Here is a 57,671-nt window from a genome sequence, read left to right as displayed (position 1 = left end):
ATCGATCATAAGGCAAATGACATGGATGTATTACTTGATGAATTTTTCTTATACTCAAAGTTAGATCTGGAGCGTATCCCATTCAAATTTGAGGATATGGATCTTTATTCATTCTTCAATGATTTTATTGACGAATTAAGATTTGATATTCAAATGGATCAAGGGTCTGCAAATCTTTTTGCCAATGAGGAAGAATCTTATATTGTGAAGGCTGATCGTGAACAAATAAAGCGAGTGGTAACAAATATTGTTCAAAACAGCTTTAAATATATGGATAAAGAAAGTCAACACCTTCAGGTTCGTTTAAAATCCGATCTGGATCAGGTCTTTGTGAAGATAAAAGACAATGGAAGTGGGATATCCAAAGAGGATCTGCCGTTTATTTTTACGAGCTTTTATCGGACAGATTCATCACGAAACTCGGAGACTGGCGGAAGTGGGCTTGGCTTATCAATAGCAAAGAAAATTGTTAATGGACATGGAGGAACCATTTGGGCACATAGTCAACTAGGCGAAGGGACAAGTATTAATTTCACACTAAAGAAGGTGTTAAATTGCAAAGAATCTTGATTATTGAAGACGAATTAAGTATTGCAGAGTTAGAAAGGGACTACCTAGAAGTAAACGGATTTGCTAGTGATATTGCTTCGACGGGTGAAGAGGGACTGAAAAAGGCACAAACAAACGCATATGATCTGATTTTATTGGACGTAATGCTCCCCGGCATTAATGGATTTGATTTGTGCAAACAATTAAGAAGGACATTAGATATTCCAATATTAATGATAACAGCTAGAAAGGAGGATATAGATAAAATAAGGGGGTTCGATCGCGGAGCAGATGATTATATTGTAAAACCATTTAATCCTAATGAGTTGGTTGCAAGAGTTAAAGCCCATTTATCAAGATATGAACGATTAGTTCACCGTAAAAAGGAATCTGATATAATTCATGTCGGAGAATTATCTATTGATCAAAACGCCAGGCGAGTTTTTTTAAATGACGAGGAAAGAACGTTCACCGCAAAGGAATTTGACCTTTTAGTATTTTTGGCAATGAATCCTAATATAGTGTTTAGCAAGGAACATTTATTCGAACGTATTTGGGGTTTTGATTCAATGGGGGATCTTACAACTGTGACGGTCCATATTCGGAAGATAAGGGAGAAATTAGAACCATCCCCCTCCAATCCAAAATATATCGAAACAGTATGGGGTGTCGGATATCGATTTGTAAAAGGCGATTAAGTGGCATTGTTAAAAATCAATCAAAAAACGTTCAATCAAGGCTTTCTCTGATTGAACATTTTTGGTTTGAAATTAATTATTTTGTTCAAAACTTCAAGATCGAATTGTCTCCTTAAACCGATGAATGGCATTTGCATCTATTCCATTAGCAAAGGATCCGTCAACCCGAGCCGCTGAACCGATGTGGTAATGCTGGCCTTGTAAAACGCTATGCACTTGCGCGATATTGTCTATTGTCAGCCCGCTGCCAAGCAGGATCTCCGGGCCATCGCAAGCGCTCATAGCTTTTAATGTATCGAGTCCGTCTGCCACCGTTTGACCACCGCCTGATGTCAACACCGTTTGAATCTCCCCTAGTGCTGCAAGCTGTTGGTAAGCAGTGAGAGGGTCTCGTGCGGCGTCTATCGCACGGTGAAATGTGATAGCAGCCCCGTCAGCGATGGCTATCACCTCCTGCATAAACGCTGAATCAATATCACCTTCTCGCGTTAGTGCACCGATTACAATGCCTTCTGCCCCTAACTCAATCGCATGTGACAAGTCACGCTTCATCAGTTCTTTTTCTTCCTCCGTATACGTGAAGGAACGGCTGTGGGGTCGGATCATGACACGAACAGGGATGGTGACCGCATGAACTACTGCCTCAATCACACTATAGCTTGGTGTGAGACCACCTTCAGGCATGGCCGTCACTAGCTCCAGCCTGTCCGCACCAGCGGCTTCTGCTTGCCTTGCATCTTCAGGGAGTAACACAATCACTTCAAGCATGAAAACCCTCCATTTTATTACATTCATTTACTAGATGAACCGTTGATTTGCCAACCGGAACCCCTGCGTCATTTACCACCGTTTTTGAACGTAACTTGTGCAGACGTTCAATCGTATCTTTGTTGTCATAATGAATCTGCTCAAGCAGGTTCGCCACAAGAAATGGCCATACATGCTCGGCTCCACTGAGGACTTTAAGCGCAAAGGCCATTTTCTCTTTTCGTAAGGCAAAACAGTAAACCCCTTGAGCGCCGCCTTTTGCGACAATATTGTCGTCTTCTAACAACGCGGTGCAAATGAAATTATGCGAAGCGACAATAGTTGGGTGCTGATTCATAATGTCACCTATGGCAGTGACGGTTTTTCGCAACGCCTGATCTTCAATCAGCTCTGGCACAGCAAATTTCAAATACGATATTGCCATATGCTGTAAAGGTACAGCAAATACCGGAACGCCACAGCCATCTGTACCGAGCTCAATTTCCTCTTTCGGAACCTCAGCCAATATGGAGAGGACATCAAGAATGCGCTGTTGCACAGGGTGATCGAGATGTTCATAATCTTTTTCTGGCCAACCGTGTGCTCGACACGCCGCCAACAGCCCGAGATGTTTTCCGGCGCAATTGTGATGCAGCTTACGGTGAGGCTGCTGCTGCCAAAGACGCTCGAATTTTGGTGCCTCATTCAAAGGATAGGATGCATGGCAAACAAGTTGGTCCTCTGCAAGTCCAAGCTTCTCAAGGAGGGATTGCAGAGCATGTTGGTGGTAGAGCTCTCCTCGTTGTGAGGCTGTGCAAAGGGCAGCCTCTGTCGTTGAAATACCGTATTTCTCAAAGACAGCGGTTTCAAACACAGGGATGGCTTGAATCGGTTTTAAGGCAGAGCGGTAGAATACAGGCGTTGTGGTGTCTCCGACAGAGAATATTGGTTGCTTTTCTGCATCAATGCCGCATACAAGCCCGTGATGGACATTTTCTAGTACATTCCCCCGCCACTCTTTTAATAGGATTGGAGCGATCACTCACGCATCCACCTTTCTAAGCTTCTTATTTTCTTCAAATGGTAGGGTTTGAGGTCCTCCTTGTCAAATGCGAATACCCTTTCACTGCGAACGGGTTATCGCGGAAGGACATCCACCGTGCCAGACAATTTCTTTCCTTCATACATTGAACGTAGATGGATGAGGAGGGAAGAAATGAACGGCTTTTCAATGATTCAAGCTGTGCGAACGCATGGTCACCTTATGGACAGGCGTCTAAAGCGTCGAATGGTCCGCATGTATCAGCCAATGCGGTGGATACCGTGCTTATTTCAGCATTGGATGGACGCGTTGTTAAGACGACGAAAAAATGTGGAAGTGATCGTCCAATTTCAAGGCAGTGCCAATTACAATCAGGGGATAAGACTTTTACAGGCATACACAGGGAAGAGATGGAGAAAGCAATTAAAACGACTTTTGCCTACGATGGCAGGCTGTGCGGTAAAACTGTCAATGAAAGAAATAGAAGCGTTATGTATTCATTGCCATTATATTAAAAAGATTTACCTAGATCGCGATATGTCCGTCCTCTTGGAGCGAACTGCGAAGTCTGTAAAAGTTGATCAACTATATCCACAAGGTGTTACGGGGAAAGGGGTAACTGTCGCTGTCCTTGATACAGGCGTGTCTCCTCATGAAGATTTGACATCAAGAATCATCGGCTTCAAAGATTTCGTCAAACATCGATTGACCCCTTACGATGACAATGGCCATGGCACACATTGCGCTGGGTGCATCGCTTCAGAGGGAGGGACATCAGAAGGTCGTTACCGTGGCATGGCACCTGAGGCGAGTCTCGTTGTCGTCAAAGTATTAAATCGCTTTGGCAGCGGTGCGTTGTCAGATGTGATTTCAGGAATTGATTGGTGTGTGCAGCATAAAAATGTCTATGGCATTCGTGTGCTCTCCATGTCTTTAGGTGGTCGAGCGCTTGAAGTACCAGAGGAGGACCCTGTCGTTCAAGCTGTGGAACGAGCGTGGAGGGCCGGCATAATGGTCATTGTAGCGGCAGGCAATGATGGGCCGGACATTGGCACCATTGCATCGCCAGGCATAAGTGCCGCAGCAATGACGGTTGGCGCAAGCGTTACGGATGGTGTAGCGACATTCTCGAGCCGTGGACCGACCGTGAATGGAGATGTCAAACCTGACATCTTGGCACCAGGAGTGAATATCATTTCATTACGCGCCCCAGGGTCTTGGCAAGACAAATTCGGAAGAAAGCATCGGCAAGGCGGACACCATTTTATATCCTCAGGTACATCCATGAGCACACCGATTGTAGCGGGCATTGCTGCGTTGCTATTTCAGCAAGCACCTCATGCCACGCCCGATGACATAAAGACAGTCATGCTGGCCACCTGCGATTCGTTTCACCTTGATCAGACGAGTGAAGGCGCAGGTGTTATTAATGCCGAAAAGGCGATCGAGCTGCTAAGAGAAAAAGAGTGGTGAGAGAAAAGAGGAGCAGGGCAACATCGATTCAGAAGTGCTTCTCATCGTGGTTTCGTTGCCGCAGGAGTCTCGCTAGTGACCGCTGGTTTTTAGAAGCTTACGTTTTGCACTTTCTGAATCGCTTGCTCCATATCAGATTCAATTTGTGAAGACACTCAATTGCTAGGATAGGCAGACTTAAAGGTGTAAAGAAGCCATTAATCGTTGCGAAATGTACGAATGTTGCTCAAGTCAACCCCAACTTTTTGGGTAAGATCCACAGAATTTGAAAAAACAGCAAAATCTACCGTCGCAATAATCCTGTGAAGCAGATGATCTTCGGGCATCAGGTGATATAATTCTGCATGAAGCGATGCGCTTACTTGGCTTGTTTACTAAAGCAACACAGCACAACTCAATTTTCCATGTTCACCATTATATGAGACCAATAAAAAATAAAACCAATTTACGCAGAAACAAACATCAGCGTAGTCAAAATACGTAGACTCCTGCGGGAACAGCGCGAGCTGAAGATCCCACAGGAAAGCTTGCTTTCCGAGGAAGCTGAAGCCGTGCCCGCGGAAAGCGAAGTATTTTGACGAAGCGGTCGTGATTCTTTTCACCCTAAAGGGCATAAGTGCATCATCGATTCGAAAGTACCTCACCGTGATTTCTTAGCCTTTAAAATAAAGCTTTATTTCTTTTGGAGGTGAAGGTAGTGAACGCGTTGATTCACTTTACTAAATAAGGTGGTGTTTTTCTCTAACTTCTAATAGACCTATCTCAAATTTCCTCCACTCAAGAACTGTTAGCGTCGAAGGTGGTTTTTGCGTTGCGAAAGTTGATTAATTAATATGAAGACTATCTCCATAAAGGGAAGTAGTCTTTTTTTGCGTAAAATGCACTGTAACAAAAAGTTTGTGCAATCCTTCACAAAAACCTCACAATATGGTCATGAAACCTTCACCACTTGTTTTCATAGATAGAGGATATGATGCTATTATTGTATGTAGAAGAGGTCTAAAAGATAACGATGAGGAGGCCGAAATGGAGTTTCTAGATACGGTTACGTTAAGTAGGTTAATTACAGCAATGACCTTAATTTTTCATATTATCTTCGCTACGTTAGGTGTTGGGGTTCCGTTATTCATTTCAATCGCAGAGTTTATCGGCATAAAAAAGAAAGACAAACATTATGAGTTATTGGCAAAGCGATGGGCGCGAGGCTTTGTGATCACAGTGGCGATTGGTGTAGTGACCGGTACAGCTATAGGGCTTCAGCTTTCATTAGTTTGGCCTAATTTTATGGAGTTGGCAGGGAATGTCATTGCACTGCCGCTGTTTATGGAAGTGTTTGCGTTTTTCTTTGAGGCCATCTTTCTAGGCATCTATTTGTATACGTGGGATCGCTTTAAAGGGAAATACACACACTGGTTTTTATCGATTCCGGTCGTTATCGGCGCAGGCATGTCAGCTGTATTTATAACGACAGTCAATTCGTTCATGAATTCACCTGCTGGATTTACGATGGTCAACGGTGAATTTGCCGCTGTGAACCCGTTAGAAGCGATGTTCAACCCATCGTCGCCAACGAGAATTCTCCACGTCTTAGGCGGGTCATATGTAACCGTTGCGGCGATCTTAGCAACGATTGCAGCCATTGCATTATTGCGCAAAAAAGGAGCAGCAGCCTATCATAAAAAAGCATTGAAGATGACGGTGATCTCAATCTTTGTGTTTTCTATTTTCACGGCAGTCGCGGGTGATGTTTCTGCAAAATATCTAGCAAAACATCAGCCAGAGAAATTAGCTGCTGCAGAATGGCATTTTGAAACAGAAGAAAATGCAGACTTAATTCTTTTTGGGTGGCTAAATGAAGAAAACGAACCAGTCGGTGAAATACGCCTTCCCGGATTTCTAAGCTTTTTAGCGCATGGTGATTTTTCGAGCGAGGTCACAGGGCTAAATGAGACGCCGGAAGACGAACGACCGCCATTAATCATTCACTATTTCTTTGATCTTATGGTATCGATCGGATTATTCCTGCTTGGCATTTCGTTTCTCTATCTTGTCTTAAGCCGCTTTAAACGCTTTAATGTCCACAATCGATTGATGCTCTGGATGCTTGCTGCTAGTGGACCGTTAGCTATGCTTGCTGTTGAATTCGGGTGGGTCTTTGCCGAGTTGGGCAGACAGCCGTGGATTTTAAGAGGCTATATGACCGTAGAAGAAGCAGCGACTTCATCCCCTTATATTCTACACATGTTCTTTCTGTTTTTAGCACTATACATTGTGCTCGGAACACTTTGTGTGCGTACGTTAAGGAAATTGTTCAAGGACAATCCTGTCGAAGTGGAACTAGAGAAACATTACCCTGAACTTAGCAAAGGGGATGAATCGGCATGAGCTACGAAATTGTAGGGATCACGGTATTGTGGTTGTTTTTATATGGGTACTTGATTGTCGCATCAATTGATTTTGGAGCAGGGTTTTACGCCTACTTTGCAAAGGTCTCTAAGCAAGATCACATCACCAACAAGTTAATTTCTCGGTATTTATCTCCTGTGTGGGAGGTGACCAATGTATTTCTCGTGTTCTTTTTTGTTGGCATCGTTGGGTTCTTCCCATCCACAGCGTATTATTTTGGCTCGGCCTTGCTCGTACCGGCGAGTATTGCCATTGTGTTATTGGCCATCCGAGGTTCGTTTTATGCGTTTGAAAATTACGGGTCCAAAAAAAGCAATACGTATATGTTTCTCTATGGGGCGACTGGATTGCTTATTCCCGCATCATTGTCAGTTGCTTTAATCCTTTCCGAGGGCGGTTTTATTACGGAAGAGGGTGGCGTTGTTTCTCTCCTTTATAAAACGTTATTTACGAGTCCCTTATCTTGGAGCATCGTCGTCTTGGCGATGGTCGCTGTGTTGTATATTAGCGCAAGCTTCTTGGCGTATTACGCATCACGAGCAAATGATCAACCTGCCCTTCAGTTAGTACGGAAGTGGGCGCTGTTTTGGTCAACGCCAACGATTATTATGGCACTAACCACGATGATCGCTTTAAGTCAACATAATGAGCGTCATTTTGAAAATATGCTGGATCTATGGTGGATCTTTGGTTTGTCCGTAGGCTCCTTCTTAGTCGCAGCCGGATTGTTGTATATGGGCAGGAATTATGGCACAGCCTTTATTGCGGTGATGCTACAATTTTTCTTCGCCTTCTTCGGTTATGGAATGGCACAGTATCCGTATTTGCTTTATCCATATATCAATATAGAAGATAGTGTCACGAACCCTTCCATGGCTGTAGCGCTCATTGTCGCCTTTATCGGCGGATTGTTGCTGCTCGTCCCTTCGTTAATTTTGCTCATGCGATTGTTTTTATTTGATGCAGATTATGTGAAAGGGAAAAAGTGAGTGTCGATTCAAGTCATTACTAGAAGGCGGAATCGTTTATGCAAAGTTTAAAGAAAACAGTCATGATGCATAAGAAAAGCATTTACATGTTGCTTGTTTTAACTGTATTTCTCGGCTTCGCTATTATTGCTCAAGCCTTTCTCATGACAGATATCATTGACGGTGTTTTTTTGAAAGATCAACCTTTTGCGGCGATGATCCCTTTGCTGCTTTGGTTATTGCTCGTTCTATTCGTTAGAGCCTGTTCGGATTATCTCAGTAAGCGTATTGGTGTGTCGCTTGCGAGTCGTGTAAAACGGGACGTTCGTAAACACCTTTTATCAAAGTACGCCAGTCAATCGGTTGCTCTTGCTGAGAAAGGACAAACTGGTAAAAAAGTCAGTATGTTGCTTGATGGTGTGGACGAGATGGATAGTTTTTATAGCCAGTTTATCCCGCAAGTGATGCAAAGTGCTTTTGTTCCTTTACTAGCGTTGATTGTCATCTTCACACAGCATCTAAATTCAGGCATGATTTTACTCGTTTCTGCCCCATTCATCCCGATCTATATGATCGTGATTGGGATAAAGACACAAAAAAAAGCGGAAGAAAAGCTAGAAACCTTAGCATCCTTTTCTGGCACCTTCTTAGATACGATGAAAGGCCTCGTGTCGTTAAAACTATTTTCCCGAACAAACCAACAAAAAGATGAAATAGAGAAAAGCAGTCATAGCTTTCGCGATACGACGATGGAGATTTTAAAAATAGCCTTCACGCAATCGTTCGCGCTCGAGCTGATTTCTATGCTTAGTATTGGTCTCGTTGCCCTTGAACTAGCGATTCAGCTGATTATTTATGAGAGCATCTCCTTTTTTACCGCATTTGTGATTTTAGTTTTAGTCCCTGAATTTTATACGTCATTAAAGGAACTTGGGACAACATTTCATAATGGCAGAAGCAGTATGGGTGCAGCGAAAAAAGTGTTAGAGGAGTTTGATGAACAAGACAACGCAAGTCATTGGGGGCAGAAAGAATGGCTCAAGCAGGAGGCGCCTCCAACGATAAAGCTAGACAGCTTAAGGTTTTCTTATCCAGACAGCGAATTTAGCTTACAAGCTTCGAATGCAACCTTCTTTCCAAAGCAAAAAATTGCCATCGTTGGTGCGAGCGGCTCAGGAAAAACAACGATGCTTCACTTGTTAGCAGGAATGATGACGCCTGATCAAGGAGTTATTACTGTAAATCAAGAAAAGCGATCGTCTTATTCAGAAGCTTCATGGCTACGTCAGCTCGCTTACATTTCACAAAATCCCTATATCTTTGCCGGGACTATTGCTGAAAATATAGCGATGGAAACATCTGAATCCGCGGAGGAAGCAGTCCTTCATGAGGCAGCGAAACTAGCAGGCATTGACCCGCTTATCCAATCGTTGGAGAACAAGTACCAGACGAAGATTGGCGAAGCAGGGAGAGGCCTTTCAAGTGGTGAGAAGCAGCGGATATCGATTGCGCGTGCGTTCCTTAAAAAGCCGACAATCGTTTTACTTGATGAACCAACACGCGGACTCGATTTAGCCACGGAAAAAATATTGCAGCAGTCGATCGAGAAGTTAAATGAGACGGCAACCGTTATTGTCGTGGCCCATCGCCTCCACACGATAAAAACGGCTGACCAAATTCTTTTTATGGAAAAGGGTCAGTTGCGAGCGGTTGGCACACATCAAGAATTGTTGGCAAGTCTACCAGCCTATCGACAGATGGTTACGATTCAACAAGGAGGGGTGGACGTATGAGTGCTCTTCTGAACGTCATCAAGCTGATGCTTATTGAGAAAAAGGAAATCACCTTTTCCATTCTGTTTGGTTTCATTGCTGGGATTAGCAGTGTCGGTCTGTTTGCTGCCAGTGGCTATCTCATTTCAAAAGCTGCCTTAACGCCTCCTTTTTTTACGTTAATCATTTTGACTTCGACGGTGAAGCTTTTAGGTTTTATTAAAGCCGGGGCAAAATTTGGGGAACGATTTTATTCGCATCGTGCGACCTTTGGGATTCTAAGTCATTTACGCGTATCGTTTTTTGAAAGACTGGCCGGTCTTGTGCCAACTGTCTTTCACAAATATCGCAGTGGTGATTTACTAGGTCGCGTCGTTGGTGATGTAGAGAGCTTGCAACATTTCTTTTTGCGCGTTTTTTATCCGCCACTTGTGTTATTGCTCGTTTTTGTTAGTACGATTTTCTTTACAAGCTTCTATTCTGTGGCAATTGCGGTTATTTTGTTCGTTGGTTTTTTACTAACAACCATTGTCGTTCCTGCACTGTTTTCACTGCGGCAGGTGAAGATTAATGGAAGAGTAAGACAGGAACGCGGCAAGTTATCGACAGACATTACCGAAGTGATGTTTGGGTTTCGAGAATTAAAGCTGTTTCAGCAATTACAAACAAGGCGCTCGCAACTATTGAGTCAATCCGAAACGTATATAAAGAACCAGAGAAACGAAAATATTAATAAAGTGTACACGCAATCGGTCAATGGGTTTATAACGTTTATGATCAGTTGGCTCGTGTTGGCTGTAGGTGCGTATTTAGTCACGCAAGGTACGTTAGATGGCATCCTTCTTGCGATGTTGGTGATGATATCACTCACTGTTTTCGAACCGGCTGCACCAATGGCCGTCTTTCCGATTTATCTGCAGGAAAGTCGTGATGCGTCTAAGCGCTTATATGATGTCATGGAGGATCCGGACATTCAAGTGACCAGTGAAACATCCATCAACTCTTTACCGGACACTGCTCCTGAGGTTGCCTTTGACGGGGTTCGCTTCTCCTATATGGAGGAGTGGCGACCAACGATTTCTAACCTTTCACTTAAGATACCTGCTGGGTCTAAAACGGCGATTGTAGGAGCGAGCGGGTCTGGCAAGTCCACTTTACTTCAGCTCGTGTTGAAGCTTCAACAAGGACAAGCCGGTCACGTGTTTTGGAACGAGCATGATACGTCAACGGTAGCAAGTGAAGCCATCTGGAGGCAGGCAAAGGTTGTCCAGCAAGAAAATCATATGTTCTACGGGACAATTCGGGAGAATCTGTTGCTAGTTGATGAAAATCTCACGGACGAACAAATGACATCGGCGTTAGAACATGTGAAGCTTGGGCATTTTTCGCTCCAAGATCACGTATTGGAAAATGGTGAAAACCTCTCTGGTGGTGAAAAACAGCGCCTAGCCATTGCGCGTGCGTTGTTAAAAAAAGGACATCTGTGGATATTAGATGAGCCTACTTCCTCACTAGATGCAGAAACCGAGCAGCATATTTACCAGCACATCTTTGAACAAGCTGCGCAAGATACGTTGGTACTCGTCAGTCATCGCTTAAAAAGTTTAGAAGCCATGGACCAAATTATCGTTATGGATCACGGGACGATTATTGAGCACGGTTCCTATCAAGACCTAATGAACAAACAAGGGTATTTCTATGGAATGAAAACGTTAGAAGGAAGCTTGCTTTAATGGAGCAGCTTGGTTTGTGTAAGTGATAGAAATTGCTTTGTTTCGCTGTCATACGTGATGACGAACCGCTACGTCAAAATACTTCGCTTGCACCCTACGGGTACAAGTGCAACATCGACTCGAGAAGACCTCCTCGTGTTTTCTATGCCGCCGGGCACGGCTTCAGCTTCCTCGGAGTCTTGCTTTCCTGCGGGATCTTCAGCTCGCGCTGTTCCACCCTAAAGGGCACAAGTGTATCATCGACTCAAGAGAACTTCGTCGTGATTTCTTTGCCGCAGGAGTCTACGTATGTTGACTACGCTAATATTTGTTTCTGCGTAAATTGTAATTTATTTTGTTCCATTATCTTATAACGAGTAGAATTTAATTTTTTTATTATGCCGGTGGCTCCATCGTGTTAATCAACCAATTTAGAAAGAAGAAAAACAAAACCCCTGTTGATGAAATAAACTGGCTGAAAGAATTAAGTAAGACTATTTATGCGAGTGACGCCCGCGACTAGATCGCCGGTACGTTTAAAATGAAAATCGCGCTCAGAGACCGATCTAATTAGGAATACCTATTTAATGTTCAGGGAGGTTTAGGCGATGAAGAAATTTCACGATTTTCGAGAAGGAATAATGGATCATATTATTGTAATTATGCTAGGAGGTGAAGCAGGTGAAGACGTTTAACGATCTCCGAGAAGAATTAAAACAAGAAGATCCAATGGATTATATCATCATGGAGATTGTAGGCAAACTTATGGCTGCACGCGACAGACAGAAACTATCGCAAAGGGCACTGTCAAAAAAATCAGGTATCCCACAAAAAACAATCTCAAGAATAGAAACTGGTAAAGATATTCCACAACTGAAAACACTTTTAAAATTAGCTTCTGCCTTAGGACTAGAATTAACGATGATTGACAGTAATGTTAAAAAGGAACATAGTGCTACTTTAATTTGATAAATTCAAATGATAGTAAAGGGTTGCTTCGGCAGCCTTTTTTTGTTTCTCTTACGGCAGGGGAAGGTTTTTATCTTAGAAGGTGTGTTTATAAAGCTTTTGTAAATCCACTTGTGAACAGCCGAGCCTCCATATAAGATAAGCAAAAAAGATACGGAGATTACAAAAACGTATGACAAATAGAAAAGACGAGGCTCGTATCACATGTAAATCGTATTGGTTATTGTTTTTAGTCTCCTTGAAGCTTGGCTTGACATCGTTTGGTGGGCCTACAGCTCATTTAGGGTATTTTCACGAAAGCTATGTTCGTCGAAAGCAGTGGCTTGATGAAACGCTTTATGCCCATTTGGTTGCTCTCGCTCAATTCCTTCCAGGTCCAGCGAGCAGCCAGGTGGGTATGGCGATTGGGATCCATAGGGCTGGTCTCTTCGGAGGTTTGGTTGCCTTTTTAGGATTTACGATGCCATCGGTGATTTTGCTCATTGCCTTTGCATATATGTATGAGGGGATTTCGCTTGCCAACGCTGGCTGGATTCACGGCTTGAAGCTGGTGGCTGCTGCGATCGTAGCGCACGCGATTTTAGGAATGGCGAAGACGCTTGCCCCAGACCGTTCACGGCAGCTACTTCTGCTCGTTGCCCTCGGGGTTGTCCTCTTGTGGCAAACGATTTGGACACAGCTTATCGTTATCGTTTTGGCAGCCCTCTTTGGTTTGCTGTTTCTAAAAACGGACCAGACTCAACAAGCCCAAAAACCGTTTGGCGCGGGCGTATCGAAAAAAATGGGTGCAGCTTTGCTCACGTTATTTTTCCTGCTGCTTTTCTTGCTTCCTCTAGCAAGCCAAGCAACGGACTGGAAATGGTTGGCCATGGTCGATAGCTTTTATCGCTCCGGTGCCCTCGTATTTGGTGGCGGCCATGTTGTTTTGCCGTTGCTTGAAGAGGCTTTTGTTCCAACGAATTGGGTGAGTGAAGACGCCTTTCTCGCTGGCTATGGTGCTGCTCAGGCGGTTCCTGGACCTCTGTTTACGTTTGCTTCGTACCTAGGAACGGTTATGGGAGGCTGGACGTGGGGATTAATGGCGACAGCAGCAATCTTTCTACCGGCATTTTTACTGGTTGCTGGAGCTCTTCCATTTTCGGCGCATATGCAGCATTCAAAACTAAGAGGCGCAGTGCTTGGCATGAACGCGGCAGTCGTAGGTTTGCTCGTCGCTGCTTTTTTTCAACCCATCTGGCAAACCACGGTAGAGACAACCCAAGATTTTCTTTTGTTTGCGGTGTTGTTTGTCATGGTAGCTGTGTGGAAATGGGCACCGTGGATCGTTGTTTGTATGGGGATTATAGGCGGTTGGGTCCTTCCCTATTTTTAGGCTGATGCCAAACGCTCGCTTTCGTCGTTGCTTCGCCTCGTCCGGTGCTCATTGCCCAAAGTGGCAACTCCGCGCCTGCCAAGGCTTTGCGCCTCGAAAGTCAAACGTATTCATTCAATGTAAGTGATATCGTGTTATCTATCCTCAGGGATTTGCCGATTGGCAAGTCTCTTTTTTGTGGCTTCTTTTATCCAATTAAAGAGTGCTTAACACAATGTTGTTTTCAATTCTCCGTGTTCTTAAATAAAAAATAAAATCATACCTATGATACAAGCCTTCTGAATGAAAAGAAGGAAAAATATATTTTCGGATGATTTGCTATTCGTAGTACTACTCCGCTGATTTGAACGTTACATTAAATCACAAAGAACAATGGATGCGATTTTGAAAGCGACTGTTGTTTTCGGTCATGAGAATCGTAGACGTTCACAGAACCATTCTCATTCTCCGTCATATAGTGTGTATTGTTGAAAACGTTTTCATTAACTCGCATTAATAATGCCTCTCAAGAATAGGTTTAAGAACACGAAACGGCTTTTCAACGTTTCGATTCTGATAATGAATAGATTTTAAGGGGGAGAAGCATTGAGGAAATTGAAGTTTTGTTTTCTGTTTTTGGTGTTATCTATTTTCGTTTTGTCTGGTTGTACAGGTGGGGGGAGCCTGACGACACAGAATGTGCAGGACAATCCGCCATCTGAACCAAGTGATACGGGGACGGAAGAGGCTCCTGTTGAAGGGGAAGCAACCAAAAGTGAAGGAGAAGGAACGGAATTAACGTCGGATCCTTCTTTAGCTGGTGAGGTAACGTTTTGGTCATTTTCGGATGATATATATGATGACATCGTTACTGAGTTTAATAAAGTGTATCCCAATATCAAAGTAAAGGTTGTCATTCTCGAATTTGGAGAGTTGCACGACAAGTTGCAAACGACGCTTGCGGCAGGGCAAGGAGCGCCTGATCTGGTGCAGGTAGAGACCAATCAATTTCCTCGTTATGTGACGGGTGGATTATTGGTTGATTTTTTACAAGAGCCTTATAATGCAGGGCGTTATCAGGATCAAGTGTCTGAGTACACATGGGAACGTTGGAAATCATTAGATGGAAAACAACTTCTAGGGATGCCGTGGGACGTTACACCGGGCGTGTTTTATTATCGCGCAGATATTTTCGAGCAAATGGGTCTTCCAAGTGAACCAGAAGCCTTGGGCGAATTCATACAAGACAAAGAGAATTTTATGATGGCGGCACAGACGCTAGCAGCCAACGGCAAGTTTATTCTTGAATGGAGAGACCTCCCTGTCAATCATTACGGCGACCAAGTTGGTTATTTTGACTCTGAATTTAATTGGCTTCGCAATGATGAACGAACAGCTGAGCTTCTTGATTATGTTAAACGGGGCACACAAGTAGGGTGGGCAGCGCAAATGTCTGGGTTGGGGAGCGATGAAGGAAGGCAACTGATCAAACAAGGGAAATTAGTAGCCGTGCAGAACGGAAGCTGGGCAGCCAGAGATCTAAAAAAACAATTTCCTGAGCAAGAGGGGCAGTGGCGGGCGACAAGAATGCCACTCGGTGTATCTGTCGGTTTAGGGGGCTCAACGTTTGTCATGCCTTCGCAAAGTCAAAACAAAGAGGCGGCATGGGCATTTAATGAGTGGATGACGACGTCTGAGGATGCTTGGAAAATTTTTGTCGAAAGGTCAGTTCAGCCTTCATGGAAGCATATTACGAGCTTGGACTGGTACAAGAGTCATACCAACCCATACCTAGGTGGCCAGCTAGATTTTGAACTTTACGATACGTTGGACGATGCCATCCCTGTACGTCGCTATACACCACTCGATGGAAAAGGGTGGCCAATTTATATCGAGGGCATTCATAAGGCGATTGATGAGAACGTGGATTCAAAAACGATTCTGCAACAAATTGAGGACAATGTTCATAAGCAGCTTGGTGCAGACATTCAAGAACTTAAAGCGAGTATCGGCCAATAAAGAAGATATACGTCGTTCATTCGCCCTCTAGCCGGGGCGAATGGATTGTTGGTTGCGAACACTAGTGAGGAGGGTGTTATGCTTCGATGGCTTAGGAAGTATCGACTGAGTCTGATTGTCATTTCTGCACTTATTGTTGGGTTTATCCTATGGAATAACAACAGAGGGTACGATGATACTGTGATGGCGACTCTCCCTGATTACAGCGACATTGACTTTGAGAATGTATCTGTACTAGGGGATGAGGATATCCAAAGCAAACTCGAACCATCTTTTTTTGATTATTACAACGTGTTAAACGAAGAAGGTGTAACAGATACGACCGATTTTCATCTGGCACTAAAATCATCAGAATACTCCGATATGAACAAGAAAGGGACGAGCATCGAAACGAATCTCGGTGGGGAAACTGGTGAATTTGTCGCTCTCACTGGACAGGATGGCTGGGTTGAATACACCTTCACAGTGCCAGAGAATGGGTTTTATCAAATGGGCATGAGTTATTTTGCCATGGATGGCAAGCGCTCTTCGGCCATTACAAGTGTGCAGGTGAATGGCGAATACCCCTTTTTTCAGGCGAAAAAACTGACGTTTGAACGGATGTGGAAAGAAGGGGGAGACACGTGGTTTGACAATCAGGGCAATGAGTTTAACCCGGAAAGAGTTGAAACATTTGGCTGGCAGGAGAAAACGTTTCGCGACTCGCAGTCTTTAGTTGAGGAACCCCTTCGTTTTCATCTTGAGGCTGGTGAACATACGATACGTGTGAATTGGATTCGGGAACCTATCGCGATTGGTGAGCTTCATATCTTTTCACCGATTCAACATCCAACGTACGAGGAGGTTCGCGCTCAGTATTCCTCCAAAGGTTATCAGCCGGTTCAAGATGTGTCTGTGAAAATTCAAGCAGAGGAAGCCACTCTGCGTTCGGATCCTACGTTAAAGAGGGTTGAAGATCGTGAGCCTTTGACAGAGCCATTTAACCCTGATGCGATTACGTTAAATACATTTGGTGGGAGCAGCTGGCGAAATGGCGGCCAATGGGCAGAGTGGGAATTCGACGCTCCGAAAAGCGGCTTGTACGCCATTGGCATGCGCTTTGGTCAATGGTACATCAACGGTATTCCAACACAACGAAAAATCTACATTGACGGTGAAGTGCCATTTAAGGAAATGACGAATGTCCTTTATCCCTATGAACAAAGCTTCCAGATGAAGAAGCTTGGCACAAAAGAGGAGCCTTCATTATTTTATTTAGACGAGGGCACACATACGATCCGAATGGAAGTGCATATGGGAGAGATTGGCGGGATTTTGGAAACGGTTCGCGATACGACGCGCAAAATGTCTGTGCTCGGTCGTGAAGTGATTCGTGTGACAGGCACGAGCCCTGATCCAAATATTGATTGGGATCTTGATGGGACAATTCCTCATCTTATTCCAAGACTGCACATGATGGCAAAGGATGTGGACAATGCTATTCAGTCGTTGTATGGATTAGGTGTTCCTCAGGGAAGTTCGGAGGTCAGCACGCTTTATGAAGTGCGTGACACACTCCTCAGCATGGCAGAGGATACAGAAAGCATTCCCGCTCGTTTGGAAAGCTTGAATAACTTACAGTCGTCCATTGGCATTTGGATAAATGAATTGAGTCAGCAGAGCTTGCTTCTCGATTACATTCTCATCCAATCACCTGATATGGCATGGCCCGAAGCAGAAGCCCCTTGGTATGTTAGGGCGCAAACGAGCGCTTATGATTTCTTTACGTCATTTACGAAAGATTACAGCGGCATCGGGAACGTTTATGAAGATGAAGAGGTGTTGGATGTATGGGTTTCCCGCGGAAGGGATTGGGTGCAAATTATTAAGCAGATGATTGACGAAGATTTCACGCCGCGAACAGGTATTAAGGTCAACGTCAATGTCATTCCTGCACAGCAAATGCAAGTGCTCCTCCTAGCAAATACGTCGGGCCTTGCGCCAGATGTCGCCTTAGGAGTAGAAGGCGAATTGCCGATTGATTTCGCCGTGCGGAATGCCCTAGTTGATTTAGGCGAATTTCCGGATTATGAAGACGTCGCCAAACGATTCCGACCGGGAGCGCTGATCCCTTATGAATACAATGATGGGCACTACGCTCTTCCTGAAAACCAAAACTTTTACATGCTGTTCTATCGCAAAGACATTATGGAGGAGCTAGGTGTTACGGAGGAAGAGATTCCAGAAACGTGGGAAGAAGTTATGGAGCTCATTCCATTGCTTCAACAAAATGGTATGGATTTCTACTATCCGCATGCGCCGAACAATACGGCCTTGGCAATTAATGAGTTTTCGCCATTCTTGTTTCAGCATGGTGGGGACCTATACAAAGAAGACGGAATGGAATCCGCTCTGAATTCACCAGAAGCTTTGGAAGCCTTTGAGATGTGGACGGGATTGTTTACGAATTACAAAATTGAGAAACAAGCTGATTTCTACAACCGTTTCCGATCTGGGGAAATGCCTATCGGAGTGGCGGATTACTTTACCTATATTCTGCTTTCAACTGCGGCGCCAGAGCTTACCGGCTGGTGGGAAATGGTTCCTATGCCGGGCATTCAACAAGAGGACGGTCAGATCAATCGTTCCACTGGTGGATTAGGCCAAACAGGAATCATCTTTAAGGACACAGATATGAAGGATGAATCTTGGGAGTTTATGAAATGGTGGACGGGTGCCGATGCGCAAGAACAATTTGGCTCAGAGCTTGAGGCATTGCTTGGCGTAGAAGCCCGTTGGAATACAGCCAACATTGAAGCATTAAAACGTCTGCCGTGGGATGAGAATGACATTGACAGCATTCTCGAGCAATGGAAATGGTTCAGGGAGCGGGAAGTGGTGCTCGGCGGTTACTTTACGACGCGGCATATCGCCAACATTTGGAATGAAGTTGTGTTGAATGGAAAAATCCCCCGCGAAGCAGTGGAGGAGGGCGTCAAAGAGATTAACAAAGAGCTACGGAAAAAACGAGAAGAATTTGGGCTGGATGTTTCGAAATCTGAAGGGGGCGATGATTGATGAGTTCAAATAAGCCGACGTCTTTACCGGTGCAAAGACCATCACCACCGCCTTATGTCGAAGTTGGAAGGTGGGCAAAGCTGTGGGCAGATATAAAGCGAAATCGCGTCTCGTATTATCTGCTCGCCCCTTTTCTTCTTTTGTTTACGTTTTTTACAATCCTGCCGATTCTTACGTCAATCGGTCTGAGCTTTACCTATTACAACATTATTGAGGCACCTCGATTTGTCGGGTTATCCAATTATCGGCTGTTGTTTGTCGATGATGATATCTTCTTGAAAGCTGTCGGGATCACGTTGAAATTCGCCTTTGTGACGGGCCCTATCGGCTACATTATGGCCTTTTTGTTAGCTTGGGCGATCAGTCAGATCCCACAAAAATATCGGTTCTTTTACACGCTCTGCTTTTACACACCTTCCATCACGAGCGCTGTGGCGATGTCCGTCGTGTGGTTGTATTTGTTCGCTGGGGACCGAAAAGGGCTTTTTAATCATTGGCTGATTGAGCTTGGCATCTTAGACGAACCCTACTTGTTTTTGCAAAATGTAGATTCCATTGTTCCTGTCATTATTATTGTCTCGCTATGGATGAGCATGGGGATTGGCTTCTTGGCATTTCTCGCTGGTCTTCAGAATGTGCCAAAGGAGCTCTACGAAGCAGGCGCCATTGACGGGGTGAGATACAGGTGGCAAGAGCTCGTCTATATCACCCTCCCTGCGGTAAAGCCTCAACTGTTGTTCGGCGCGGTCATGCAGGTCGTCTTTTCGCTGCAAGTGTTTGATGTGAGTATGCAGCTCGTTGGAATGCCTAGCCCACTGTATGCCGGGCACACAATTTTAGCGCATTTGTATGACTATGCGTTCATCCGTTTTGAGATGGGCTATGCGTCAGCCATTGCGGTCGTCTTGTTTTTCCTAATGCTTGGGTTGAACCGGTTGATCTTTAGATTCTTAGGGGGGGATTAAGAAATGGCAAAAGCGTTCAAAAAACGAAAGGTGGACGTGGGGAGCGTCTTTTTATACACGTTTTTAACAGGCCTTGGCCTTTTGATGCTTGCGCCGCTTGTGTATATGGCGTCAACGGCAGTCAAGCCGGTGAGTGAGCTGTTCCTTTTCCCGCCGCGATTTTTTCCGATCAATCCAACCTTAATTAATTTTCGGGATTTGTTGTTGATTACGGGCACGTCCTTTGTTCCTTTTTCTCGGTATATCTTTAACAGTGTGATCGTTACTGGTGGGATCGTGACTTTGGGAGTGCTTATTTCTTGCATGGCTGCGTATCCATTGGCGAAGCATGATATGCCATTTAAAAACACAATCTTCAGTCTCATCGTCACGGCGTTAATGTTCTCGCCGATGGTGTTGCAAATCCCTCAATACTTGATGATTAGCCAAAGTGGATTAATGAACACCTACTTTGCGATGATCCTGCCTTATCTCGCTGCACCCATCGGTATCTTTTTAATGATTCAATTTTTGAAGCAGATCCCTGATTCCTTGCTTGAATCAGCACGGCTTGACGGGGCCTCTGAATGGAAAATTCTCTGGGCAATTATTGTGCCCTTATTAAAGCCAGCTATCGCTACCTTTGCTTTATTGAGTTTTATCCAAGCGTGGAATGACCCGTACCCTGCGATGATGTATACCACGAAGGAAGAGTTAAAATCTCTTCCACTGGCAATCCAGTCCATTAGTGGCGGTGCTGGTGTCGTTGCTCGTGTGGGGACGTCCGCAGCCGCAAGCTTTCTGATGATTGTACCGACCATTATCGTCTTTATCGTGACACAACGAATGGTGCTGCAAACTATGGCTCACTCAGGACTGAAGTAATCGTGTAAAAGGGCTGAGTAATGGCCAGGATGACGGCTGTTGCCTTGGATAGAAGGGATATAGAGGAAGGAGGGTCTATAGTGAATCGCATGTTGACATGGGGAGTCGCTGTCGTCGTTATCGCAGCTTCGTTGTGCATGCAGCCAGCAAAGGTCTCAGCAGAGGAGCCCTATGAAGGCTACATTTGGAACACAGCTGGGAGGGCAGTCCATTCCATCAATGGCTATGTGTACGACGGGTCCATCGAAGGCTACCAGTTGGAATCTGGCGCTTTCAATACACCTGAAGACATTTATATCGCACCGGACGACTCCATTTACGTTGTCGATACCGGCAACAATCGGGTCGTGCAATTGGATACGAATCATCAAGTAGTGAACATATACGGTGACCATGAGGGGGAAGGGAAGCTCAACGGCCCAAAAGGAGTTTTTGTGAAAGAAGATGGGACGGTGTACGTCGCCGATACGAAAAATCAACGGGTCGTATTGTTTAACAAGGATGGTCAGTTTATCAAGGCGTTGAATGCGCCAGAGAGCCCACTGTTGGGACAAAATTTCTCCTACTCTCCATCCAAGCTGATTGTCGATAAGCGAGATTACATGTATGTCGTAAGTGAAGGCACGACACTAGGTTTTATGCAAATTGATCCAAACGGTGATTTTAAAGGTTTTTACGGAGCCAATGATGTTGGTTTTAGTTTGAAACGATTCATCACAAGATGGATTGCTACAGAGGAGCAGCAGGCGAAACTGGAATCGACTTTGCCCCTGGCCTTTACAAACCTGACTCAAGACAGCGATGGATTCATCTACACGACGACGCAAGGAACAGATATTAACCAAATTAAGCGCTTGTCTCCAGTTGGTGTGGATACGTTAAATCATGAAGAAAAAATGTATGGGGATCTAGCCAATTTCGGTGTCTATTTGGATGTCTCTTCCTTTATAGATGTCACGGTTGATGAGCAAGGCATTATTACAGCACTGAACCTTCAAACGAGCAAAATGTATCAATATGATAAACTCGGCAATCTTTTGTTTGTTTTTGGTGGGATAGGGGAGCAAAATGGGCTATTCGTGACCCCATCCAGCTTAGATCAGAATTCAGATGGGTTGATGTACGTCATTGACAAAGGGAGAAACAGAATCGATCTGTTTCGTAAAACACCATTTGCTACGCTCGTCCACGAGGCTTCTTCGCTTTATGTGAACGGTCAGTACGAAGAAGCCAAGAACCTTTGGGAACAGGTCATCACTCTAAACGGAAACTATGACATTGCGTACAAAGCGATAGGAAAGGCGCTTTATAAGTCAGAGCAATACAAGGAGGCCATGACCTACTTTAAGCTTGCGAACGCGAGAAGCGATTATTCTGAGGCGTTTCGCGAGTACCGAGTCGAGTTTACTCGTGAGCATTTTGGTTGGATTTTTGGGGGCATTCTCTTTTTGTTTGTTTGCTTTAGAATTGGTATACCAGTGACAAGAAAGTGGATCAAGAGGAAGAAGGAAAATGAAGCGAAGGCGGTTGAAGGGGAGGAGAATGTGTCATGAATACAGTGAAAATGATGCGGCAAGTGATGGTTCATCCTTTTGATTTTTTCAATGATATTCAAACCCCCAACCGCTTGAAATGGTCACAAGGTGTGTTGCTTGTTTTCTTGGCATTTATCGTGAAAATGGCATCCCTTGTTATCGTTAGCTACCATTTTCAAACGAGAGAACCCTATCAAATTTCTTACGTGCATGAATTCATTTGGTTATTCATTCCTTGGCTTACCTGGTGTGTGGCGAATTGGGGCGTTAGCACAATCGCAGAGGGTGAAGGGAAATTTAAAGAAATCTTTGTTGGGTCGGCGTTTTGCCTTGTTCCCTACATTCTTTTTATGATCCCTGTGACGTTGCTGACCAATGTGTTTGCGTTAAGTGAGCAATCCATTTACCTTTTCTTGAAAGATGGGTTACTCATTTGGGCAGGGTGGTTGTTGCTCGTGAAGGTGAAAATTTTACATGACTTTGAACTAGGAAAATTGATTTGGATTACGGTAATCAGCTTATTAGGGATGGCGATCATTTGGTTTATTGGTGTTCTCCTCTATGGGCTGATCAGTCAGTTTATAAGTTTTCTGTTTGATCTGGTCAAAGAATTGCGATTCCGAATTTAGGGGGTGGAGGCATTCTCATGAGCAAGAAACAGAAGCTAGTGAGTTTATTGTTGGTCATCACAGCACTCATCCTAGGCAGTGTTTGGTCTTATAGCGGTTTTGCGGAGGAATCAAAGACAGACCATGAAATGAATGAGATAGCCAGTGATTCTAGGGGTGAAGATGCGGGATCACAAGAGGACGATGCCATTGAGTTCCAGTCAACATCAGTCACGACCGTAACGAAAACAGGACTTGAAAATGACGACTATGCCTTGTTTATTGATGAAGCAACAGGCAACATCCGTATCGTTAATAAACAATCAAATAAGGAATGGCTTGGTGCACCTCAAGCGGATGAAACGACGTTGCCGAACAATGTGCAATTTATGAATTCTCCTGTTCATATTCAATACACGAATGGGGCCAGTGTGTCACAGACGTATACGTTAAAGGAGCCTAGCAACGTTGTGACGATTGAGCCTCAAGAGGACAGCCTTCGCGCCACATTTGATGTGAAAGAAATCAATGTGTCGTTTGCGCTGGAGTATCGATTGAACGACGGTGGACTGTCTGTCACTATTCCACAGGACTCGATTAAAGAAGCTGGCGACGTAAAGATTATCAGTCTAGAGGTTCTCCCCTTTTTTAACGCAGGCAAGGAAAGTGACGAGGGGGCGTTGTTCCTTCCAGATGGCTCTGGCGCTTTGATGACATTCAAGGAAGAGCACCCGCTTTATCTAAGTGGTTACTCTCAGCCAATCTACGGTCCAGACCCTACGTTTAGTACGACTTTAGGGGAAGTGTTTGCGGATGGGCTCACGCAAATGGCCCCGCCGAAAATGAACATTGCACTGCCGGTGTTTGGGAGTTATCGAAACGGAACAGGGTTTTTAGGCATTGTTACGCATGGGGAAGAACAAGCGCATATTAATGGGACACCTGCAGGCATTCGGAACATTCCACTGTACCGGGCATCCGTAGAGTTTTTGTATCGTAAACAGGATGTGATCTTTATCGGCTCTTCAGGCAAAATCCCGCTATTTCAAGGTCAGCAAATTGACGGGGACCGATCCGTTCAGTATGTGCTTCTTGAGGATGCAGAAGCGAATTATATCGGGATGGCGAAGGCCTACCGCAATTACCTCATTCATGCTCAAGGAGTTGAGCCATCTGTCCACGAAGGGTATGCCCTGCGTGTAAACCTCGTAGGCGGCTTACAACGAGAAGAGATTATTGGAACAACCTTTATTGAAATGACGACGTTTGATCAAGCACGTTCGATCATAGAGGCGTATGCAGATAAAGGCATAGACCAGATAGAGGTAACGATCGAAGGTTGGTCTAAAGATGGATTGTATGGGAATCAACCTGAGCATTTCCCTGTTGAAAAACATTTAGGTGGGAGCCGCGATTTAGAACGTTTAATAGCGTTTGCGAAAGAAAGGGACGTTGCCCTTCATCTACAAACGAATTACATCCGGGCATACGAAGAGAGTCATGGCATGTCCGAAAGCTCCGATGCAGTTAGAGGCTTGGATCGAGAGGTTGTGGAACATTCAAATATGTATGTGTCCAGCCGTTTTAGCAATGACCAAGAGCTGTTTTATTTACTAAAGCCTCGGAAAGCCTACGAAGAGCATATGTCAGCGGAAATGAAAGAATTTAAGAAGTTAGGCGTCACTGGTGTGCATTTGGACTATGTGGGCAACCTGCTGTATTCCGACCAAGACACAGAAGCCCCTATGACAAGACATCAAGCTGTAGAGGTGTGGACAAAAGCCTTAGATGCATTTCACCAACGTGTAGGAGACACCTCCGTTGATTATGGGTTCGCGTATACGTTAGGGCATGTCGATGAAATTCGAAACATTCCGATGGATTCTAGCGGCTTTATTTACATGGATGAAACAGTGCCATTTTACCAGATTGCCATTCATGGCTTAGTGCCTTATACAGCAGGGCCGTCAAATTTGCGAAACGATGCAACAGCTGAATTTTTAAGGGCCATCGAGTACGGGGCGTTGCCAAGCTATCGATTAACTTACGAGGAAACAAGTGAGCTCCAGCGTACGATGGCGAACAGCTTGTTTAGCTCCTCTTATAAGGACTGGATCGATCAATCGGTGGAGGAATATCAGCTGCTTGCGTCCTTACATGAACAAACCTTCAATCAGTTGATCGTTCAGCACGAAAAACTATCAGATGATGTGTATAAAACAACTTATGAAAATGGCGTCTATACGATCGTCAACTACAATGAGGAATCAACGACCATCGATGGGACGACGGTTGGGGGACATGATTATATCGTCTCTAAAGGAGAGATCAAATGAAAGGAAAACAAGTCAGACTGTCCATGAAAACACGTCATAACATGGAAGGCTATGCCTTCGTCTCTCTATGGATTATCGGTTTCTTTTTCTTTATGGCTATTCCGCTTGGGCGCTCGTTTATCTACTCACTCAATGAGCTGACACCAACAAGCGCAGGTCTTCAAGCAACATTTGTTGGCTTAATGAATTACAGAGAAGCGTTCACGACCGACATTCATTTTTTGCCTTTGTTAATCGAGACGTTGACGTCAATGCTTACCCAAGTACCGCTCATTTTGATTTTCGCAATGTTCAGTGCGATCTTGTTAAATCGCGAAATGATTGGTCGGACGTTCTTTCGAGGGATTTTCTTCCTGCCAGTGATCATTGCTTCCGGTGCCGCCCTCCGAAAGCTGCTTGAGCAAGGGGTCACACAGCTACCCATCTTTAATCAATACGGGCTCTACAATCAATTAAGCAACTTTATTCCTGAAGTGGTGTTAGAGCCGCTTCTGGAATACGCCGATGCACTGACTCTTGTCATGTGGGATTCTGGCGTGCAAATTCTCATCTTCCTTGCCGGCCTGCAAACGATCTCGCCGGCGCTTTATGAAGCAGCAAAAATCGATGGCGCTACGTCATGGGAAACCTTCTGGAAAATCACATTTCCCCTCCTCATGCCAATGATTTTTGTAAACACGCTTTACAGTATAGTGAACTCGTTTACGAAGCCCGATAACGGTGTGATGAATCATCTGTTAAACGTTGTGTTCCGTTCCAATGATTATGCTTACGGCTCTGCCATTGGTTGGCTGTACTTTCTTTTTATTTTTATCATCATCGGTTTCGTCTTTTTGATTTTCCGTAAAAGATTGTCGATTTAGAAAGGAGTGCAGAAAAGTTGAAACTGAATACAGAACGTCTGACACGAACAGTGGTTCAAAAAGTAGATAAGCAAAAAGTGGCCACATACGCTAGAAAGACAAAAAAAATTGCCACATACATTTCTTATTATTTATTGCTGCTCAGCCTGTCTTTTGTGTTTCTCTATCCACTCCTTTACATGATCTCGCAGTCCCTCATGCGACCTCAGGACGTCGCGGATGCAACGATTCAGTGGATTCCAAAAGTGTTTGCCTTAGAAAATTATGCAATCGCCTTTGGGGCCATCGATTATTGGAAAGGTTTGCTGAACAGCATATGGATCTCTTTTGGAAGTGCTATTCTGCAGATTCTTAGCTGTTCGTTTATCGGCTATGGGTTTGCACGCTACAAATTCCCTGGCAAGTCTTTATGGATGGCATTGCTTGTGTTTACGTTTTTAGTCCCCCCGCAGACCATCGTTGTGCCTTTATATATTTTCTTTAGCGATTTAGGCTGGATTAACACCTTGTTTCCGTTCATCGTTCCTGCACTGTTTGGCTTTGGACTGAAAGGAGCACTGTTTGTCCTGATTTTTATTCAGTTTTATTCAGGGCTTCCGAAGGTGTTGGAGGAAGCTGCTAGAATCGATGGGGCTGGTGCCTTCCGGACGTATTGGATGATTATGTTCCCATTGGCGAGACCTGCGATGATTGTTGTTTTTCTCTTTTCAGTCGTTTGGAACTGGAACGATGTCTTCCAACCAAACATGTACTTGCTGTTGCCAGAGTTTTTTAACCTCGCGCAAAACCTAGCGACCTTTAACGGCAACGCAAGTGTGCAAGGGATGTCGCAAGCACAGCAGACGGTCTCTACACAAGCCGCCATGAGCATGACGCCTACTTTGTTGAATCAGATTATGGCCGCTGTCATTCTCATGATTCTACCGATCGTCATTTTGTACTTGTTCGTTCAACGCTCCTTCGTAGAGAGCATTGAACGTTCTGGGATTTCGGGGGAATAGTCAGAAATACTGTGCCAGTCATTTTACTTGAAAGTGCTAGGGTGGTGATGAATCCTACCCTAGTTATTTCAGTTGATTTGAATTTAGCTAAAATTGTTGAACATCAAAAATCTTAATTTTCGCACCTTTTATTTGATAGACACGCTTAGATATCACTGGGTAAAGCCACAATCCAATATTGTACTTGCTTTTTATACAAGCTGCCATACGCTCGCTTTCACCCTAAATGGTACAAGTGCATCATCGACTCAAAAAGACTTCGTCGTGATCTCTTTGTTACCGGGCGAACTGCGAGCCCCCTCGATCGCTTGCGCGCTCTGCGGGGTCTCGCTAGTGGCATCTTTTCATGGTGGCCTCATGTTATGATGTGACATGAATAAAAACGCAGAAACAAGCATCAGCGTAGTCAAAATACGTAGACTCCTGCGGGAACAGCGAGAGCTGAAGATCCCGCAGGAAAGCTTTTGCTTTCCGAGGAAGCTGAAGCCGTGCCCGCGGAACGCGAAGTATTTTGACGAAGCCGTCGTGATTTATGGTGTAGAAGTTCTCTTCGTTAGTAATAGACGATCTTTTTATGATGCAGAATAAGAACATTAGCATCTCTCTGTTTACACATATTTTCAAAATGTCAATAGATCTATATTACCTTGCTTCAACTCAGGCACAGTCAACATGAAAAGTGTTTCAAACATATGCTTATATTATATTTAACTAAATGGTTGAATGTGAATAAGAAAACGATTATAATCAACCATATGGTTAACAATGATCAAAACAACCTAAATGAAATTTTCAGTGCTTTATCTGATCCAACAAGAAGAGAAATGATTCAAATGGTGGCAGAAAAAGAAAGGACGGTTTCCGAATTAGCAGAGCCCTTTGATATGTCTTTGGCGGGTATTTCAAAGCATATTAAAGTGTTGGAACGAGCGCATTTAATCGACAGGAACATAAAGGGGAGGGTTCACATACTCCGCTTGAACGCCTACTCATTGTCTCAAGTAAATGAATGGCTCCGTTTTTATGAGATATTTTGGGACAATCGTTTCGATCTGCTGGAAAGTGAGTTATTGAAAGCGAAAAAGAAAGAACATTAAATGACATAAAGGAGTGTTTGTATGAGTGATTTTTCAAATACGACGTTAACAATGACAAGACAATTTAATGTAGAGCCTGAAAGGGTTTTTGATGCATGGTTAAACCCGGAAATTATGAGCAAATGGTTTTTCACATTGGAAAATACAAATAAAGTCACACAAAATAACCCTGAAGTAGGCGGCACTTGGGAAATTGTTGACCATCGGGAAGGCATGGATTACCGTGCGATTGGAGAGTACCTTGAAATTGATCCTCCGAAAAAAATCGTGTTCACTTTTAAAATGCCACAATTTAGCGAACTTGAAGATACGATTACAGTTGAGCTGAAAAAAATCCAAGAAGGATGTGAGATGACATTCACACATGTCATCCATACCCCTCATGAAGAAAATTGGACAGAGGCTGATATCGAAAGAGCTCTTCGTGCAAAGCATGATGATACAGAACAGGGCTGGAATTATATGTTTATGGGGCTTAAAGAATTAGCGGAGACAGGAAACAATAGCTATAAAGGGTGAAGGTAGTTTGGTCTCGGTTAGAGAAGTTCGTGGATCTTTTGAGTCGGAGTAGTACTTGTGCGCTTGAGGTTGTAAGTGAAGTATTTATCTGAAGAAAACCTGAACAAATTCAATTATTTGTTCAGGTTTTTCATCATAGTTTAGTTATAACCTAGCCTTATTGTCAATGAGAAGCGGGGCGAAGGGAGCGTTAAGAAATTGACAATCAGTAGGCAAAACAAATTGATTATTTTTTGAACTTTACGAATACATCCTAGCGTGGTATAGTTGTGACAAGGAAAGCGCTTAACCTTTTTAACCTACTTTTTTAACAAGGGGCATTGTGATGAAGAAAAAAGTAAGGCTTGGCATTATTGGTGCTGGACGGATTGGTCAAATTCATGCCACCAATGTTCTTCAATCTCCACAAGCCGAATTGGTTGTTGTCTCGGATGTGTATTTTGACAGTGAGGTGCAGGCTCGGCTCCACTCGTATGGTGTGGAAACAACGGATGATTATTTGACCGTCTTACGAAGAGAGGATGTAGATGCAGTGCTCGTCTGCTCGAGCACCGACACGCATATCGACATGATTTCAGAAGCGGCAGCGAACGGAAAGCACGTGTTCTGTGAAAAGCCTGTGTCGCTTGAAACCGCGAAGACAAAAATGGCGATAGCGAAGGCTGAAGCTCAAGGGATTGCTTTGCAAATAGGCTTCAATCGCCGCTTTGATCCGAATGTGCAGGAAGCGAAAGCACAGCTTGAACAAGGACGGATTGGCGCCCTTCATTCATTGCGCATTATTTCTCGAGATCCAGCGCCACCCCCTGCAGAGTACGTGGCACGTTCAGGTGGCTTGTTTAAAGACATGGCGATTCACGACCTGGACATGGCAAGGTATTTGACTGGCAAAGAAGTCGAAGAGGTATACGTGAGAGCAGCCTGTCTTGTGGACCCGATGTTTGCGACACATGATGATGTCGACACAGCGACGACTGTGCTGACGTTTACAGACGGTACCTTTGCGACGATTGAAAATTCTCGCCGTGCTGTGTATGGCTACGATCAGCGTATTGAATTGTTTGGTGAAAAAGGCATGATTCAAGTAGGGAATCAACAGGAGAGTACCGTCCAGATAAGTGGCGAAGGGCATATCGAATCTGCCAAACCACAAGCCTTTTTCTTGGAAAGGTACGCTACATCCTATCGGAATGAATTGGAACAATTTCTGTATGCGATAACCTTTGGCGGGACTGTCCCTTGTACAGGAAAAGACGCCTTGGTTGCCGAAGAACTTGCTGATGCTTGTCGTTTGTCATGGAAAGAGAAAAAACCGATTCTTTTCACCGCACGACCCAACACATCCAAAGGATAAGAAGGGAGACGTTGTGATGAATTTAGTGAAGCCATTAGGCGAGAGAAATGCTGAGGGCCGACGCATTAAGGTCGATCCTGCAACAGCGGGATGGAGTTATGTGGGCTTTGAGGTGTATGCGCTTGAAACGGGAGAGATCTTTGCCCAAGAGTGGGAGGATCAGGAGGTTTGTCTCGTCTTAATGTCCGGAAAAGCAAATGCAGAGGCTGGCACCGTTGTTGTGAACGACATCGGGGAGCGAATGGAGACGTTTGAGAAACGCCCTCCTCATGCCATTTATAGCCCTCCAAAGACAAAAGTGAAAATCGAAGCGTTGACACCCGTTCGTTTTGCGGTTTGTCTTGCCCCAGCAAAAGGTTTATATCCACCGCGTCATATCACACCTGACGACATTGGTGTTGAACCTCGCGGACATGGATCGATGCAAAGGCTTGTTCACAATATTTTGCCAGAAAACGAGGTTGCAGAGTCGCTTCTCGTCGTTGAAGTGTTTACTGATGGCGGCAACTGGTCGAGCTATCCGCCACATAAACATGATCAGGACAATCTGCCAGCAGAGTCCTATTTGGAAGAAACGTACTACCATGAAGTGAATCCAGAGAGCGGGTTTGTGTGGCAGCGTGTGTACAACGATGATCGTAGCTTGGACGAAACGATGGCTGTGGAGCATGAGTCGGTGGTGCTTGTGCCAGAAGGCTATCATCCAGTGTCTGCACCTCCAGGATATGATTCCTACTACCTAAATGTCATGGCAGGCCCAGTGCGCAAATGGGCGTTTCATAACGATCCTTCCCATGAGTGGCTGTTTAAAGGGGTTATGCAGGAAGCGAAAAAAGGAGGGACCGGGAAGTGATCCAATTCGAAACGCGTGAACGTGATGTGATCGGTCTTGGTCGTCTTTGCATTGATTTAAATGCCAATGAAATTCACCGTCCAATGGAGGAAACGCGCACCTTCACAAAATATGTCGGCGGTTCACCGGCCAACATCGCCATTGGGGCACAACGTTTAGGGCTTTCTGCGGGGTTTATTGGCAAAGTATCCGACGATCAGATGGGACGGTACATCGTCAACTATCTGGAAGAGCAAGGGATTGATACGTCCAATGTCGTGACAGACAAGACAGGGGCTGTCACAGGGCTGGCATTTACGGAAATTCTATCTCCAGAGGATTGCAGCATTTTAATGTACCGCGACAATGTGGCCGATTTGCTTTTAGCGCCTAGTGAAGTAAGCGAAGCGTATGTGGCGTCTGCGAAATGCCTTTTACTGTCAGGAACAGCGTTGGCCTCCTCGCCGTCAAGAGAAGCGGTGTTTGTCGCGCTAACGTATGCGAATAAGCACAACACGAAAGTCGTCTTTGATTTGGATTACCGTCCGTATACGTGGAAGTCAATGGAAGAAACCGCCGTGTATTACCGTCTTGCAGCAGAAAAATGCGACGTCATCGTTGGCACGAGAGAGGAATTCGATGTTATGGAAACTTTCTCTGAGGTGAAAGGTGATGATCAGCAAACGGCAAGGGAATGGCTTTCTCATCAGGCAGAGCTTGTCGTCATCAAGCATGGACAGGACGGCTCGAAGGCCTATGAAAAGGATGGAACAACATATCGAAGTGGCGTGTATCCTTCCAACGTATTAAAAACTTTCGGTGCAGGTGATGCCTATGCCTCTGCGTTTATTTACGGGCTTCTACAGGGCTGGAATGCAGAACAGGCGATGAGCTTTGGCAGTGCTTCCGCATCCATCGTTATTTCCAGACACAGTTGCTCAGAGGCGATGCCTACAGTCGCTGACATTGAGGAGCTCATGCAAACCACAACAGCAAAGTAGACAACTTAGGAGGAAAATACGTGCGATTAAACAACTATATTGGTGGCGAATGGCAGGCAGCTGAAGGAACGGACACGGTGGAAGTGGTGAACCCGGCAACGAACGAAACGCTCGGCGTTGTCCCCTTATCCACAGGAGCTGATGTGGATAAAGCTGTTGAGGCAGCGAAACGGGCGTTTCCAGAATGGTCCAACACCGCTGTCCCAAAGCGGTCGCGCATTTTGTTTGCTTATCAACAGCTTCTTGTTGAGCATTGGGATGAGTTGGCAGAGCTAATTACAAAAGAGAACGGAAAAAGCTTGAAGGAAGCGAAAGGTGAGGTGCTGCGTGGCATCGAGTGTGTCGAGTTTGCCTGTGGCGCACCAACACTGATGATGGGCGAGCAGCTGCCAGACATTGCGACAGGACTCGAATCCGGAATGTACCGTTATCCACTAGGTGTGGTGGCTGGCATTACGCCTTTCAACTTTCCGATGATGGTGCCGTGCTGGATGTTTCCACTTGCGATTGCCTGTGGAAATACATTCGTCATGAAGCCTTCTGAGCGAACGCCTTTGTTGGCAAATCGTTTGGCAGAGCTGCTTGAAGAGGCTGGGCTGCCTGCGGGTGTTATGAACATTGTGCACGGCGCCAAAGATGTCGTTAATGGCTTGCTTGAACATCAAGACGTCAAAGCGGTTTCGTTTGTTGGTTCACAACCTGTGGCAGAGCTTGTGTATAAAAAAGGAACGGATCATCTCAAGCGCGTGCAAGCACTCGCTGGCGCGAAAAATCACTCGATTGTCTTGCAGGATGCGGACCTTGAAAATGCGGCCTCGCAGATTATTGCTGCAGCTTACGGCTCTGCTGGCGAGCGTTGCATGGCTTGTGCCGTTGTGGCTGTTGAAGAGTCAATTGCCGATGAGTTCGTTGCAAAGCTTAAAGAGGCGGCCACAACGATGGTGATTGGTGATGGCCTTGAGGACGATGTGTTTCTTGGACCCGTGATTCGCCAATCGCAAAAAGAGCGTGCGGAATCGTATATCGAGAAAGGCCTACAAGAGGGGGCAGAACTTGTCCAAGATGGCAGAGGCGTGACGGTTCCTGAACAAGGCTACTTTATCGGGCCATCGTTGTTTGATCATGTAACGCCAGAAATGTCGATTTGGAAAGATGAGATCTTTGCGCCTGTGCTTAGTGTCGTACGTGTCGCTGATCTGGATGCGGCCATTCAACTCGCGAATACATCCTCGTTTGCCAATGGCGCCTGCTTGTTTACAGGGAGCGGAAAAGCGGTTGCTCAATTTAGAGACACGATTGACGCAGGTATGCTCGGTGTCAACATTGGGGTGCCTGCACCGATGGCCTTCTTCCCGTTTTCAGGTTATAAGGATTCGTTTTACGGCGACCTCCATGCAAATGGCAAGGATGGAGTCAATTTCTACACGCGCAAAAAAATGATAACAACTCGTTGGGTCTAACTTTTCTGCGAAAGGGGGCGGCGGCATGAGAATGACCACCGCACAAGCACTGGTAAAATTTCTAAACGAGCAATATGTAAGACAGGACGGAGAGGAATGGCCGCTTTTTGAAGGCATCATGACGATTTTTGGGCATGGAAACGTTGTAGGATTAGGGCAAGCACTGGCGGAAGACGCGGGGCATCTCCGCGTCTATCAAGGACGGAATGAGCAAGGCATGGCGCACGCAGCTGCGGCGTTTAGCAAGCAACGCGCACGACGTCAGGTCATGGCGTGTACGTCTTCGGTAGGTCCAGGTGCGGCGAATATGGTCACAGCTGCCGCCACCGCAACAGCCAATCAAATTCCTTTGCTCCTACTGCCTGGGGACACGTTTGCATCTCGGCAGCCAGATCCTGTGTTGCAGCAGATTGAGCAAACCTACGACCTGTCGATTTCGACGAATGATGCGTTTCGCCCTGTGAGCAAATATTGGGACCGTGTGAATCGGCCTGAACAGCTGATGACAGCAATGATTCAAGCGGTTCGCGTGTTGACGGATCAAAGCGACACAGGTGCTGTAACGATTGCGTTGCCGCAAGATGTTCAAGGAGAGGCGTATGATTTTCCAGAGGTGTTCTTTAAAAAACGTGTGCATACATTGCATCGTCGGTCACCTGAAGCAGAAGAGCTTGAGTTGCTGTTACAGCACATTAAAACCAGCAAGCAGCCACTCATCATTTGTGGAGGCGGCGTTCGATACAGCCGTGCAGGAGACACGTTGGCTTCGTTTGCTAGGGCCTTTGGCATTCCTTTTGCCGAAACACAAGCGGGCAAAGGCGCGGTAGAAAGCGACCACCCGCTAAATCTCGGTGGTCTAGGGGTCACGGGCAACGCGGCCGCCAATCTGTATGCGAAGGACGCGGACCTCGTCATCGGGCTTGGCACACGACTGACGGATTTTACGACGGCGTCGAAAAGCTTGTTTGCAGAGGATGCTTCTATTGTGCAAGTGAATCTGTCCGCTTTTCATGCGCAGAAGCTTGATGCACATCAAGTGATTGGCGATGTGAAGGCTGTGCTTGAGGCGTTGGAAGAGTCTTTGGCAGCTGAATCCTTCGTAGCGGATACCGCTGCCACAGTACAAAGGCTAAAAGCGGATTGGCACTCGGAACGGTCACGACTGGCAGGCATTGCGTACAAGGAAGGCATTGTCCCCGAAGTGGCAGGGCATTTGGATGATGCCTTGCCAGACTATGTCACAGCCTTTGGCGGTGCTTTAACGCAAACAGAGGTGCTGTGCGCCTTGAATGAATGGCTGCCTACGGACGCGATTGTTGTTGGGGCTTCTGGTAGCTTGCCAGGAGACATGCAGCGCGTATGGGAAACGAAAGCAAAGGACGGCTATCATATGGAATACGGCTTCTCCTGCATGGGCTATGAAATCGCAGGGGCTTTCGGAGCCAAGCTTGCCGCGCCAGAGCGCGAAGTGTTCGCTATGGTTGGCGATGGAAGCTACCAGATGCTACACAGTGAATTGGTAACGAGCCTGCAGGAAGGGCAGAAAATCAATGTCGTCTTGTTTGATAATGCCGGCTTTGGCTGCATCAACAACCTCCAGATGGGCAATGGCATGCCGTCCTTTGGCACAGAATTTAGACAACGCCAGGAAGCGACGGGACAGTTGGATGGCGATGTGATGGTTGTCGATTACGCCAAAAGCGCCGCAGGCTATGGAGTTGACACGTATTCAGTGAGAACGCTTGAGGAACTAAAAGAGGCAATCAAAATGGTTAAAACGTCAAGCGTCTCCACGTTAATCGACATTAAAGTACTGCCAAAAACGATGACCGATGGGTATCATTCTTGGTGGAATGTTGGCGTTGCTGAGGTCGCTAAGGAAGCCGCCATTGAAGCATCTGCTCAGGAACGGAAAAAATCACTCGGTCTCGCACGGCCGTACTAGGAGGAAACGAACGCCATGTTTCAAAAGAATGTTACGCTTGGCATCGCGCCGATTGGCTGGACGAATGACGACCTTCCCGACCTAGGCGGTCACATCCCGTTTGAACAATGCGTTAGTGAAATGGCGCTTGCCGGGTATACGGGCACGGAAATCGGCAACAAATACCCGAAAGACCCTGACGTGTTGAGGGAAGCTCTGCAGCTACGCGGGTTGGACGTGGCGTCCGCCTGGTTTAGCGCCTTTCTTGTCCATGAGCGAGATCAGACAGAAGCTGATTTTCGTGCCCATTGTGCCTTTCTTCAGGCAATGGGCGCAAAGGTTGTGGTCGTTTCCGAACAAACGAACAGCATTCAACAAATGGATGCCCCGCTGTTTGAGGCGAAGCCAACCTATACAGAAGGCGAATGGGAAAGTGTCGTTTCCGGTCTTCACTCGCTGGGAGCGATCGCGAACGAGGTTGGTCTGTCCCTCGTGTACCATCACCATATGGGCACCTGTATTCAAACAGCTGCTGAAGTCGATGAACTAATGAAGCGTACAGACCCGTCGCTCGTTTCCCTTTTGTACGACACTGGTCACCTCGTGTGCTCGGGAGAGGATGAGCTGGCTGTGCTTGATGCTCATATTGAGCGGATTAAGCATGTGCATCTAAAGGATGTCCGTGCCGAAGTCATTGCCGAAACAAAATCGCAAGGATTGGCATTTTTGCCCGCTGTACGTGAAGGTATCTTTACTGTGCCAGGGGATGGCAGCATTGATTTCACCCCTGTTTTTGAACGCCTATCAGCTGCCCGTTACGAAGGTTGGCTGCTCGTCGAAGCGGAGCAAGACCCCGCCAGAGCCAACCCGCTAGCTTATGCTCAAAAAGCACGTCAGTACATTCGGGAGAAAACAGGCTTGTAGTTGGCGCTAAACAAAAAAGGCTACCGCAGAAGGTCAAAACATGACCGTCTGCGGGTTGCCTTTTTTTATTTCAAAGAATCAGAAAAAGTCACAAAAGAAGCGCCTAATCCTGTAGAATGGAATTTCCAAATCAAAACCAAGGAGTCTTGAATGAATGAACGGAACGCTTTACACTGTGTTATTTCTTCTGTTTTTTGTGATAGCTTTCATTGCTATTGTTCTCACTGTCGTAACGGCCAAAGTCTTCATAAAGAATCTCATAAAACATAGAAAAGCAAATTCCATTCCTAAGAAGCTAGTGGTCTCAACAATTGTATTCGTATGCTTTACTGGGTTTTTATTCTACCAACAATATTATAATTTAGAGTATTTGCCTGCGGGTCATTACAATGGAACCTTTGTCTCCCCTGAAGGTACTTACGAAGTTCGAACCTACTATATGACAGTGCTCTACGGAGAACATGCAACAGCTATTCTGTACGAAAAAGAGTCTAACAAACAGAAAACAATCTATTTTAACGACTGTGACCATCGTCCATCTGTAAAATGGCTCTCAGAACATGAAGTGAAAGTTGGATCTGCGACATTAAACCTCGAAGAGAATGAAACTTACGATTTTAGACATGATCCTACTAATCTTTGCTACCCGCCTACAACGAATCTGTAATGATTTCTATCTGAATTAATTTCTTGGCCTTAACCCCTATTGTTAAACATATGATAGGGGTTTTTTAGTTAAGATTGGCAGCGAGCGTATGACCGCTTGTATAACATCAAAATCCAATACTAATTTTAGATTTCCTAGCTAATATCAAATATGTTCCACCATAGTGATAAAAAGAGTTCACAACAAGAATTATCTTCCAAGAGTAGTGTCTTCCTTTTCCAACACGTCTATTGTTTCAGAAATGATTACTTGGACGTTATGAGAAAGGAAGATTTTTTTGAAGACTCCTGTTTTAGAAGTGACAAATGTAGAAAAAACGTACGGACGGGCGAGGGAAAGTCAGTTTCATGCTTTGAAGGGCATTTCGTTTTACATGGAGGAAGGCGAATTTGTAGGCATCATGGGGCCATCGGGTTCGGGCAAAACGACGCTGCTGAATACGATTTCGACGCTAGATTCGCCATCAGGCGGTTCAATAAAAGTATCAGGCACCGAGATTACACAAATGAAGCAAGGGCAGCTTGCCAAGTTCCGCTCTGAGAAGCTAGGGTTTATCTTTCAAGATTTTAATCTGCTTGAAAATCTCAACCTGTATGAAAACATTGCCCTGCCTTTATCGCTCCAAGGGAAAAAAGGAAAGCACATTCGTTCGCAAGTCCACATGGTCGCTGAAAAGCTTGGGATTGAAGATTTGCTGGAAAAGTACCCTGTAGCGGTTTCAGGTGGACAAAAGCAGCGCGCTGCAGCGGCAAGGGCAATCGTGCACAATCCGTCGATGTTGCTTGCCGATGAGCCAACAGGTGCACTTGATACGAAGAGCGCAAAGAGCCTGCTTGATGCGATGAAGGCATTAAACGAGCAGCACCAAGTATCGATTATGATGGTCACACACGATCCGTTTACGGCAAGTTATTGTCAGCGAGTGCTGTTTATTCAAGATGGTCAATTGTACAAGACGCTGGAACGAACAGCGTCACGTCAACACTTCTACCAAACGATTCTCGATGTGCTGTCGGATCTCGGCGCATCGCGACAGATCGACTGAGGGGGACATTCTTATGTTATTTAAGGTGTCCCTGTCGAGCTTTAAGAAGCTTTGGAAGGACTATCTCGTTCTGTTGTTCGGCCTCATCGTATCGATCTCGATCTTTTATATGTTTATGACACTTGCCATGAATCGAGATTTTCTTCAGGCCAATTCGCTGATTAATTCAATTATGTTCGTATTTATCGTCGGGGCGGTCATTCTCTCACTGATTACAATCGTCTATATTTTTTACGCCATCTCGTTTATTTTGACGTTGCGTCAGAAAGAGCTTGGCATGTATATGATGCTTGGAGCGAAAAAAAGCAAAGTGACAAGGCTGATTTTCTTTGAAACAATGAGCTTAGGTGTCATCGCGATTGCTCTCGGCATCGTACTAGGGATTGGCTTGGCAATGGTTGTTGCAGACATGATGATGCAGCAAATCGGACTCTCCTCTGAAGGATTTTATCCATTGTACGTCCCTTCAATGCTAATCACCTTTGTCTTTTACATCACCCTGTTCTTTTTAACGGCATTAATGAACGCTGGTCGGGTGGCTTCAAAAAGCGTACTCGCTCTGCTACAGGCGAACCAGATTCAAGAACGAACGATCAAAGCAGGGGCAAAAACGATCTTTGCTGCGTTTTTGGGGCTCGTGTTCCTCCTGATGGGGTACACATCGCTTGTGTTGACAGAACAATTGCGCGAAATCGGTGTTCTGGTCAGCACCTTTGCGACGACGGCAGGAACGTATCTATTATTTATGTCGCTTTTTCCACTTCTCGTCAATGGATTAAAGAAAAACCGCGTACTAAATGAAAAGGGGCTAAACGCGTTCACGCTTGCCCAGCTTCGGTTTCGAGCGGCAAGTTTGACGCGTGTTTTAGGCACCGTCGCAATGCTAATTGCGTTAGGCCTTGGTGCACTTGCAGGAGGGCTGGCGTTTTATCATAACATCGTGCAGCAATCAGGCATGATGCATTATCATGACGTCATCATTCACGACCCGGTGGATGCAGATGAACAGGCATTAAATCAAATGCAGCCGGAGGAGCAAGCACGATACCGGTACAAAATGACCGAGGATGCAGTGTACTTGGCCAAGGAGGAACTTGTCCAGCAACCACCTAAGTACCTCGAATTCTTTAAGCAATCGGAGCCGCCTCGTGTTGTCACACCTTCAGAGCCATTAACCGAAGCAGTGTATACGGCGTTTGAGGGTGAAGAAACTCACGCCCTTTTACCAAGGGACTGGCTTGCTGCGATACAGATAGAATTAAACCTGGGCTACGAAATGGTTGGCGGCAGAAATTTGTTTGTTGTCGAGCATTTCGCCGAAGCGCCGGGAGATGAACATCAAATCGTCATTGCCCATGTGGACAATTATCTGCAATACGAGCCGCTGCTCTTAGAGATTGAGAAGCGTCAAATGGCATTGGTTCAGGAGAATGTCGAGTACGGAATGGAGTTTACTGGCACTGCCTACGGGGCCCACCTAAACTTAAAGGTGAATACGGGGGGAACGATCTTTATGGGCTTCTTTCTCGGCGTCGCCTTCCTTTTGATGATGGCAAGTGTGCTTATGTTCAAGCTGCTCTCAAGTGGCCCACAGGATAAGCAACGCTACGAGATGCTTCGGAAAATTGGTGTTTCCGAAGAACGGCTGTCTGCGTCCATTTACAAGGAGCTCTTCCCGATTTTTGCTTTTCCAGGACTCGTCGGCATTTTGCACGTCATCGTCGGAATGAACCTCTTTCAATTTATTGTGTTTGATCCATACGAGAAGTTATGGATTCCGATAGCCATTTTTATGGTGATTTACGGTCTTTATTATTATTTCACTGTTATGTTGTACAAACGAATTGTTCTACCGAAAGAAGCATAGCCAACCAGTTAAACGACGCGCTCTAGTTCCCGAAGAGCGCGTCTTTGCGTTATAATAAATAAAAATGTCAGAGATTGGTGGAGCTTGTGATGAAACCGACCATTTACGATGTTGCCAAACAGGCTGGTGTGTCCATCGCTACCGTGTCAAAGGTGTTGAACAAAACGGGAAAGATCAGCGAGAAAACACGTCAGAATGTGCAGCAGGTGATGAAGGAATTAAATTATTTCCCTAGCGCCGTTGCGACAGCGTTGACAGGAAAAAAAACCGATACGATCGGTGTATTGATCCCAGATGTGTCCAACCCTTTCTTTGCCGAGATGAGCCGCCGCATCGAGGATCAGGCAGGAGATAAGGGCATTTCTGTTGTCATATGCTCAACGGACTATTCTGCTGAAAAGGAAGCGCGCTATGTTCAGCTTTTGTTACGAAAGCAGATTGACGGCTTTATCGTGTCATCGGGTTTTCAAAGCAGGGATCTCATTGCGAGCCTGCAAAAAGAAAAAGTTCCATTGGTGATGATGGCGCAGCATGACCCCGAGCTGCTTGTTCCTACAGTCTCAGTAGATGATTATCGTGGGGGCTATGAAGCGATGCAGCACCTCTTGTCGCTAGGGCATCGCATTGTTGGTGTGATTGGCGAAAAAGTACATAGCAGCAATTTACGACTACATGGGTGTAGAGATGCCTGTATTGCTTCGTCCTGCGAGCTCTCTGAGGACTTGATTGTTCGGGTGCCTACAACGGTTGAGGATGGAAAAGCTGCCGCCATCGAGCTATTGCAAAGAGACCATCGTCCGACCGCGATCTTTGCTTGTAATGATTTGCTGGCAATTGGTGTTTATCATGCAGCTCGGGAGCTTCATCTGCAAGTTCCAGATCAGCTGTCCATTGTCGGCTTTGACGATACGATTCTCGCACGTACGACGGTTCCAGTGTTAACCACAGTTTCCCAGCCAACGAAGGCCATGGCGGACAAGCTTCTTGACATCCTTCTGCAAGAGCGCGTTCCACAGCCTGCGTCGCCCGAGCATGTGCTTTTTCCACCAACGCTCGTCGTCGGTGAATCAACCACCTCACCATAATGGGTTTCAAGGCGGCGTGAGTAGGCTAAAGGTAGAGGGACGCAAGGATGTTCGAGAGGAGAATAAACGATGAGCAATACGAAGGATGCCGTAGTAGCGGTATGGTTTCGGAGCGATTTACGCTTGCAGGACCATCCCGCCCTTTATCATGCGATGCAGTATGCGAAGGAAAACGATTGTGCCTTGCTATTCTTTTTTCACGTGCATCCCGCCCTTTCCAAGACGTTCACGAAACGCCATGATTACTTTTTTAGGAGCTTAGCGGCGGTTCGTAAGACGGCAGCGGATCTTAAATGCCCCGTTCATGTCGTTTCAGGAGAGCTGGAAGAAGCATTTGCCACGATTCAATCAAGCGTGAAGAGCTGGCAAGCGGTGTTTTATAATAAAGACGACGTCGGGTTCGGAAAACAGCGCGATGAAAAGGCAGAAGCCTGGTTTTCAAAGCAAAGCATCAAAAGCCATACGTTTGAAGACAGTCATCTTGTCGGTCCGTACGATATTGAGAAAAAAAGCGGCGGCCCTTATCTTGTTTTTTCCTCCTATTTAAAAGCATGGAGAGATATCGACAAGCCTGTTCCTTTGTCTATTGAAGAAGAAGAGCTAGAATCGTTAGCATGGCGAAAAACGACGTTGGACACTGAAGGCGAAAAAGTGCTTGGGGATTTGCTTGGAAAATGCGAGATGCCATGGAAGCATACTGGCGAAGACGCTGCCAGGAAGCGTATGCGTGCTTTTATGAACAAAGCCATTACAGGCTACCATGAGAAGAGAGACTTTCCTGCGATAGCCGGCACAAGTCGTTTGTCTCCTTATTTGAAAAATGGCGTGCTCTCCATACGGACGCTGCACCATGAAGCCTTACGCGTTCTCGAGAAAACGTCCGCGACGAAGCAAGTGGATACGTATATTCAGGAGCTGGCATGGCGAGATTTCTATTATATGGTGCACGTGCATCATCCTGATAGCAAAGACAACGAAATTGATGCCAATTACAGGGGCATTCCTTGGACAACCAATGAGGAGTGGCTCGACCGCTGGAAGACAGGGACGACCGGGTTTCCGATTGTCGATGCAGCGATGCGGCAGCTGGAGAAAACGGGCTGGATGCACAATCGCTTGCGTATGGTCGTCGCCTCCTTTTTGACAAAGGATTTACTGATCGACTGGAGAGTGGGCGAGCGCTTCTTTGAAGAGAGCCTCATTGACTACGACGCTTCCTCCAATATTGGCGGCTGGCAATGGGCGGCTTCTACAGGGACCGACGCCGTGCCATATTTCCGCGTCTTCAATCCAACAAGACAATCCGAGCGCTTTGACGATGAGGGTGATTTTATCCGTGCTTATGTGCCAGAGCTCAAAAATGTCAGCAATGCGCATATCCACGCCCCAGAAACGATGTCTGAGGAGGAGCAGCAGGAAGCAGGGTGTATTCTCGGGAAGGATTACCCAAAGCCTATGGTGGATCATAAAGCCAGACGTCACATTGTGCTGGATACCTTTAAACAAGTAAAAGAAAAGAATAAGCAAGAGAAAGAGGGCGAAGCAAATGACTGAAAACGTGACACAGTATTTAAACGAAAACAGAGAACGATTGCTGAATAAACTGAAGGCATTTTTGGAAATTCCGAGTGTGAGCACAAACTCATCGAATGCCAAAGATGTGAAGGAAGCGGCACAGTTTGTAGAAAGCTACTTAGAGGAGATTGGATTTACGACCGTCGAGCGTATAGATACGGACGGCCATCCGATCGTTTATGGCGAATGGCTTGAAGCAGAAGGAGCGCCCACCGTGCTGCTTTATGGACACTATGATGTGCAGCCTGCAGATCCGTTAGAGCTATGGGAAAGTGATCCATTTAAGCCTGAAGTTCGCAACGGCCGCTTGTTTGCTCGAGGCGCGAGCGATGACAAAGGACAGGTCTTCATGCATTTGGCCGTCTTTGAGGCGTTTATGAAAACGGAAGGCCGTCTACCGGTTAATGTGAAGGTGTGTATAGAAGGCGAAGAAGAAGTCGGTTCTGCTCATTTGTATGATGTGCTCGATCAGCATCAAGACAAATTCAAAGCGGACTTTTGTGTCATTTCCGATTCGGGCATGGTGGCATCCGGACAACCCACTTTGCTGTATGGCCTTAAAGGCTTCACTGGCTTAGAAGTCACTGTGTATGGACCGAACCGTGACTTGCACTCTGGCCTTTACGGTGGCGCGGTCAAAAACCCCGCCATGGCATTGTCTCATCTTCTAGCTTCGATGAAAAATGAAGATGAACAGGTGACCGTCGCTGGGTTTTATGAGGATGTTGAACAATTAACCGATGACGAACGCAAGCTGATGAATGAAGCGCCGGGTGAGGCTTATGAAACCACGGTCGGTGTTACTGAGACGACGCCAGAAAAAGGGTTCACAGCCAAGGAACACACGATGGCCCGTCCAACGCTAGAAATCAATGGACTGTTTGGCGGCTATCAAGGCGAAGGGACAAAAACGATTATTCCTTCTTCAGCGACCGCAAAGCTGACGTGCCGTCTTGTACCTGGTCAGGACCCTGAGAAGATTCAGGATTTACTTGTCAAGCATTTGGAAGACCATACACCAAAAGGAACGACATTAACGATTACGCGCGAGCCGTTGTCTGCCAAAGCATACAAAGTCGATCCTACCCATCCCCTGTTGCAAGAAGCAGCTAAAAGCTATAGCGACGCCTTTGGTAAAGACGCTGTTTTTGTAAGAATGGGTGGCTCCATTCCCGTCGTTGAGACGATTGACCAAATGTACGGCATTCCCGTCGTCCTTCTCGGCTTCGGCACTCCGGAGGACAACTTGCATTCGCCAAATGAAAGCTTCCCGCTTGAGAGCTATGACAAAGGGAATGAGACCCTCGTTCGTTATTGGAACGCTGTGGCTACACTTTAATATAGAAGAAAAAAGACGAGGTTAACCCAAAAGACAATTGGGTTACCCTCGTTTTTTAATTAGATGAAGCTCCAATTCAAAGCAAAATGATAGATGCTTCCCCGCTTGAAAACAGGCATTTCCGTAAGTGAATCACAATTCTCTCTTTCTTTTTCAAAAAATAGACCCATTGTCGCTCGCTTTTTTTCGCTACACGGAGACGTTGTGTGACACGAAATTGATTCGAATTTCAGCAAAGTCAGGTGAAATGGGCTGAGAACTGTAAGGAATCGACACCGTCAGCGTAAAATGGGTGAAAAAGATGGCGAACGCTTTAAAAAGGAATTGCAAGAGATTTACGGAAATTCATAAGCAGTGAAAAAGCATCACCCGGGATGCAATAGATCGATGCTTACAAAATTTTAGGAGTGTGAGTAAACGTGAAGAAACGAATGGAACGTTTGTGGAAAACATGGTGGACGCTACTGTTGCAGTTTTTAGTCACAGGCACAATCAGAAAAGATCTAATCGTACCATCTTCCTTTCGAGAAGCGTGCCCAATGTATGGTCTTGGCGTCTTTGCTTCCTTTGATCGTTATAAGGAGCTGTTACGAAGGAAAAAAGCGTCGCGTCGGAAGTTGTTTATGAAGAGGGATTCGCAAACCCTTTCGCTGAAGCATCATCATGGGGACAGGCCATCCTCAACCATTATGATCAGGATGTACCACCTATTTGTAGAACGTATCTCTTACAACCTGGCCCATCGTTACAATAAGTTAAGAGGTGTTCCAAATCAAAAACAGGTTGAATTGCACCAAAGGGGACCGCCGAGGTATTCGACGACCCGACCTCGTTTTTCTAAGTATGCGTTAGCTTAAAAATGAAACGGAGGTGCCATTGTCTTTTAGGAAGCGGGTGACGTCGTTGAGATGCGGCATTCCCGTTTGTGCCCCCTTTTTCGTCACTGCGAGCGCAGCTGCGGCACTGGCAAACACACAAGCCTCGTCTAGCGGGGACCCATGGCCAAGTGCAACCGCAAGCGCGCCGTTGAACGTGTCGCCAGCACCGGTTGTGTCAATCGCATCTACGGAAAAACCGGGTATCTCCGACTGTTGCCCATTCGCAGCAGGGTAGGAGACCCCTTCTTTCCCTTGCGTCACGATGCATTTTTTATGGAGCTCTTCGTCATTGTGCTCTTTCTTTAGAACTGCTGCTTCATGCTCATTGGGGGTGAGGTATGTCGCAAAGCTTCTGATAGTGGAAGAGAGCGCCTGGATCGGAGCCGGGTTCACAATAACAGGGACGCCATACGTATGTGCTGTTTCTACAGCGGCATCAACGGTCTGTGCAGGAATTTCAAGCTGAACTAAGACGAGATCACTCGTTCTAATAAGATCCTCATGTGCTTTAATATGCTCAGGAAGGAGGGCGTGGTTTGCTCCTGGCACAACAATAATTTGATTGTCTCCTTCGGCGAGGCATATGGAGGCGATGCCGGTTTTTTCAGCTTGCACTAAGATAGCATCTGTATCAATTTGTTCATTGGCGATCGTGTCTGTTAATTCTTTTCCAAATGCATCATCACCGACACAGCCAATCATGCGTACTTCTGCGCCAAGTCGTGCTGCTGCCACAGCTTGGTTCGCTCCTTTTCCGCCTGGAAACGTGGAGAAATGACGACCCAGGAGCGTTTCTCCAGGTTTAGGGAACGTCTCGCTTTCTGTGACCAAATCCATATTGATGCTACCTACAACGGTAATTATTGGACGTTTCATGTAAGTTCCTCCTGATTGTATAAAATAGATGATTGCCCAAAATGGGGCTCAGGCTGTTGTTCATTCAGCCTGTTTTTTTATAGTATCGTTTAGTTGGTTTTGTCTACACTCTATGCTACACATTTTAAAGGGGTTTTTCATCAGTCGCTGGCTTGGCCTCAAAAAATGTGAAGATGTGTAGGTGCTTTTTCGTATGCCCTTTTTCATCCTACCATAAGTATGCAGAAAAAAAGAATTGAATAAATGCACGCCGATTCGGTTATGTTGAATGACGAATGGCTTTCCACTTTCTCCATTGACGAAATAGCGGAATGCATGCACAATGAAAGACGTGAACTAAAGGGGTTAGGTATATGACAAACATAGAATATATGGACGAGGAATACATCGTTTATTTAGTGTACAGCTTAAATTGGCGCTTGCCTGACAGCATTCAGGATGAGGCAATGAGGAAGCTTGAACGGATTCATCCCGATCAAGTCCATTTGTTGTTGCCGCATTATGGAACAGATACATGGAAGAATGCAACGAAGCTATTGCGAAAAATGGGGTATCCACGGAACAAAAGGGCTCTTCCAGGCTTGCTAGGGTTGTGTCAAAACAGCTCATGGCCAGGATTTGAAACGGTGTGTGACATTTTTACTGACATCGGAAAAGAGATCATGCTGCCGTATGTTGAACAAGCGATGTTACACGCGTCAAAGCAACGTGATGAGCAATGGATGGATGGGTTACTGTCTGCATGTGAAGGATTAAAGCTAGAGGATTCTCATTTTGCAAAGCTGCGCCAGAGGAATGAAGAAATTTCATAGATGTTCATGCGAATCCTGCTCATTGAAGCAGGTTTTTTTGATTCTAAAATTATAAGTATCGGGTTTTTGGTGTAGTTAGTGACGGCTAAATTCCGCGCCAACTCAATTTTGTGCTGTGGTTGTTTAGACAATGACGGCAATCAGGAAGATGAAGAAGAAATTAAAAGGGAGTTTGAGATCTACGACGAACTATATGGTAGTGATAAGTTAAAATATAGGTTCATCACCGCAACTGGGGGTTGACTTAAATACTAGCGGTCATACGCTCGCTTTCCGCGGGCGAACTGCGAGCCTCCTCGGCGCTTTTTCAGCGCACTGTGGGGTCTCGCTTAGCTCGCTTTTCCCGCAGGAGTCTCGCTAGTGACCGCTGGTTTTTACAAGATTATTTTTTTGTACCTTCTGTATTACTTATACCTCAACAAGATATTATATAAAGCGATGAATCGGTACGAAATATGCGAATGTTGCTCGAGTCTAACCCGACTTTTGGGTAAGAGCCAAAATATATATTTAAGGAGTTTAATGGATATGGAAGATATAACGCGAAAGATAGATTATAGTCATTATTTTTGGCAGGATGAGGTTGTCCGATTACGTGCAATACGACCAGAAGATTGGGAAGGGGACTACATTGGCAAGTTTGATACGCCTGCTCGCCGTTTTTTAGAATGTGCGATTGAATTACCACCTACAATGGCTGACTCGAAAAAGTTTACAGAGGAAAATGCTGATTTCTCTTCAACGAATGGACGAATCATGTTTACCATTGAAACTCTAGAAGGCAAAACGGTAGGAGGAATTAATCTAAACAGTATCGACGAGCGAAATGGAACGTTTAGTATTGGTATAGGGCTTGATAAGGAATTTCATGGCAAGGGTTATGGCACTAGGGCTATGAAAATACTTTTAAAGTACGCTTTCCTTGAACGAAGACTTAACAAATTCAATGACTATGTTCTTGAAGGCAACGAAGGTTCTGCAAAGATGATGAAAAAACTTGGTTGTATTCAAGAAGGCGTGCGCCGACAAGTTGTCTATATAAACGGACAGTATTTAGATTTTATTATGTTTGGATTAACGAAAGATGAATTTATTGAGAAACTCAAAGAAGAAGATTCTGAATAACATGGAATTAAATATTTAAGTTGGTAAAATCCAAAAGATAACCTTAGCGAATTCTAGCGTAATTTTTTGAAAAAAATACAGTCACCGCCTTTATTTTTTCTGTATTTGTGATTATGTATCTTTCCTTGTATATAATATCAAACTATTTGGATAATATTAAGAGATCTTCCTTTCAAATAGTAGTTTAAGTATAAATAAAAGGAAAATTCAGGTATTTATCATGAGAATCTTGCCCTCTGAGTCAGGTTTTTAAATTTACCATATTGTTTTACGCATGCTACCTTCATCAAACTAAAAGGATGATACTTCAGCAATCGAGAAGAAATTTCTAGCATTTTGGTGTGATAAACTTAAGAAATTAGTTCATTGGTATAACGATAAAAAGGAGTGTTGCCCTATGGGGAATGGAAGAATTGATTCAGCGTCAAGAGTGATTTTGGCATCTCCTCAAACCGTCTATCAGGCATTCTTGAATCCGGAATCATTGGTTTCATGGCTTCCACCTGAAGGAATGTCGGCTCACATCGATAGGTTCGAAACCCGCAAAGGTGGACGTTATCGTATGACGCTTACATACGAATTAGACCAATCAAGCCCAGGAAAGACATCTGAAAACACTGATGTGTCCCAAGGAGTGTTCTTGGCGTTGGTTCCAGACAGGAAAATTGTATGGTCAATAGAATTTGATTCAGATGATCCGGCATTTTCGGGCGAGATGATCCAAACGTGGTACTTTGAGGAGATTTCAAAAGGCACAAAAGTTACTATCGTTTGTGAAAATGTCCCTGTAGGCGTAAGAAAAGAGGATCACGACGAAGGTTTAAACTCTACACTTAGGAATTTAGCTACCTTCACAGAATGACATTCACTTCATTAAGCGGATCCTGCTCTCTGAGTCAGGGTTCTTTCATTTTAGGAGAGTACATGGAGTAAGGACTTTGTGGGAAGGTCAATGCTTCCTTTTCCAGGACGCCAATGACTACGTCGAAAACAGTAAGATTACAGAAGGAATTTTCACATAAGCTCTTAAAGTAGAAATATTCTTAAGTGGATGGTAGCTTTAAATAGCGAACTCTAAAACTAAAACGTACATAATTACAAGGAGGAAGGGACAATGACAACGACTCTTTTAAACATTGGTATTATTCTCGGCAGTACACGCCCGGGAAGAGTTAGCCCGCAAGTTGGGAATTGGATTAAGGAAATCGCCGACAAACGCGGGGATGCAACGTTTGAAATTATAGACATTGCAGATTACAATCTCCCGTTTTTAGGTGACCCTGCAGGAGAACAGCAATTTGCAGCTTGGGCGGAGAAAATATCAAGTTTGGACGGATATGTCTTCGTTACAGCTGAATACAATCACAGCATCCCGGCGGTATTAAAGAATGCCCTTGATTCAGCCCGAGCGGAATGGTACAACAAAGCGGCTGGTATTGTCAGCTACGGCTCCGCAGGGGGAACGCGGGCAGCTGAACATTTACGCGGAATTCTAGGGGAATTACAAGTGGCAGATGTTCGCACACACCCTGCATTAAATTTATTTACAGATTTCGAGAATTATACGGTTTTTAAACCAGCAGATTTACACAATGCGCATGTGAATGACATGTTAAATCAAGTCATTAGTTGGTCTACCGCGTTAAAGGCGACTCAAAGCCAAGGGTAATGACTTGTTATAAAAAGGCAAAAAGCTCTTCCTTAGCAATGAGGGAGGGTTTTTCTGACGTTGATAGCGAAATCCGATGCTCATCTCCACCTCTTAATCATCAAATACTTTGAAAATACAAACGGATTGAGGCATACTTGAATTGATTTGAACAAAGGGTGGTGTGAGATTTGAAAAAAGTAACGGTTGGTGTGGTTGGAACGGGTCAAATTAGCAACAAATACTTAGACAATATGGCAAAACGTTTTTCCTCTGTGCTATTCGTCAAAGCGGTGTGCGATTTAGTGCCGGCATTGGCGCAACAGAAAGCAAAGGAATATGGGATTCCGAACGTCTATACACTAGACGAAATGCTGGCGGATCCCGAGATTGAAATGATCGTCAATTTAACAGCGCCAAGTGCCCACGCAGCGATTAATTTGAAAGCGCTTCATTCAGGCAAGCATATTTACACGGAAAAGCCGTTTGCTTTGAATCGAAAGGACGCGGAGGATGTGTTATCTTATGCCGAGCAGAAGGGGCTGTTGGTTGGCTGTGCACCCGACACGTTCCTTGGCGCTGGCCTGCAAACGTGCCGGAAGCTAATTGATGATGGCTGGATTGGGACATCCTACGCGGCAAACGGCATTATTATGATGGGAAATGCCTCAAATGGCATGCATCCAAACTTTGAAAATTTCTTAAAGCTCGGTGGGGATCCGCTCCTCGACATGGGTCCTTACTACATCACGGCGCTTGTGGCGTTGCTTGGACCAATTACAAGAGTGACAGGTTCTGCCCAGCAGCTGCATTCCTCAATCACTGTCGACAATCCTGATTCCCCAAGATTTAACGAAACGGTGTCCATTGATGCTCCAACCAACGTATCGGCTGTATTCGATTTTGAAAATGGATTGGTCGGTTCCTTCCAAGCAGCCAAAGAGAGCTTCGGGTATTATCCAAGGCTAGAGATTTTTGGCACAGAGGGGATTTTGCATGTGCCTGATCCAAACTTTTTTGGCGGAGAGGTTCGAGTAACACTACCAAATGGGCAAATGAAAGAAGTGCCACATACCCATCCTTATGCGGAGGAAGGCCGAGGTATGGGAGTTTTGGACATGGCGTATACATTACGAGAAGGTGGGGCGCCGCGAGCAAGTGGTCGTCTTGCGCAGCATGTGCTGGACGTTTCTTTGGCGATTTTTGAGTCGTCTTCTACTGGCACGCATGCACAGATCAAAACGACAGTTCAACGCCCGGAGGCTTTGCCGTTAGGATTAAAATACAATCGACTTCACACAACGTAAAGGGGGCAGGGACATGACCTCATTTCAAATTGGGTTGCAGCCGTATACGATACGGGATGCGATGGCAGAGGATTATATTGGTTCCTTAAAGAAAGTGGCCGCCCTTGGGTTTCAAGGGGTTGAACTCGGAGGACCGCCTACCGGAATGACCGTGCACAACCAAAAGACCCTTTGTGACGACCTTGGTTTGCACGTCATTAGCAAAGGGTTCCCGTTCGATTCTGTAGATGTGAACCTGAAAGAATTCGTTGATGATATGGATACGTTAAATACCTCATTTGCCATGCTGTCCATGCGCTTCGATTCAAAGAAAGATGTACTATCAAAAGCAGCCAAGCTAAACGAAGCTGGTGAAGTTTTGCATAAACGAGGAAAAACACTTCTCTACCATAACCATGATTGGGAGTTTCAGACGTTTGATGGTGAGTATGTTCTCGACATTCTTATGAGAGAAACGAACCCAGAATGTGTACAGTTGGAGCTTGATACGTATTGGGTTCAGAAAGGTGGGGTTGACCCTGCCTCCTACATCGAAAAGTACAAGCAGCGTTGTCCACTGCTGCACATTAAAGACATGGAGGCAGGAGACGAGGGATTTTTTGCGGAAATTGGCCAAGGTGTGTTGGATTTCGCAAGCATCTTGGAGGCCGCAAAGGAGGCAGGCACCTCCTGGCTGATTGTCGAGCAAGACCAATGCCGCAGAGATCCGTTTGAGAGCTTGGCCATCAGTCTCCAGCAATTAAAACAATGGCATTTGATGCCCTAAATAGGAAGGAGCACCGTCTATGTTTCCATTTAAAATCGCCTTGAATTCATCTACGCTGTTTCCTTATGAGCTTTCCTTGCATGACCAGATTCGCATTGCCTCGCAAGCCGGGTATGAAGGCATTGAGCTGTGGGTGAAAGACATTGACCTCTACCTTGAACAAGGGGGGAACCTTGCTGAATTAAAAGCGTTCGCAGAGGAGCAACGTGTCGAAATAGTCAATGCGATTGCGTTTTGGACATGGGCCGATGAAAATCCAGAAGAGCGTGCAAAGGGCTTGGCTCATGCGAAAAAAGAGATGGCGATTCTCTCAGAGCTTGGCTGCCCAGCCGCTGCAGCGCCGCCATTTGGGAATGTGGCCAATACGTCTCTTGAGAGTATTGCGGAAGCGTACAGGAACTTGTTTGAAGCCGGCCAATCGCTTGGCGTAACGCCGATTCTTGAGTTTTGGGGACGGGCAGACAAACTTTCAACGCTTGGAGAAGCGATACATGTCGCCGTTGCCAGCGGTGTTCCTACATGTCCACTGTTGCTCGACCCATTCCATATGTATACGGGAGGAACGACGGTGGATAGCTTGGCGTATTTGAAAAAAGAATATATTGGCATCGTTCATGTGAACGATTACCCGTCCGCTCCTCATCGTGAAGTGATTGAAGATAAGCATCGGGTGTTCCCAGGGGAAGGCGTTGCCCCTTCAAGGCGCTTTGCTGAGCATTTGCATGCCGTCGGATACACAGGGTATCTATCGCTTGAATTGTTTTTTCAGTCGCCTGAAGGGTCACCAGAAGAGCTTGTCAAAAGAGGGATGGATCGCATTCGCACGACCTATGCTCTATAGCATCTGAAAAGAGGAAACGACATGACACAACCACAACAAAAGTACAATACACCTATGAAAATTGTGCATGACGTATGGAATTACTTGCTGATCTTTGGTACACAGCAGGCACTTTCCTGCGTGTTTCCGGTTGCGATCTTTGGTGCACTGGCATTGACAAAAGTCGTAGAAGTGCCTTGGATTCCACGATACGATTTAATTCTATTGATTTGCTTGCTCGTCCAATGGCTCATGTACAGAACAGGACTGGAATCGAAGGATGAACTAAAGGTCATCGCCGTTTTTCATTTGATCGGTCTTGCTTTAGAACTGTATAAAGTGCAAATGGGGTCTTGGGCATATCCAGAGGAGGGCTGGAGCAAGATTGCAGGCGTTCCGTTATACAGCGGATTTATGTATGCGAGTGTAGCCAGTTATTTATGTCAGGCATGGCGACGATTAGATGCCCAGTTAGTTCGCTGGCCGTCCGCCTATTGGACGGTTCCGCTAGGCGCGGTGATTTATTTAAATTTCTTCACCCATCATTTTATTCCAGACCTACGCTGGTTCGCTACGGCAGCTGTGTTTCTATTGTTTTTCCGCTCTGCAGTGACGTTTGTACTCAAGGATAGACGCTTCAAACTGCCCCTAGCCCTTTCCTTTGTGCTCATTGGCTTCTTCATTTGGATTGCGGAAAACATCACGACATTTCTGGGCGCATGGCAATACCCAAACCAGCGAGATGGTTGGAGCATCGTGCATATCGGCAAGCTTAGCTCGTGGTTTTTGCTTGTCATTGTCAGCTTTATTATTGTTGCGCAGTTGAAAGTTCAAAAGGCTGAGTTAGATCAAAAAAACCCTTCGAACCACATGGTTTGAGGGGTTTTTCAGGATGATGAGAAACGCTCGCTTTCGTCGTTGCACTGCCCTATCTTTTCCGATGCTCATTGCAACTCTGCGCCTCCCAAAGCTATGCACTTAGAAAGACAGACGGCAACTATTTCGTTTGAGGAAGTTATAAACGCTTGTCATTCCAAAAGTTAATTGAGACATGATGTTTTTCATCATACGGGGCCAAAGTATACCCTTTTTCCTCAAGGAGCTTGATGATTTTTGGCAATAACTCCACTGTCACTTTTCTTTCATGAAGGAGGATTACTGGTGGTTCGCCTTCAGGTACGTCTTTTAGATCTGTGGAAATGTTCTCTAAAATTTGTTCAGGCTGATCTGGCAAAGCCCAGTCTCTTGAATCAATGTTCCAGTCCCACATTTTAAATCCGGCCTTGACCATTGCGTCACGATAGGGTTGTTTCATATAGGGCTTGCTTCCGTAAGGCACTCTGCAGATGACAGGTTTTGTCCCCGTGAGACCATACACAACCTTTTGCGTGGCTTGCATTTCCTCCACCGTGCTTTTTGGAGAGGCGTATAATGTATCCTTATCATGTGTCATGCTGTGTAAACCGATGCTATGTCCTGCTTTGTGTAACGTTTTTACCATCGCTGGTTGCTCTGACATAGCGTCACCTACGAGAAAGAAGGTTGCTTTCACATTGTGTTCTTTAAGCACTTTGAGCAGTTGTGCTTCGTGAGGACCAGGACCATCGTCAAAGGTTAAATACGCCAATTTCTTAGGCTTACTTTTTTTCGGAACCCAGGCTGGAAGGGGCAAAGGTTGATTAAGCTCAACCGAGTGCTGCACTAGCATGTCATCGGTGGAGATCGTACTATGGTCGAACACGCGCACAACAGGGGCGGAGGCACGATAATCGACACGGTAACCGAGGTGTTCAACAACGTGACGCACCGGTATGTATGTCCGTCCGTTCCGAATAAAGGCTTCAGATGCCTCACTGTTGTTCGAAATAGTGACTGTGACTGGGGTCGACGCATGCGGAACCGATACAATCACTCCTTGTGGATTCGCTTGGTACCGCACCTTTGCTCCTAGCGCTTCTGAGATATAACGTAATGGGACATAGGTCGTGCCATCCACGAGCACAGCCTGCGCTTTCGTTGGCGCAACGTATTTGTCACCAGCGATCAGATGGATGGGTACATACTGATGTGAACTGGCGGCACTGACACGGTCTGCATAAGAAAATAAAACAATCGCAGTAACGAGAACTGAAACCAAAACGTACGTTTTTTTCATCTCTCTGACTCCCTTTTTTTCTATTCATCTATTAAACGATGCATATGAAAAAAGGTTACAGATTAGAGCGGTTTTTTTAAAAAATTTAATAGCCTCGTTGAAGGAGAGCTCAATCTATTGATTTTATTTGTTCAGCGAAAAACATTGGTGGGCTGATTTCAAGCTGATAGTTTTTAAGTGTCACAAGAACTTTCTCCCCTTTTTTAACCTCTCGGTAATCGAGTTTCTCTACATAAATCCAGTTGGTTTTGTATGTTGAATGAGAGAGCAATTCGTCGGAGGTATAGCTCGATAACTCGTCAAGTGTAATTCCTTGTGACACCAAAAGTTGAAACTCATCTTCTGAAAAATATCTTTTATCCACAACATAGCCTGAGATCTGGTTTTCTTTATTGATTGGTTCAGCCGTTTTTTCACAGGCTAACAAAAATAAGGGGAGCATTGCAATGAAGACAATAAGGTGGATTTTCATTTACGTCAGGTCCTCCCAAGCAAGAAAATGGAAAGCTATCTTTGTGGTTAGACGTAAATAAAGAAGAAAGGTTTCACAATTGGAAGAGGTAATTGTATGTAACTACGAAAGAGGCACTCACGAATGAACCGAATTCATAAAAAAAGACCCACAAAGGACATTGCCGTGTCCATTGTGAGCCTCTTTTTCAACTACTCAGCCTTCGTTCCAAATGTTTGATTGTCGAGGATTTGCTGAACAACTTCATCCTGATCCGCGAACAATTCTGTTCCGATGAGGTATGAAATGATTCGTGGAACATCCGTATTATCAATCAGTCCTTCAAAGTTCTCAGCGCCTGGTCCGAAAGCGTAAAGTGGAACCTCTACAGCCGTATGGTTGCGTGAGCCCCAAGATAGCAATGCATGGTCAGAAACGACAGTTCCAATTTCATCAGATAGATCTCCAGGCCATTGAACGCTTGTCAATTGGTCAACTTGCTCTTCCGTAAGGTCAACTCCTGAAATCGAGCTTACCACTGAATCGACATCCGTTAGATAGACAGTTAACTCATCGTCCTCTACACCTACAGCCGTATCAAAGCCAAACAACTTGCCAAGGTCACGGACATCTACAAACAATTGTCCTCTTTCACGATAGCTGTTAACCTCTTTATCGTTCAATGAGAATTCCTTTTTCACTTCGTTCCATTTTACTTGCACTTGTTGGTTCTTTTCTTTATAGAACACAGAACCATTTAGATCTCTTACAGCACTGCGCAATGGCACATAATAGCTATCTTTTACTTGTTCATATGAAGAGAATGTTACTGTTTGAGCACCTTCGATAAGCGCCGTAGCAACTGCATTTGAGCTACCTTTAGCATTTTTCAGAATTTCAATGTTTTCTTCTGAACCACTGGCCGTGTTTCCTACGTTTAAGCCACCTGTTTCATGGTCAGCGACAACAATGACGAGCGTGTCTTCGTTTTCAGCAGCAAATTCCTTCGCTTCAATAACAGCATCGTTAAATTCAGCCGTTTCTGTCACAGCAGCCACTGGATCATTGGCATGCCCTGCCCAGTCGATTTCACTGCCTTCAACCATTAAGAAGAACCCATCTTCGTCCTTGGACAACGCGTCCAAAGCCGTGTCTGTCATTTCAGCAAGTGATGGAATTTCAGGATCGTCAGTATCAATGGCGTACGGGAAGGCACCCATTGTGAAGAGACCGAGAATTTTTTCACTGTCTGTGCTTTCCATATCTGTTTTGGTCTCTAGGATGTCATATCCGCTATCAGCAGCCTGTTGAACGAGGTCTTCTGTAGGCTGGCGTCCATCCTTGCTCTCTGGCAAGAACATGTCACGTCCACCACCGAGGATGACGTCGACTTGACCAATGTATTGACGTGCCAATGCTTCTTCTTCACCGCGATCCGCATTGTGAGAAACGAATACAGCAGGTGTTGCATGAGTCACTCGTGAGTTAGCTACAAGTCCTGTTGCTTTTCCGTCCTCACGAGCTGCGTCTAAAATGGAATCAGGCTCTTCTCCATCAGGAAGCATGCTGATCATGCCGTTGTTTGTTTTATAACCAGTTGCTAGTGCTGTGCCAGCAGCGGCAGAATCGGTAATTGCTGAATCTAAGGAGTGTGTCATTACAGAGCCACGGAGATAGTTTTCAAAAGAAAGCCTTTCTCCAATAAAGCTTCTTGTAGCAGTCACATAGCTTGCGCCCATGCCATCAGGAATCATAAGAATCACATTCTTTACACTTCCTTTTTCTGCAGCAGCGGCAGAAGGAGGCTGTACGAGAGGAGCAGCGACAAGTGCTAGTGCAGTTGTTGCAGTGGCTGCTAGACGAGCCAAGCGTTGTTTTTTCGTTGTTTTCGGCATCCTAAACCCTCATTTCGATATGTATTTGTAGTAAGTGTATCGGAGAACTGTTGGCTTTCTGTGGATTTCTTGTAAAGAAACGTAAAGTTTCAAAATGAGATGGAAAGACACACAATGAGGCAAAGGGGAGCGGATCATGAATGTATTGCCACCGCTGAGTTATAAAGAATAAATATTTTTTGATGACATCTTGATGAGATTACCCGATAGCGAAACACGGCACAAAAGAAGGGGTTGTCCCATAAGGTCAAAAAATGACCTTGTGAGAATATTTTCAAGATTTTTTTCTGGTAATAGAATTAAACCGCTTCATCAAAATACTTCGCTTGCACCATAAATGGTATAAGGTCAACATCGATTCGCGAGTACCTCATCGTGTTTACTTTACCGCCGGGCACGGCTTCAGCTTCCTCGGAAAGCAAAGCTTTCCTGCGGGATCTTCAGCTCGCGCTGTTCCCGCAGGAGTCTACGTATTTTGACTACGCTAATCTTCTGACTCTGTATAAAATCAATCGCCACTCAAATTATAAAACATGAAAAACCTCAAGGCATCTGTTCAAATGCCTCGAGGTTTTCTACTTTTAAGAGGCTTTTGAGACAACCCCCATTTTCTTATGTTCGTTAGAATTTACTCATTTGTTGAAACCAAAATGAGTTTCAATTTTCCCGATGATTTCCATTGGGTCAGTTCCAAATGTATCGCGTTTAAACCACTTCAACCCACTTTCGCGGATTTCTTTCTCAGCTTCGTCTACAGTATAGAACATGGTTTGGAATACGTTTTCCAAAGCTGCTTCAGGATCCTTAAGCCCCATAATGCACTCGTACATTTCTCGTTTGCATTCACGATTAAAGTAATCGCGGCGAACCACTTCTTCGGAGGAGAGCAAGAATACCACTCTCGTATAATCTGATATTCTTTTCAAGATTTCAACGGTAAAGAAGCCATCGACAATGATCTTTTTGCCTTTCGCGTTCCCAGAAAGTGCAAGGAGGTGCGCGATCACCATGTCAGTTTGTTCTCGAAATGTCGCATCTAACCACTTTGAATATTCCTTGGGTGGTCGCATGAAATACTCTTCCCAAGAATTGAACTCAGGACGCTTGCTCATGGCAGGTTGATAGTGAGGGTCAACCAGCGCCTGATACTTTATAAATTGATCATCCCAATCTAATAGAATCATATCGTATTTATCAGCAATATTCATATAGTGAATCAATTTCATAACTCCGAACCCATACGGCTCTAAGAGTAAAACCACATAAAAAATAGAGCACCTCCCCAAAACCTGTATAATGATAGTTGCGACACAC

The 57,671-nt window shown here is 45.3% G+C and carries 48 protein-coding genes (1 of these 48 running past the window's edge); 41 read left to right on the top strand and 7 right to left on the bottom strand.

The window, feature by feature from the left end; translation table 11 throughout:
• Positions 1–570, top strand: the 3' portion of a protein-coding gene (locus tag EV213_RS06255; protein ID WP_133579657.1) for a sensor histidine kinase. Its footprint begins 531 nt before the window's first position; the window shows 570 of its 1,101 coding nt (coding positions 532–1,101); the start codon falls outside the window, past its left edge; its stop codon occupies positions 568–570.
• Positions 555–1,247: a response regulator transcription factor gene (locus EV213_RS06250; RefSeq protein WP_133579656.1), complete on the top strand. Its 693-nt coding sequence runs from the start codon at positions 555–557 to the stop codon at positions 1,245–1,247. The genes EV213_RS06255 and EV213_RS06250 overlap by 16 nt, the downstream gene beginning before the upstream one ends.
• A 93-nt stretch (positions 1,248–1,340) precedes the next feature.
• Here EV213_RS06250 and EV213_RS06245 read toward each other — a convergent pair whose 3' ends face one another.
• Together EV213_RS06245 and EV213_RS06240 are read right to left on the bottom strand one after the other, a co-directional pair.
• Positions 1,341–2,015 (bottom strand): copper homeostasis protein CutC, encoded by a 675-nt coding sequence (locus EV213_RS06245; RefSeq protein ID WP_133579655.1) that lies wholly within the window; start codon positions 2,013–2,015, stop codon positions 1,341–1,343.
• Entirely contained in the window at positions 2,008–3,036 is a 1,029-nt protein-coding gene (locus EV213_RS06240) for an asparaginase (RefSeq protein ID WP_133579654.1), read from the bottom strand. Before EV213_RS06240 ends, EV213_RS06245 begins: the two co-directional genes overlap by 8 nt.
• A gap of 174 nt (positions 3,037–3,210) precedes the next feature.
• Here EV213_RS06240 and EV213_RS06235 point away from each other — a divergent pair, with 174 nt between their 5' ends.
• The 31 genes from EV213_RS06235 to EV213_RS06085 all read left to right on the top strand — a co-directional run bounded on the left by EV213_RS06235 (position 3,211) and on the right by EV213_RS06085 (position 44,481).
• The gene (locus EV213_RS06235; protein ID WP_166639182.1) at positions 3,211–4,509 is read left to right on the top strand and encodes a S8 family peptidase; all 1,299 of its coding nucleotides are present in this window, start codon (positions 3,211–3,213) and stop codon (positions 4,507–4,509) included.
• A gap of 1,026 nt (positions 4,510–5,535) precedes the next feature.
• Entirely contained in the window at positions 5,536–6,894 is a 1,359-nt protein-coding gene (locus tag EV213_RS06230) for a cytochrome ubiquinol oxidase subunit I (RefSeq protein WP_133579652.1), read from the top strand.
• Positions 6,891–7,904 carry a cytochrome d ubiquinol oxidase subunit II gene (locus EV213_RS06225; RefSeq protein ID WP_133579651.1) on the top strand — a complete coding sequence of 338 codons (1,014 nt, stop codon included), beginning with the start codon at positions 6,891–6,893 and terminating at the stop codon, positions 7,902–7,904. Before EV213_RS06230 ends, EV213_RS06225 begins: the two co-directional genes overlap by 4 nt.
• Positions 7,905–7,942: 38 nt before the next feature.
• The gene (gene cydD / locus EV213_RS06220) at positions 7,943–9,676 is read left to right on the top strand and encodes a thiol reductant ABC exporter subunit CydD (protein WP_133579650.1); all 1,734 of its coding nucleotides are present in this window, start codon (positions 7,943–7,945) and stop codon (positions 9,674–9,676) included.
• Positions 9,673–11,388: a thiol reductant ABC exporter subunit CydC gene (gene cydC, locus EV213_RS06215; protein ID WP_133579649.1), complete on the top strand. Its 1,716-nt coding sequence runs from the start codon at positions 9,673–9,675 to the stop codon at positions 11,386–11,388. The genes cydD and cydC overlap by 4 nt, the downstream gene beginning before the upstream one ends.
• Before the next feature lie 660 nt (positions 11,389–12,048).
• Positions 12,049–12,336: a helix-turn-helix domain-containing protein gene (locus tag EV213_RS06210; protein ID WP_133579648.1), complete on the top strand. Its 288-nt coding sequence runs from the start codon at positions 12,049–12,051 to the stop codon at positions 12,334–12,336.
• 172 nt (positions 12,337–12,508) lie between these two features.
• Complete coding sequence (gene chrA / locus EV213_RS06205) at positions 12,509–13,708, top strand: chromate efflux transporter (RefSeq protein WP_133579647.1); 1,200 nt, start codon at positions 12,509–12,511, stop codon at positions 13,706–13,708.
• A 585-nt stretch (positions 13,709–14,293) separates the two neighbouring features.
• Positions 14,294–15,706: an ABC transporter substrate-binding protein gene (locus EV213_RS06200; RefSeq protein ID WP_133579646.1), complete on the top strand. Its 1,413-nt coding sequence runs from the start codon at positions 14,294–14,296 to the stop codon at positions 15,704–15,706.
• A gap of 78 nt (positions 15,707–15,784) precedes the next feature.
• On the top strand, positions 15,785–18,763 hold the full coding sequence (locus tag EV213_RS06195) for an extracellular solute-binding protein (protein ID WP_133579645.1): 2,979 nt from the start codon (positions 15,785–15,787) through the stop codon (positions 18,761–18,763).
• A complete protein-coding gene (locus tag EV213_RS06190) occupies positions 18,763–19,728 on the top strand; it encodes a carbohydrate ABC transporter permease (RefSeq protein ID WP_133579644.1) in 966 nt (321 codons plus the stop codon). The genes EV213_RS06195 and EV213_RS06190 overlap by 1 nt, the downstream gene beginning before the upstream one ends.
• A 3-nt stretch (positions 19,729–19,731) precedes the next feature.
• Positions 19,732–20,592 carry a carbohydrate ABC transporter permease gene (locus tag EV213_RS06185; protein WP_133579643.1) on the top strand — a complete coding sequence of 287 codons (861 nt, stop codon included), beginning with the start codon at positions 19,732–19,734 and terminating at the stop codon, positions 20,590–20,592.
• Positions 20,593–20,681: 89 nt separating this feature from the next.
• Positions 20,682–22,145, top strand: coding sequence for a hypothetical protein (locus tag EV213_RS06180; protein WP_279512752.1), 1,464 nt, complete (start codon positions 20,682–20,684; stop codon positions 22,143–22,145).
• Positions 22,142–22,756: a Yip1 family protein gene (locus EV213_RS06175; protein WP_133579641.1), complete on the top strand. Its 615-nt coding sequence runs from the start codon at positions 22,142–22,144 to the stop codon at positions 22,754–22,756. The genes EV213_RS06180 and EV213_RS06175 overlap by 4 nt, the downstream gene beginning before the upstream one ends.
• A gap of 17 nt (positions 22,757–22,773) precedes the next feature.
• Complete coding sequence (locus tag EV213_RS06170) at positions 22,774–25,071, top strand: DUF5696 domain-containing protein (protein WP_133579640.1); 2,298 nt, start codon at positions 22,774–22,776, stop codon at positions 25,069–25,071.
• Entirely contained in the window at positions 25,068–25,934 is an 867-nt protein-coding gene (locus tag EV213_RS06165) for a carbohydrate ABC transporter permease (RefSeq protein ID WP_133579639.1), read from the top strand. Before EV213_RS06170 ends, EV213_RS06165 begins: the two co-directional genes overlap by 4 nt.
• 17 nt (positions 25,935–25,951) lie before the next feature.
• Positions 25,952–26,935, top strand: a complete 984-nt coding sequence (locus EV213_RS06160) for a carbohydrate ABC transporter permease (protein WP_133579638.1) — start codon at positions 25,952–25,954, stop codon at positions 26,933–26,935.
• A gap of 692 nt (positions 26,936–27,627) precedes the next feature.
• Positions 27,628–28,032 (top strand): ArsR/SmtB family transcription factor, encoded by a 405-nt coding sequence (locus EV213_RS06155; RefSeq protein ID WP_243740006.1) that lies wholly within the window; start codon positions 27,628–27,630, stop codon positions 28,030–28,032.
• Between the two features lie 21 nt (positions 28,033–28,053).
• Complete coding sequence (locus EV213_RS06150) at positions 28,054–28,551, top strand: SRPBCC family protein (protein WP_133579637.1); 498 nt, start codon at positions 28,054–28,056, stop codon at positions 28,549–28,551.
• Positions 28,552–28,876: 325 nt separating this feature from the next.
• Positions 28,877–29,905, top strand: coding sequence for an inositol 2-dehydrogenase (gene iolG / locus EV213_RS06145; protein ID WP_133579636.1), 1,029 nt, complete (start codon positions 28,877–28,879; stop codon positions 29,903–29,905).
• Between the two features lie 16 nt (positions 29,906–29,921).
• Positions 29,922–30,758 (top strand): 5-deoxy-glucuronate isomerase, encoded by an 837-nt coding sequence (iolB, locus tag EV213_RS06140; protein ID WP_133579635.1) that lies wholly within the window; start codon positions 29,922–29,924, stop codon positions 30,756–30,758.
• A complete protein-coding gene (iolC, locus tag EV213_RS06135) occupies positions 30,755–31,738 on the top strand; it encodes a 5-dehydro-2-deoxygluconokinase (RefSeq protein ID WP_133579634.1) in 984 nt (327 codons plus the stop codon). Before iolB ends, iolC begins: the two co-directional genes overlap by 4 nt.
• 20 nt (positions 31,739–31,758) lie before the next feature.
• Positions 31,759–33,198, top strand: coding sequence for a CoA-acylating methylmalonate-semialdehyde dehydrogenase (locus EV213_RS06130; protein ID WP_133579633.1), 1,440 nt, complete (start codon positions 31,759–31,761; stop codon positions 33,196–33,198).
• Between the two features lie 25 nt (positions 33,199–33,223).
• Positions 33,224–35,143 carry a 3D-(3,5/4)-trihydroxycyclohexane-1,2-dione acylhydrolase (decyclizing) gene (iolD, locus tag EV213_RS06125; RefSeq protein WP_243740005.1) on the top strand — a complete coding sequence of 640 codons (1,920 nt, stop codon included), beginning with the start codon at positions 33,224–33,226 and terminating at the stop codon, positions 35,141–35,143.
• A gap of 15 nt (positions 35,144–35,158) precedes the next feature.
• Complete coding sequence (gene iolE, locus EV213_RS06120; RefSeq protein WP_133579632.1) at positions 35,159–36,046, top strand: myo-inosose-2 dehydratase; 888 nt, start codon at positions 35,159–35,161, stop codon at positions 36,044–36,046.
• 154 nt (positions 36,047–36,200) lie between these two features.
• Positions 36,201–36,713, top strand: a complete 513-nt coding sequence (locus tag EV213_RS06115) for a DUF5412 family protein (protein WP_133579631.1) — start codon at positions 36,201–36,203, stop codon at positions 36,711–36,713.
• A 277-nt stretch (positions 36,714–36,990) separates the two neighbouring features.
• Complete coding sequence (locus EV213_RS06110; RefSeq protein ID WP_133579630.1) at positions 36,991–37,758, top strand: ABC transporter ATP-binding protein; 768 nt, start codon at positions 36,991–36,993, stop codon at positions 37,756–37,758.
• A 13-nt stretch (positions 37,759–37,771) separates the two neighbouring features.
• Entirely contained in the window at positions 37,772–39,625 is a 1,854-nt protein-coding gene (locus EV213_RS06105) for an ABC transporter permease (protein ID WP_133579629.1), read from the top strand.
• 89 nt (positions 39,626–39,714) lie between these two features.
• Entirely contained in the window at positions 39,715–40,710 is a 996-nt protein-coding gene (locus EV213_RS06100) for a LacI family DNA-binding transcriptional regulator (RefSeq protein WP_133579628.1), read from the top strand.
• 69 nt (positions 40,711–40,779) lie between these two features.
• Complete coding sequence (locus EV213_RS06095) at positions 40,780–42,264, top strand: cryptochrome/photolyase family protein (protein ID WP_133579627.1); 1,485 nt, start codon at positions 40,780–40,782, stop codon at positions 42,262–42,264.
• Positions 42,257–43,624 (top strand): dipeptidase, encoded by a 1,368-nt coding sequence (locus EV213_RS06090; RefSeq protein ID WP_133579626.1) that lies wholly within the window; start codon positions 42,257–42,259, stop codon positions 43,622–43,624. The genes EV213_RS06095 and EV213_RS06090 overlap by 8 nt, the downstream gene beginning before the upstream one ends.
• 419 nt (positions 43,625–44,043) lie before the next feature.
• Positions 44,044–44,481, top strand: a complete 438-nt coding sequence (locus tag EV213_RS06085; RefSeq protein WP_133579625.1) for a hypothetical protein — start codon at positions 44,044–44,046, stop codon at positions 44,479–44,481.
• Here EV213_RS06085 and rbsK read toward each other — a convergent pair.
• Entirely contained in the window at positions 44,473–45,378 is a 906-nt protein-coding gene (gene rbsK, locus EV213_RS06080) for a ribokinase (protein WP_133579624.1), read from the bottom strand. The genes EV213_RS06085 and rbsK overlap by 9 nt on opposite strands.
• A gap of 353 nt (positions 45,379–45,731) precedes the next feature.
• On the opposite strand from rbsK, the gene EV213_RS06075 reads away from it, so the two are divergent.
• The 8 genes from EV213_RS06075 to EV213_RS06040 all read left to right on the top strand — a co-directional run bounded on the left by EV213_RS06075 (position 45,732) and on the right by EV213_RS06040 (position 52,735).
• Entirely contained in the window at positions 45,732–46,190 is a 459-nt protein-coding gene (locus EV213_RS06075; protein WP_133579623.1) for a hypothetical protein, read from the top strand.
• Positions 46,191–46,718: 528 nt separating this feature from the next.
• A complete protein-coding gene (locus tag EV213_RS06070) occupies positions 46,719–47,315 on the top strand; it encodes a GNAT family N-acetyltransferase (protein ID WP_243740004.1) in 597 nt (198 codons plus the stop codon).
• A 397-nt stretch (positions 47,316–47,712) separates the two neighbouring features.
• Positions 47,713–48,177, top strand: a complete 465-nt coding sequence (locus EV213_RS06065; RefSeq protein WP_133579621.1) for an SRPBCC domain-containing protein — start codon at positions 47,713–47,715, stop codon at positions 48,175–48,177.
• 252 nt (positions 48,178–48,429) lie between these two features.
• Positions 48,430–48,984 (top strand): NADPH-dependent FMN reductase, encoded by a 555-nt coding sequence (locus EV213_RS06060; protein ID WP_133579620.1) that lies wholly within the window; start codon positions 48,430–48,432, stop codon positions 48,982–48,984.
• Between the two features lie 170 nt (positions 48,985–49,154).
• Positions 49,155–50,270, top strand: a complete 1,116-nt coding sequence (locus EV213_RS06055; RefSeq protein WP_133579619.1) for a Gfo/Idh/MocA family protein — start codon at positions 49,155–49,157, stop codon at positions 50,268–50,270.
• Between the two features lie 13 nt (positions 50,271–50,283).
• Positions 50,284–51,036, top strand: coding sequence for a sugar phosphate isomerase/epimerase family protein (locus EV213_RS06050; RefSeq protein ID WP_133579618.1), 753 nt, complete (start codon positions 50,284–50,286; stop codon positions 51,034–51,036).
• A gap of 19 nt (positions 51,037–51,055) precedes the next feature.
• On the top strand, positions 51,056–51,877 hold the full coding sequence (locus tag EV213_RS06045; protein WP_133579617.1) for a sugar phosphate isomerase/epimerase family protein: 822 nt from the start codon (positions 51,056–51,058) through the stop codon (positions 51,875–51,877).
• A gap of 54 nt (positions 51,878–51,931) precedes the next feature.
• Complete coding sequence (locus EV213_RS06040) at positions 51,932–52,735, top strand: DUF817 domain-containing protein (protein WP_133579850.1); 804 nt, start codon at positions 51,932–51,934, stop codon at positions 52,733–52,735.
• Positions 52,736–52,871: 136 nt separating this feature from the next.
• Here EV213_RS06040 and EV213_RS06035 read toward each other — a convergent pair whose 3' ends face one another.
• The 4 genes from EV213_RS06035 to EV213_RS06020 form a co-directional block, all read right to left on the bottom strand.
• The gene (locus EV213_RS06035; RefSeq protein ID WP_133579616.1) at positions 52,872–54,011 is read right to left on the bottom strand and encodes a polysaccharide deacetylase family protein; all 1,140 of its coding nucleotides are present in this window, start codon (positions 54,009–54,011) and stop codon (positions 52,872–52,874) included.
• A 109-nt stretch (positions 54,012–54,120) separates the two neighbouring features.
• The gene (locus EV213_RS06030; RefSeq protein WP_133579615.1) at positions 54,121–54,483 is read right to left on the bottom strand and encodes a DUF3221 domain-containing protein; all 363 of its coding nucleotides are present in this window, start codon (positions 54,481–54,483) and stop codon (positions 54,121–54,123) included.
• A gap of 191 nt (positions 54,484–54,674) precedes the next feature.
• Positions 54,675–56,357, bottom strand: coding sequence for an alkaline phosphatase (locus EV213_RS06025; RefSeq protein ID WP_133579614.1), 1,683 nt, complete (start codon positions 56,355–56,357; stop codon positions 54,675–54,677).
• Between the two features lie 632 nt (positions 56,358–56,989).
• Positions 56,990–57,671 (bottom strand): hypothetical protein (locus EV213_RS06020; RefSeq protein ID WP_208112716.1); only part of this gene is annotated, 682 nt, incomplete at its 5' end.

The sequence above is a fragment of the Aureibacillus halotolerans genome (genome assembly GCF_004363045.1).
In the GTDB taxonomy this organism is placed as follows: Bacteria; Bacillota; Bacilli; order Bacillales; family DSM-28697; genus Aureibacillus; species Aureibacillus halotolerans.
Note: the sequence above shows the minus strand (reverse complement) of the source record. Positions and strands in the feature narration are given on the sequence as shown.

What these genes read in the sequence shown, in the direction of transcription:
- EV213_RS06245 (WP_133579655.1), bottom strand. Translation starts at nt 2,015, where the DNA reads ATGCTTGAAGTGATTGTGTTACTCCCTGAAGATGCAAGGCAAGCAGAA.
- EV213_RS06235 (WP_166639182.1), top strand. Translation starts at nt 3,211, where the DNA reads ATGAACGGCTTTTCAATGATTCAAGCTGTGCGAACGCATGGTCACCTT.
- EV213_RS06230 (WP_133579652.1), top strand. Translation starts at nt 5,536, where the DNA reads ATGGAGTTTCTAGATACGGTTACGTTAAGTAGGTTAATTACAGCAATG.
- EV213_RS06225 (WP_133579651.1), top strand. Translation starts at nt 6,891, where the DNA reads ATGAGCTACGAAATTGTAGGGATCACGGTATTGTGGTTGTTTTTATAT.
- cydD (WP_133579650.1), top strand. Translation starts at nt 7,943, where the DNA reads ATGCAAAGTTTAAAGAAAACAGTCATGATGCATAAGAAAAGCATTTAC.
- cydC (WP_133579649.1), top strand. Translation starts at nt 9,673, where the DNA reads ATGAGTGCTCTTCTGAACGTCATCAAGCTGATGCTTATTGAGAAAAAG.
- chrA (WP_133579647.1), top strand. Translation starts at nt 12,509, where the DNA reads ATGACAAATAGAAAAGACGAGGCTCGTATCACATGTAAATCGTATTGG.
- EV213_RS06195 (WP_133579645.1), top strand. Translation starts at nt 15,785, where the DNA reads ATGCTTCGATGGCTTAGGAAGTATCGACTGAGTCTGATTGTCATTTCT.
- EV213_RS06190 (WP_133579644.1), top strand. Translation starts at nt 18,763, where the DNA reads ATGAGTTCAAATAAGCCGACGTCTTTACCGGTGCAAAGACCATCACCA.
- EV213_RS06185 (WP_133579643.1), top strand. Translation starts at nt 19,732, where the DNA reads ATGGCAAAAGCGTTCAAAAAACGAAAGGTGGACGTGGGGAGCGTCTTT.
- EV213_RS06180 (WP_279512752.1), top strand. Translation starts at nt 20,682, where the DNA reads ATGTTGACATGGGGAGTCGCTGTCGTCGTTATCGCAGCTTCGTTGTGC.
- EV213_RS06175 (WP_133579641.1), top strand. Translation starts at nt 22,142, where the DNA reads ATGAATACAGTGAAAATGATGCGGCAAGTGATGGTTCATCCTTTTGAT.
- EV213_RS06170 (WP_133579640.1), top strand. Translation starts at nt 22,774, where the DNA reads ATGAGCAAGAAACAGAAGCTAGTGAGTTTATTGTTGGTCATCACAGCA.
- EV213_RS06165 (WP_133579639.1), top strand. Translation starts at nt 25,068, where the DNA reads ATGAAAGGAAAACAAGTCAGACTGTCCATGAAAACACGTCATAACATG.
- EV213_RS06155 (WP_243740006.1), top strand. Translation starts at nt 27,628, where the DNA reads ATGCTTATATTATATTTAACTAAATGGTTGAATGTGAATAAGAAAACG.
- EV213_RS06150 (WP_133579637.1), top strand. Translation starts at nt 28,054, where the DNA reads ATGAGTGATTTTTCAAATACGACGTTAACAATGACAAGACAATTTAAT.
- iolG (WP_133579636.1), top strand. Translation starts at nt 28,877, where the DNA reads ATGAAGAAAAAAGTAAGGCTTGGCATTATTGGTGCTGGACGGATTGGT.
- iolB (WP_133579635.1), top strand. Translation starts at nt 29,922, where the DNA reads ATGAATTTAGTGAAGCCATTAGGCGAGAGAAATGCTGAGGGCCGACGC.
- iolD (WP_243740005.1), top strand. Translation starts at nt 33,224, where the DNA reads ATGAGAATGACCACCGCACAAGCACTGGTAAAATTTCTAAACGAGCAA.
- iolE (WP_133579632.1), top strand. Translation starts at nt 35,159, where the DNA reads ATGTTTCAAAAGAATGTTACGCTTGGCATCGCGCCGATTGGCTGGACG.
- EV213_RS06115 (WP_133579631.1), top strand. Translation starts at nt 36,201, where the DNA reads ATGAACGGAACGCTTTACACTGTGTTATTTCTTCTGTTTTTTGTGATA.
- EV213_RS06105 (WP_133579629.1), top strand. Translation starts at nt 37,772, where the DNA reads ATGTTATTTAAGGTGTCCCTGTCGAGCTTTAAGAAGCTTTGGAAGGAC.
- EV213_RS06100 (WP_133579628.1), top strand. Translation starts at nt 39,715, where the DNA reads ATGAAACCGACCATTTACGATGTTGCCAAACAGGCTGGTGTGTCCATC.
- EV213_RS06095 (WP_133579627.1), top strand. Translation starts at nt 40,780, where the DNA reads ATGAGCAATACGAAGGATGCCGTAGTAGCGGTATGGTTTCGGAGCGAT.
- EV213_RS06090 (WP_133579626.1), top strand. Translation starts at nt 42,257, where the DNA reads ATGACTGAAAACGTGACACAGTATTTAAACGAAAACAGAGAACGATTG.
- rbsK (WP_133579624.1), bottom strand. Translation starts at nt 45,378, where the DNA reads ATGAAACGTCCAATAATTACCGTTGTAGGTAGCATCAATATGGATTTG.
- EV213_RS06075 (WP_133579623.1), top strand. Translation starts at nt 45,732, where the DNA reads ATGACAAACATAGAATATATGGACGAGGAATACATCGTTTATTTAGTG.
- EV213_RS06070 (WP_243740004.1), top strand. Translation starts at nt 46,719, where the DNA reads ATGGAAGATATAACGCGAAAGATAGATTATAGTCATTATTTTTGGCAG.
- EV213_RS06065 (WP_133579621.1), top strand. Translation starts at nt 47,713, where the DNA reads ATGGGGAATGGAAGAATTGATTCAGCGTCAAGAGTGATTTTGGCATCT.
- EV213_RS06060 (WP_133579620.1), top strand. Translation starts at nt 48,430, where the DNA reads ATGACAACGACTCTTTTAAACATTGGTATTATTCTCGGCAGTACACGC.
- EV213_RS06050 (WP_133579618.1), top strand. Translation starts at nt 50,284, where the DNA reads ATGACCTCATTTCAAATTGGGTTGCAGCCGTATACGATACGGGATGCG.
- EV213_RS06045 (WP_133579617.1), top strand. Translation starts at nt 51,056, where the DNA reads ATGTTTCCATTTAAAATCGCCTTGAATTCATCTACGCTGTTTCCTTAT.
- EV213_RS06040 (WP_133579850.1), top strand. Translation starts at nt 51,932, where the DNA reads ATGAAAATTGTGCATGACGTATGGAATTACTTGCTGATCTTTGGTACA.
- EV213_RS06035 (WP_133579616.1), bottom strand. Translation starts at nt 54,011, where the DNA reads ATGAAAAAAACGTACGTTTTGGTTTCAGTTCTCGTTACTGCGATTGTT.
- EV213_RS06030 (WP_133579615.1), bottom strand. Translation starts at nt 54,483, where the DNA reads ATGAAAATCCACCTTATTGTCTTCATTGCAATGCTCCCCTTATTTTTG.
- EV213_RS06025 (WP_133579614.1), bottom strand. Translation starts at nt 56,357, where the DNA reads ATGCCGAAAACAACGAAAAAACAACGCTTGGCTCGTCTAGCAGCCACT.